A 57671-nucleotide genomic window follows, 5' to 3' on the forward strand; every position below is an offset into this window, starting at 1 on the left:
ATGATTTTAAAGCTTTTTCTATCAATAATAATGCCAATGTAGTGAGTCAAAAAGAATATGAAAAAAGCCAGAATTTACAAACTGGATTTCCACCAGAAGACATTACCACTCACGTGTTAAATAAAGCATTACGTCAATCTTCAACAATAGCCTCCGCCGTGGCCGATTTTATCGCGACACAATCTGGCGATGATGTTCTGGATGATGGGGATATTGTTAAATTAATCGCCCAGTTAAATAAAGCATTAGAACAAAAAATTATAACTAAAATTTCCAACTCTGCATTGGAAAAAGCACAAAACGGCGCGGATATTCCTGATAAAAATGCGTTTGTGAAAAACTTAGGTTTAAATGAAGCTGCAAAACGGGAAATAGGAATTGGAGTTAATCAGGTGCCAGACATGTCGTTTTTTAATGCAAACCTGAACTCCACCGGCTGGCAAAAATTACCTTCGGGTTTAATTGAAATGTGGGGATTTATACTAGTTAACGGCTATGGTTCTATCGAGGCCGGATATTTAAATAATTTCCCAATACCCTTTCCAAACGCATGTTTAAATATTGTGTTAGCTAACGGTGGTTATAACCCCCAAGACTCAGGAATATGTTCAGTACATGTAGTAGATCGAAGTCAGTTCCGATGTTATAGAAGTCCCACTAATCATCCTACGCCTGTTGGCGCATATTTTAGGGCAATAGGATATTAATTTATAAAAATCAAGTTGTTATAATTATTTAATTAAAATAGCAAAAAACCATATATTCAACGCACTAAATAAGGAATTATTTTTACAGCAACCCAATATGTTATTTATACCCAATGGATTTCAAGATGCATCGCGACGGCAAGGGAGCGAATCCCCGGGAACATAGATAACGATGTGACCGGGGTGAGTGAGTGCAGCCAACAAAGAGGCAACTTGAAAGATGACGGGTATATAAAGTTTATCACTTAACCTAAGGAGTATAATATGAGTCCTAAAAATGATTTCAAGGCTTTTTCTATTAGTCATAATGCTAATATTATAAGCCAAGAAAAATATGAAGACAGTCAGAATTTGAAGACTGGGTTTGCACCCGATGGTATTACCACTAATATATTAAATAAGGCATTACGCCAATCATCCACAATATCCTCTGTCGTCGCTAATTTTATCGCGACACAATCTGGCAATGATGTTCTGGATGATGGCAATATAGAGAAACTCACCGCTCAATTAAATAAGGCGCTGGAGCAGAAAATAATCCCAAAGGTTCCCGATGCCTCATTAACACAGAAAGGTATTGTTCAGCTTACAGATGTGATTGGTAATAGTAATTCACTCGCTGTAACTCAAAAGCTTGTTTCTGATGTCAATGATAATGCTAACAATAGATTAGCCAAAAACCAAAATGGGGCGGATATTCCCAATAAAAATGAGTTTGTGAAAAATCTCGACTTATTGGAAACCGTCAATTTGGCGAAAAATGCTGTGCCGAATAGTAGGAAAATTAATGGTAAATCGCTGACTGGAGATATCAATTTAGGGGCTGGCGATGTGGGAGCATTTAGGCTCGGATTAACAGGAAAATATTCTGTTGATAACCAAGTCCCGTGGAATGTAGATTCAGGATCATATGACCTACTGCATCCGAAATTTAGTGATCATGTTGTGCACTTCTATAATGGCGTTGGGAGTTGTCCGGCTTTTCAATTGAAAGTGCATTACAAAAACGGCGGTATTGCTTATCGCTCGGCGCGTGATAATTATGGATTTGAAGAAGATTGGACTAGTTTTTATACAACCAAAAACAAACCTACTGTAAATGAACTTGGTTTATCAGAAACCGTAGCATTGGCAAAAAATGCGGTTCCTAATAACAGGAAAATTAATGGCAAAGTGCTGGTTGAAGACATCAATCTGGAAGCCGGAGATGTCGGGGCATATTCACGTTCAGAATCTGATAAGCGATATCAAAAGAAAGGCCCTAATCAGGGATGGCAAAAAATAGGAGCCGGTGGAGACAGCGGAAGTAGTATATTACTGAGTCAGGACATACGAGGAAGATGTATATATTTACGTACTGGTAGCCCAGGCATATTTTTACCTTTACAAATGCCTCCAATAGATAATATTTTGGTTGGTGCTGGATATGGATCAAGAGGATGGCTCGTTGTGCATTCATCAGATGGCGGATTGAGGTTATCTATAGTAAACAAAGAGGATTGTCCTGATATTACAGAAATTTATATTGCTGATTGAAATTATGGGCTGCATGGCAGCCCTTTTCCCATTTTATTTTTTAGGGAATAATTTATCCCCTTATTTGATAAAGATATTTACCTATATTTATCGAACAAACACAAAACAAATATAACAATCCAGCCAACAGAAAAAATAATATTATTTTCGTAACAGCCATTCTGACACCCTATATTTTTAATAAACCTTGTTAAAACCATTTAAAAATTCACAAAAGAGATAAGGAAAAATAACTTAAAAATGTAAAATATAAATATTTAGAATATGCTTTAGATTACAGGATGTTAAACAATTTATTACCAGCAGCGACACAGAAATAATCAATCGATTGATCAATAATGGAATCTTATTATCCTCTTTTTTGGCTAAACTATAATTGAAATTAATTTCGATAATTTAGCTAAATTATAACTCAATATGTTAATTACAGAAGAATATTATTTTATTTAAGGAAAGTATATATGAGCCCCAAGAATGATTTTAAAGCTTTTTCTACTAGTAGTAATGCTAACGTAGTGAGCCAAGAAAGATACGAAGAAAGCCTGAGTTTGTATTCTGGATTTCCCCCAGATAATGTTCCCACTCACTTATTAAATAAAGCATTACGCCAGTCATCCACAATAGCTTCTGTTGTAGCTGATTTTATTGCGATAGAATCTGGCAGTGATGTCTTGGATGATGGTAATACAACCAAACTTACTACACAATTAAATAAAGCGTTAGAAAAAAAAATTACTACAAAAATTCCCGATGCCTCATTAACACAGAAAGGTATTGTTCAGCTTGCAGATGTGGTTGGCAATAGTAATACGCTGGCTGCAACTCAAAAGCTTGTTTCCAATATAAATGATAACGCTAATAAAAGACTAGAAAAAGCGCAAAACGGCGCAGATATTCCTGATAAAAACGCGTTTGTGAAAAACTTAGGTTTAAATGAAGCCGCAAAACGGCAAGTAGGAACTGGAATTAATCAGATTCCAGATATGTCGTCTTTTAGCGCAAACTTAGTTGAGAATGGTTGGCAAAAGTTACCTTCAGGTCTAATTATAATGTGGGGAATAGCACTAGTTGCTTTCGGTGGAAGTGGACAACCTAATAGCGGATATCTTAATAACTTTCCAATACCATTTCCAAATAAATGTTTTAGTATCACATTAACTCACACTGGCTGGGACCCTGGCGCAGCAGGAATATTTGGAGCAAAAGTAGAAAACCAGAGTCAATTTCGGTGTTATAGAAGTAATACTGGTTATACTCCCGCTGTTCAGACAGCTTTTATAGCAATAGGATATTAATTAAAAAAAATTAATTTACTATGATAATTATTTAACTAAAATTGGCAAAAAAAACCATGAACGATAAAAACTATGTATTCAGTGCGTTAGATAAAGCATTTTATCCTCTATCATTACAACAAGATTATATTCAAGCAGGCTCATGGCCAAACGACCCCATATCTGTAACTAATGATATATTCCATAAATTTTCAGGAATACCGCCAGAAGGAAAAATACTTTCTTCTGGCGAAGATGGTCTTCCTTGTTGGGAAGATATCCCACCTCCAACAAAAGAGGAATTGATATCGATAGCAGAAGCCCAAAGAGCACAATTCATATCTCTTGCAAATGAGAAAATAACGCCGCTTGCAGATGCTGTCGAACTTGATATAGCGACAAATGAAGAAACACTATTGCTTAAAGAGTGGAAAACATACCGTGTGATGCTTAATCGAGTTGATACTTCAACGGCCTCTGAAATTGATTGGCCAATTCCTCCATTATCGTAATTAACAAAAAGGCCGGGAATAGGATAATACCCGGTCTTTATCATTTTATTGATTCTGGTATTTTGTATCTATTCAACATCAATAATCATTAAAATATTAAACCCATTCAGTCATACCACATATATACATACCCACCACAAATAATTAGAACAAATAGACTTAAATAATAGCAATCACCCAACCTTTTCAGACCACAAATGGAATTAATAAAAATCATTTTCAAATATCAAATGCAAACATTTCAGATTACAAATCATTAACATATCCATTACCATCAATTATATAAAAATAGTTAACCCTATAAGCTATAAGAATATTCCATTATTCTTTTTTCTAACTAAACTGTAGCTGCCGTGAATAGGGAGAAATTATTTTTATAACAATTCACTATATTGTTTATAAAATGCAATACTTAATTGGAGAAAAATATATGAGTCAAAAGAATGATTTTAAGGCTTTTTCTGTTAGTGACAATGCAAATATAGTGAAACAAGACGCATATGAAAAAGAGCAAAAATTGCAAACTGGGTTTCCAACAGGAGATATTACCGCTGAACTATTAAATAAGGCATTACGTCAGTCGTCAACCATATCCACTGCCGTCGCTAATTTTATCGCAACACAATCTGGCGAAGACGTTCTGGATAATGGGGATGTAGACAAACTCACCACTCAATTCAAGAAAGCCTTAGAACAAAAAAACACAACAGAAATTCGCGATGCCTCATTAACAGAAAAAGGAATTATTCAGCTCACAGATAAAATAGGTGACAGTAATACACTCGCTGCAACTCAGAAGCTTGTTTCTGATGTAAGTAATAATGCTCTGGCAAAAGACCAAAACGGCGCAGACATTCCTGATAAAGCTGAATTTATAAAGAACCTTGGTTTATCAGATTCAACAAATATAACGATAGGGAATGGTGAAAATCAAGTACCTAATATGTCGTTTTTCACCTCTAACCTGAATCAGGTCGGATGGCAAAAATTACCTTCGGGTTTAATTGAAATGTGGGGAATAGCATCAGTTAAAGGCAATGCTTATGCCGAACCAGGTACTTTAAATAACTTTCCAATCCCATTCCCGAATAAATGTCTCAACGTCACGTTAACTCACGTTGGTAACGCCCCTCAACATGCTGGCACATTTTCAATAATGACGGTCAATAATTCACAATTCCAATGTTTTAGCAGTATTCCATATTTACAAATTCCTGTAGCAGCATTTTATAGGGCAATAGGGTATTAATATGAACGAGAAAAACTACGTATTTAGCGCATTAAATAAAGCATTTTATCCGCTATCATTACAGCAGGATTACATTGCAGCAGACTCATGGCCAAACGATCCCATATCTGTAACTGATGACATATTCCATAAGTTCTCTGGAATACCACCAGAAGGAAAAATACTGTCCTCTGGCGAAGATAATCTTCCTTGTTGGGAAGATATTCCACCACCAACAAAAGAGGAATTGATATCTATAGCGGAATGCCAAAAAGCGCAATTTATATCTCTTGCAAATGAAAAAATAACCCCACTTTCTGATGCAGAAGAACTTGATATAGCAACAGACGAAGAAATGCTATTACTCAAAGAATGGAAAAAATACCGCGTGATGCTTAACCGGATTGATACGTCAAATGCACCAGAAATTGACTGGCCAATTACGCCATTATCGTAATTAATAGAAAGACCGGGATTCAGGAAGAACCCGGTCTTAATCATTTTATTATTGTTAATATTACATCGGTAAATATTCTGTCATCATATAAGCTATTTTACGCCAAGATTTCTCAGCTCATGCGATATTAGTAAATTATATGTCATTGGAATTTACTTTCCAGAATAAACATTTCAGCATGGAAATTATTTATCAATAAAATATATGAAAAATAATTAATCCCATAAGCTATAAAAATATTTAATTATTATCTTTTATCTCTAGACTATGAGCGATAGGAAATCATCCTTACAATAATTTTAAAAACGACCTATAGAACTTTAGGGGAATATATATGAATCTCAAGAATGATTTTAAAGCGTTTTCTGTTAGAGATGGTGCTAATGTGGTGGCTCAAAATTTATATGAAGAGCTTCCAGAATTACAGACTGGATTTCCGCCAATAGGTCTTACCACTCATGTATTAAATAAGGCATTACGTCAGTCATCAACAATATCATCTGTTGTAGCTGATTTTATTTCGGCAGAATCTGGCAGTGATGTTTTGGATGATGGTAATATAGCCAAACTCACTGCACAATTAAATAAAGCGCTAGAACAAAAAATTACAAGAAAAATTCCCGATGCCTCATTAACACAAAAAGGTGTTGTTCAACTCACAGATATCATTGGCAATAGTAATACACTGGCTGCAACACAAAAGCTTGTCTCCGATATCAATAATAATGCCAATAACAGACTGGAAAAAACGCAAAATGGCGCAGATATTCCCAATAAAAATGAGTTTGTGAAAAACTTAGGTTTAGATAAAGCTGCAAACATAAAAATAGGCAATGGAATTAATCAGATTCCAGATATGTCGTTCTTCACAGCAAACTTGGTTAAGAATGGCTGGCAAAAATTGCCTTCGGGTTTAATTATAATGTGGGGATTAGCACAAGTTTATAACCATAGCAGCCCTCAATCTGGGTATTTAAATAACTTTCCAATACCGTTTCCAAATGAATGCGTTAGCATCACGCTAACGCATCGTGGCAATGACCCTCAAGCAGCAGGTATATTCTCAGCAACGGTAGAAAATAAGAATCAGTTTCGGTGTTATAAAAATATTAATTACCATAAACTCACTACTTTTACATTTTTTATGGCAATGGGATATTAATTAAAAAATTATTTTTATTATTTAATTAAAATTGGTAGAAAATTATGAACGATAAAAACTATGTATTTAGCGCATTAAATAAAGCATTTTATCCGCTATCATTACAGCAAGATTATATTCAAGCAGGATCATGGCCAAATGATCCTATATTTATAACTGATGATATATTCCATAAATTTTCAGGAATACCGCCAGAAGGAAAAATACTGTCCTGTGGCAAAGATGCTCTTCCTTGTTGGGAAGATATTCCACCACCGACAAAAGAAGAATTGATAGCTATTGCAGAAGCCCAAAAAACGCAATTTATATCTCTTGCAAATGAAAAAATAACGCCGCTTGCTGATGCAGAAGAACTTGATATAGCAACAAACGAAGAAATGCTATTACTCAAAGAGTGGAAAAAATACCGTGTCATGCTTAACCGGGTTGATACTTCAACAGCCCCGGAAGTTGACTGGCCAATTTCCCCATTATCATAATCAGCCAAACAAGACCGGGATTCAGAAAGAACCCGGTTTTAATCATTTTATTATTGCTAATACTACAACAGCCATAAATATTTTGTTATTATTCGAGTTGTTCTTCCTCAAAAGAATGAAAAAAATATAAAATGAAAAATAAGTTAATCTATTAAAATGTCGTTATTAATCAAAAAGAGCTGTATCAATTGTGATATGTGTGAACCCGAATGTCCCAATCAGGCTATATCGATGGGAGATGAAATTTATGAGATTAATGCCGACCGTTGCACTGAATGCATCGGTCATTATGATACTCCAACCTGTCAATCAGTCTGCCCGATAAATAATACTATTATTACCGATCCAGACCGACAGGAAACAGAAGAACAACTGTGGGATAAATTTGTATTATTGCATCATGCAGATAAAATCTGAAATTAACGCTCAAGAATAACGGTTGCACAGGCATAGCGACGCTCATCGGCCAATGTCACATGCAAAGAGGTCGCTCCTAATTGCTGAGCCAACGCTGCCGCCGCGCCATAGAGCCGCAAAATCGGTTTTCCCAGTGTATCATTGACTACTTCAAACTGGTTAAATGCCAGCCCATTACGGATACCGGTTCCTAATGCCTTTGCTGCGGCCTCTTTTACCGCAAAGCGTTTAGCCAAAAAACGAACCGGTTTTTCATGTTGCTGGTATTGTTCCCATTCTAATTCACTGAGAATACGTTTTGCCAAGCGCTCGCCTGAGCGCTCGACAACCCCTTCAATACGGGCAATTTCAACAATATCTGTACCTAACCCAATAATAGCCATTAACGGCGAGCTTTCCGCATTTGGGTTTTCATATCTGCCACGGCAGCGGTCAAACCACTGAATACCGCACGTCCAATAATGGCATGACCAATATTCAACTCATAAATTTCTGGCAGAGCAGCAATACGTTGTACATTATGATATGTCAGCCCATGACCGGCATTAACCGTTAGACCTTTACTCGCTGCATAAGTCGCGGCTTCTTTAATACGATGAAATTCTTTTTCCTGTTCTACTTCATTTTCTGCATCGGCATAAGCACCTGTATGAATTTCAATGAAAGGTGCGCCAACTTCACTAGCCGCATCAATTTGTCGATGTTCCGCATCAATAAATAACGAGACAAGAATACCCGCATCAGATAAACGCTTAACCGCCGCAGCAACCTTATCTTTCTGACCAATAACATCTAAGCCCCCTTCTGTTGTCACTTCCTGCCGTTTTTCAGGCACCAAACAGCAAAATTCAGGTTTAATACGACAGGCAATCTCCACCATTTCATCTGTCACGGCCATTTCAAGATTCATCCGCGTCTGGATGGTTTTCTTCAACAGTTCTACATCCCGATCGGTAATATGACGGCGATCTTCACGTAAATGAATGGTGATACCATCTGCTCCCGCCTGTTCCGCAACAAAAGCCGCTTGAACCGGATCAGGATAATTGGTGCCGCGAGCATTGCGCACCGTCGCAATATGATCGATATTCACGCCTAATAATACTTCAGCCACATTTATCTCCTGTAGTCATATTAGAATATGACAAGTTTACACTTTCCATCTTGAAGAGAAACAAATTCATTAGTTTTCTTTCTTTTCAGGCTTCTGACATACAAATTGCCGAAATAATTCGCGACTTTTCAGAGGCTTGCCACCGAGATAAGGTTTTAATGCAATACGCGTGAAGCGCTTTGCTGCCTTTAATGTCGCAGAATCAGGAAATTCACGGGTTGCCAATGATTTTAATTCGCGCCCGGTAAAACTGTAATGATCAACAACCAAGCTAGCGATAAAGCCTTTTTCTTCTCTATAACGGTAGGTCATCGTTTCGGCTACAGGTTCGCCACTGCCCGCACAATGCAGATAATCAACGCCATAACCAAGATTTGCCAGCAACGCCAGTTCAAACCGACGTAATGCATATTCCGGGGTATATTCACTGGCAGCAAGAACCTGCAAACATTGGAGATAATCGAAGAATAAGGCGGGATAAGCCGTTCCCTGTTCAAGCACTCTTGACAGCAATTCATTGATATATAAACCGCTGTACAACACGCTGCCGGTAAGAGGAAGGGCCAGAGAGATAGGATCTGCATCACGCAGCGTTTTAATTGCTCCCCGCCCACTCCAACGAACCAGCAATGGGGTAAAGGGCTGCAAGCAGCCTTTCAAATTGGAACGACGGCTACGTGCGCCTTTTGCCAACACGCTAATTCGCCCTTCATTTTCAGTAAACAGATCCAGTAACAGACTAGTTTCACTGTAAGGGCGACCATGCAGGACAAAAACACGTTGCCAACCGTCCACAGAGATCCTTATTTCAGATCATCGACGTAGCCCAAGCTACGTAACGCCCGCTCATCATCAGCCCAACCCGCTTTAACTTTAACCCATAGTTCTAAGTGGATTTTTACATCAAACAGCCTTTCCATATCCTGACGAGCTTCAATACCAATAGTCTTGATTTTACTGCCTTTATTGCCAATAACCATTTTCTTCTGGCCTTCACGCTCAACCAGAATCAAACCGTGGATATTGTAACCACCGCGCTCATTCGCCACGAACTGCTCAATTTCAACTGTGACAGAATATGGCAATTCTTCACCAAGGAAACGCATAAGTTTTTCCCGGATAATCTCAGAAGCCATAAATCGCTGAGAACGGTCAGTAATATAATCTTCCGGGAAATGGTGAGTCGCTTTCGGGATATATCCACGCACAATTTTGGCAATCGTATCGACATTCATGCCTTTTTCAGCGCTCATCGGGACAACATCAAGAAAACTCATCTGTTTACTAAGAAAACCAATATGCGGCAACAAACTGGTTTTATCGGTTACGTTATCCACTTTATTGATAGCCAGTAAAACCGGACAACGCAGATTACGCAGCTTGTTCAGTACCATTTCGTCATCCGGGGTCCAATGAGTCCCTTCGACAACAAAAATAACTAACTCCACATCACCGATAGAACTGCTGGCTGCCCGGTTCATCAGCCGGTTAATCGCCCGTTTTTCTTCAATATGTAATCCAGGTGTATCCACATAAATAGTCTGATACGCACCTTCTGTATGGATACCCATAATACGGTGACGAGTCGTCTGTGGTTTACGGGACGTAATAGATACTTTCTGACCTAAAAGCTGATTTAGCAGCGTGGATTTCCCCACATTAGGCCGTCCAACTATTGCAACAAATCCGCAATAGGTTTCTTGTTCGCTCATTCAAGCTCCAGTTGTTTTAATGCTTGCTCAGCCGCTGCCTGTTCCGCTTTGCGGCGGCTGGAGCCTGTTCCTTTAACTGGCTGTTCAATACCGCTCACTTGACAGTGAATAGTAAATTCTTGGTCGTGAGCTTCACCACGAACCATAACAACCAGATATGACGGCAAAGGCAGATGATGCCCTTGCAAATATTCCTGTAAACGGGTTTTTGGATCTTTCTGTTTGTCGCCAGGGCTGATTTCATTCAAGCGGGTTTCGTACCATCTCAGAATAATTCTTTCAATCATCTGAATATCGCTATCAAGGAAAATCGCGCCAATCAATGCTTCAACGGTATCAGCCAGTATTGATTCACGACGGTAGCCGCCGCTTTTCAGTTCTCCCGGCCCTAAACGAAGGCATTCACCTAATTCAAATTCCCTTGCCAACTCAGCCAGTGTATTACCACGCACCAGTGTGGCGCGCATGCGGCTCATATCCCCTTCATCAACACGAGGAAAACGATGATACAACGCATTAGCAATAACAAAACTCAGAATTGAGTCACCAAGAAATTCCAGCCGCTCATTATGTTTACTGCTGGCACTACGATGAGTTAACGCTTGTATCAGCAGATCATGCTGATCAAAAGTGTACCCCAGCTTACGCTGCAATCTGTTAATTACGATGGGATTCATGTGCTACCAATATCGGTCAGAATTCGTCAAGTAAAAACGCACACGCAACAAACCTGTTCAGAAACCCTGACAAAACTGTTGCGTTTGCACTGGCTCCTCATAGGAGCCAGTCATTAAGTTTGAAAGGACATTCTACACTGCGAGTAAAATTAATGCTTCGCTAATATAAAAATATTAATTAATTCCACCAATACGGCTGAAGCGAACTCCGGTAGGCCATTCTCCTTCCTGTTTTTCAAAACTCATCCAGATGGCTGAAGCGCGACCGACCAGATTTTTCTCCGGGACAAAACCCCAGACTCGGCTATCAGCGCTATTATCACGGTTATCGCCCATCATAAAATAGTGGCCTTCGGGCACAATCCACATTCCCTCTGGCAAGCCAGGCTGACGGAAATTAGGTACCGATAGTACACCTGGAATCTCCAAAATATGGTGGGTTACCGCGTCCAGATTCTCAATCCGTTCACCCTGCCGCATACTGTAAGGCGGCAACGTTTCTTCAACAGGGATTTGGAAAACACCTACCTTTTTCAAACTTTCACCCTTGGAATCGACACCATACTGCTGCATTGTCCATTCGCTTGGGAATAGTGAACCGTAAGAAACCGGTAATTCTTCCTGACAATTCCCTGTTTTGCTGCAATTAGAAAAAATACGCAACTCTTTCTTTGCCGGATCATAAATAATTTTATCGCCCGGTAAACCAACCACCCGTTTGATGTAGTCAAAACTCGGGTCCAACGGGTATTTAAATACGGCAACATCGCCACGCTTTGGTTTGCCAGTCTTAATCAGTGTTGTTTGAGTGATGGGATCTTTCAATCCGTATGAATATTTCTCCACCAGAATGAAATCGCCAATCAATAAAGTCGGCATCATGGAACCCGATGGGATCTGAAAAGGCTCATAAACAAAGGAGCGCAGGATCAGAACCACGGCTAACACAGGAAAAATAGATGAACAAGTATCCACCCATGTCGGCTTGTTAATAGTCTCAGCCAGATGCTCCTGATCCATTGTACCTTCAGTCAACTCTTGCAATCTGGCAAGTTTTTTCTTGCGCGCTGGTGCCCATTTGAAGCGATCAATACACCAAATAATGCCGGTGACTAACGTTGCCAACGTTAGGATCAGGGCAAAAGTGTTAGCCATTTAGACTCCTTAAGCTTATTAATTGTCTTTACCAACATGAAGAATGGCTAAGAAAGCTTCCTGTGGTAACTCAACGTTACCCACTTGTTTCATTCGTTTCTTACCCTCTTTCTGTTTCTGCAATAGCTTTTTCTTACGGCTGACGTCACCACCATAACACTTCGCCAAGACGTTTTTACGCAATTGCTTCACTGTTGAGCGAGCAATAATATGATTACCAATCGCAGCCTGAATTGCGATATCGAACTGCTGACGAGGAATAAGTTCTTTCATCTTCTCCACCAGCTCCCGGCCTCGGTACTGTGCATTGCCACGGTGAGTAATCAACGCCAATGCATCAACTCGTTCACCGTTAATCAATACATCCACACGAACCATATCAGATGACTGGAAACGAGTGAAATTATAATCCAGCGAAGCATAACCGCGAGAGGTAGATTTCAATCGATCGAAGAAGTCCAAAACCACTTCTGCCATCGGTATTTCGTAAGTTAGCGCAACCTGTTTACCGTGGTAAACCATGTTGGTTTGCACACCGCGTTTCTCAACACATAATGTAATGACGTTCCCCAAGTACTCCTGAGGCAACAACATATGACACTCAGCAATGGGTTCACGCAGCTCTTCAATATTATTCAGCGGCGGTAGTTTAGAGGGACTATCCACATAGATAATTTCGCGGTTAGTTGTCTCCACTTCATAAACAACCGTCGGCGCCGTTGTAATCAGGTCGAGATCATATTCACGTTCCAAACGCTCTTGAATAATCTCCATATGCAACAGACCAAGGAAACCACAACGGAAACCGAAACCTAGCGCAGAAGAACTTTCCGGCTCATAAAATAGCGAAGCGTCATTCAGACTCAATTTACCCAATGCGTCACGGAACGCTTCATAGTCATCAGAGCTAACAGGGAACAGCCCGGCATAAACCTGTGGCTTCACTTTTTTAAAGCCCGGAAGCGGTTTTTCCGCAGGTTGACGGGACAGTGTCAAGGTATCCCCAACAGGTGCGCCAAGAATGTCTTTAATTGCACAAACTAACCAGCCCACTTCGCCACAACCTAACACGTCGCGATCAACACGCTTAGGGGTGAAAATGCCGAGGCGATCGGCGTTATATACCTGACCGGTACTCATTACCTTGATTTTATCACCCTTACGCAAGGTACCGTTTTTAATCCGCACCAGGGAGACAACACCAAGGTAATTATCAAACCATGAGTCAATGATCAGAGCCTGTAACGGCGCATCAGGATCGCCTTCCGGCGCTGGAATCTCTTTAACCAAGCGCTCAATAACGTCTTGTACACCAACACCCGTTTTGGCTGAACAGCGCACTGCATCAGTAGCATCAATACCGACAATATCTTCGATCTCTTCCGCTACGCGCTCAGGCTCCGCCGCCGGCAAATCGATTTTGTTCAGCACAGGAACAACTTCTAGATCCATATCCAACGCGGTATAACAGTTAGCCAGCGTCTGGGCTTCCACTCCCTGTCCCGCATCAACCACCAGCAATGCCCCTTCGCAGGCAGCTAGTGAACGGGAAACTTCATATGAGAAATCAACATGCCCCGGCGTATCGATAAAGTTTAATTGATAGAGTTGCCCATCATTCGCCTTGTAATCCAAGGTAACACTTTGGGCCTTAATGGTGATACCACGCTCACGCTCAAGATCCATTGAATCTAGCACTTGCTCTGCCATTTCACGATCTGTTAAGCCGCCACAAATTTGAATAATACGGTCAGATAACGTCGACTTACCGTGGTCAATGTGAGCAATAATGGAGAAATTTCGTATTTGCTTCATTATAAATATTTTTCTGCCTTGATATTTCTGAATCATTCGCCTAATGGACACACAGAGGGACATAAAGCGACAGTTTATAGGTCGGCCACCGGCCTGAAAGGCTGTATTCTACATGCCAAATCTACGAAAACCTAGTCATGCCTGCGGCTTTAAGGTACGAATTATTAGACGTTTTGGACGATTAAAATAGATTTATTCTCGATGCTGAATGTGAATAACATCAGGAGGCAAGCCGATTTGTAAAACGACAGGTTGATATTCCTGCCGATTATCCCAGTAAGCGGCGATTCTGCGGGCAAAGAAGAATCCTAACGCGCCGCCTAAAACACCACCACAAAATACCCACAATTGATTGGTTACCCATAACTGAAAAAGTGCGCCGCCAAGGAATAACCCAATAAGTGGAGTCAGATAAACCAACAACGCCGAACGTAGTAAGCTTCCTTCCGGTATCCCAACTTCTACTTTTTGCCCCGGTTGCAACGGTTGTAAAATCTCAAGTTCAAGCTGATGTATGCCATCAGGTCCTAATTTATTGAGTAAATAAGAACCACATGTTGCTCGCGCCTGACAACTGCCGCAGCCAGAAGAGGAACCATAACGCAATAACGCCCGTCCCTGTTGCCAGTGAATTACTGTTGCCCACTCTTTGACCATCAGTCAGCTCCTATAAAAGCGACGCCAGCGGCGACATGTTTGGCGGTCGCCAATGGTAATTCACCAATAATTGTTACCTCATTTGCTCCACGTATCACACTATAAATCGTTCGGGGCCCACCACGGAGAGGATATTCCAACTTGCCGGTTTTATCCGTGTTAGTCACATTCACAGAAAAGTTAAACAAGCCATCACTGAACATAATGGATTCAAGTGAGTCACTATTTGGCAATTTACGACGGTTACGCGAAACCTCAACGAAACCAGCCGGCAATTTACCTACTTTCCAATTAAATACAACTTTCTCTGACGGTGGAATGACCAACATTGGCGGCATATTCAAACGCGTAATCACACTCATTGCATCAGTGATATCCCCACCGATGGTGGAAGAAACAACCCTAAATTGCTCAAGCGCCTCACTATCACGATCAAGTAAATCAATACGTAATGGTAAATGAGTTTCTTCGTCGATCAGTAAAATATAATTATAACGCACTTCATCTTTGGAAGTGATGCGTACAACCCGACAAGGTCTATCACCGATGTGAGTACGGCCAGCATCAATGAAATTGTAGTATTTCTTTAACTGATTGAAGTCAGCAAAAATGACGGCGGGTAAATAATCAATAATATGATTACCGCTAAGGCTGAAAGCATCCAAGCCAGGTTCAAAGTAACTGATCTCATTACCACGCTGGACAATCTCCCTACGAGAACCATCCATCTGCATAATCTGAGCAATTGGAATATCATTGATAACGGCGTGGCGATAACGAACGGAGACGATAGATTGCTGGTTGAGATTAATAAAAGCAAGCTCGTAAGTCAGAGACTGAGTAGCATTACCCATCTCCTGCAACAAAACCTCAGCGCTGCTAAGCTGCGCCGAGGCTTGTAAAGGAGCAAACAAACAACCCGCCAGCAAACAGACGGAAAACCAAATATGTTTCATTACTGCTATTGCGTTCCTAAAGATTGCGTTCCGGGAACCGGAATCGCAACCTGTGGTGGCATTCCCCGTTCGTCATTTTGCTTAAAATGCACACGGCGATCGAGTTCATATTGTTGCAGCATGATGTTAATACGTTTATTACGTTCCTGCATTTGAATGCGCTGATCATTGCCAAATACATCATCACCGGAAGGCACTCCCAAACTCACTGGAGAAGCCGATCCCATCATTGGCAAGGTATTAAATGCGGGCGTATCAGATTGATATTCAAGATCCTCAGCACTATGACTGTTGTACTGCTGTACACCAACCAATACTGCCAGCGAAACACAAGCTGCAACACTCACTTGAACCATCTGACTCGCCCAAGGGCGAAGTTTTTGCCAGAATGGCATTTTTCGCCAGCTCTTTGGTTGAGGCTGAGATTCAGGAATAGCCCCAAGCGTGGAATGAACCGGCTCTTTTTCAAGCGCCAATGCAACCCGACTAGCAATATCCAGATGCAATACTTCTGTCACATCACCGCGCAATGTGTCACGGATCAAGTGGTAATTTTCCCAGCGTTTCTGCATTACAGAATCTTTAGACAAAATACTAACGACTTCACTATCAAGAGTTTCGCCATCCATCAACGCGGAAAGTTTTTCTCTTTGCATGCCAAAGTACCCTTCAGTATTGTTCCACTATTTTTAATTTTAAATCAGTGGTTGAATGTTATCATCAATGGCTTCCCTTGCACGGAAGATACGGGAACGAACCGTGCCTACCGGACAACCCATAATGGTAGCTATTTCTTCATAGCTTAACCCATCTAATTCCCTCAGCGTTATTGCTATTCGCAAATCTTCGGGAAGAGATTCAATGGTACGGAAAACCACCTGCCTCAATTCTTCTGACAACATTAAATTCTCAGGGTTCGAAATTTCTTTTAATGCACTCGAAATTTCATAATTTTCTGCGTCACTGGCATCCAAATCACTGGATGGAGGACGGCGCCCTTGAGCGGTCAGATAATTCTTCGCAGTATTTACTGCTATACGATACAACCAAGTATAAAAAGCACTATCGCCACGAAACGAAGCCAATGCCCGATAGGCTTTAATAAATGCTTCCTGAGCAACGTCAGGAACATCACCCTGCGGAATATAGCGGGATAAAAGACTCGCCACTTTATGCTGATATCTGACTACCAGTAGGTTAAACGCCTGTTGGTCACCTTTCTGCACTCGCTCGACCAGCATTTGATCCGTTAACTGCTCGCTCATCCGAGGTTTAATCTCCCGAAGCAAAGCTCCACATTGATATTTACTGAACCAACCATGATGTCCTATTCCTGAGCAAGCATGGCTTTGAGTAATAAAATTCTGCGAAGTTCAATTTTTGTCATCATTTTATTGCAATCATAGCTTTGATCATATCTGATAGGCTAACATGATTTTTACCCATCTTCATTCATACATCATCAATTATGCAATCATTATTCTCTCAACATTACAGCGATGTACTTATTATTGGCAGCGGCGTCGCCGGCCTATCTCTGGCTTTACGGCTCGCCTCGCAGTATCAAGTCACGGTATTAAGTAAGAGTATTCTTAGCGAGGGCGCATCCTATTATGCACAGGGTGGTATCGCCGCTGTTTTTGATAAAACAGACAGTATCGAGTCCCATGCCGAAGATACCCTTATCGCCGGCGCAGGGCTTTGCGATAAAAACGCTGTTGAGTTTATCACCAGCAATGCCCGTCATTGCGTGCAATGGTTGATTGATCAAGGTGTCATGTTTGATACAGAAACCAGCGAAGATGGAGAAAAACAATATCATCTGACCCGTGAAGGCGGTCACAGCCATCGCCGTATTCTGCATCATGCGGATACAACCGGTAAAGAAGTAGAAACCACGCTGGTTGATAAAGCGATATCCCATCCGAATATCACAGTGAGAGAACGCTGCAATGTGGTGGATTTAATTACGTCGAATAAAGCCCGGTTAGATGGCGATAACCGAGTCGTCGGCGCTTATATCTGGAACCGTCAGCAAGAACAGGTGGAAACTTATCGCGCTAAGGTCGTGGTGCTGGCAACAGGCGGGGCAGCTAAAGTTTATCAATATACGACAAATCCCGATATCTCATCCGGTGATGGCATCGCAATGGCATGGCGCGCAGGCTGCCGTATCGCTAATCTGGAATTTAACCAGTTTCACCCAACCTGCCTGTTTCATCCACAGGCGCGCAATTTCCTGTTGACGGAAGCCCTGCGAGGCGAAGGCGCATATCTGAAACGACCCGATGGTAGCCGTTTTATGCTTGATTTCGATGAACGTGCTGAACTAGCGCCTCGAGATATCGTAGCACGAGCGATTGACCATGAAATGAAACGCCTTGGTGCTGACTGCATGTTTCTGGATATCAGCCATAAACCAGCGGATTTCATTATCCAGCACTTTCCGATGATTTATGAAAAATTGCTGACACTAGGCTTTGATCTAACGAAAGAGCCGATTCCCATCGTTCCTGCCGCGCATTACACCTGTGGTGGTATTATTGTCGATCATCAGGGGCATACTGACCTCAACAACTTATATGCTATCGGTGAAGTTAGCTATACAGGTCTGCACGGCGCAAACCGTATGGCATCTAATTCTCTGCTGGAGTGTCTGGTGTATGGCTGGTCTGCTGCGGAAAATATCCAACAACAGATCGAAACAATAGAAGAAGTACCGCAACTCCCCTTCTGGGATGAAAGCCGGGTTGACAATTCAGATGAACAGGTCGTCATTCAGCACAACTGGCACGAATTACGTCTATTTATGTGGGATTACGTCGGTATTGTGCGCACAACCAAACGTCTGGAACGAGCGCTGCGCCGCATTAATATGCTACAACAAGAGATTCACGATTATTATTCCAATTTTAGGATTTCCAACAATCTGCTGGAATTACGCAATCTGGTGCAAGTGGCTGAATTAATCGTGCGTTGTGCGCTAGAACGGAAAGAGAGCCGAGGTCTGCATTTCACACTGGATTATCCCGATTTACTGCCAGAATCAAAACCAACGATTTTGACACCCTGATTTTTGCTGGCAAAACTTCTGCATGACCACGCTCCGGCGTGGTTCTCTTAATAACTCAATAATAAAGATAGAAATCCGTCACCAATTGCTGAAATTCTTGCGTATATGCACCATCTGGCTGACGAATAGTCAATTCACTGATTAAGCCAGTTTTTTCCTGACGGGAAAATGCCAATAACATCCGATGCAACGGCTTGCCTTGCCTGTCGCGGATATTGACCCGATGATGGGAAAACCACCCCAAATGACATGCCATTATTTCAAATGCCTCGCCAATGGCATATGGCAATACCACACAAAACAGGCCATCCGGCGTAATCAACGTCTCGGCGTATTGTAATAACCGCTGGTGAGTCAGAGACCCCGTATAACGAGCCTGTTCCCTTGCCTCATTTCGACAAGCAACAGCCGGTTCAAAATAGGGTGGATTACTGACAATTAAGTCATAACATTGTGAATACTGCTCAGCGAAATCACCAATATCCTGCTGATAAACATCTATTTTTTTCTGCCACGGAGATTGCTCTGCATTATCTTGCGCCTGCAATGCGGCTTCTGTATCCAGCTCCACTGCATCAATTTTGGTATTTTCATCCGTTCGCTGTGCTAGCATCAACGCAATGAGCCCGCTGCCACAGCCAATATCTAAAATCGTTTTTTTGTCACTCACTGGCGCCCATGCTCCCAATAAAACGCCATCAGTTCCGACTTTCATCGCACACCGATCATGACCAACAAAAAATTGCTTGAAAGTAAATCCATCACGGCGTAAAGGTCGTTCCTGTTTCAAATTAATAACCTGCATCTATTTAGCACAAAAAATTTCGCCATAGGATAAGGGTTATTATGTTTCGGTAAAAGCTATACCCTATGGATTTCAAGGTGCATCGCGACGGCAAAGGAGCGAATCCCCGGGAGCATAGATAACGATGTGACCGGGGTGAGTGAGTGCAGCCAACAAAGAGGCAACTTGAAAGATAACGGGTATATCTACCTTAATTGACTGCTTTAATAGATGAACAATACGCCCAACCTGTTTATAATCGGCGGCCTAAACAGAGGTATATAATGACTGCAACAAACTTTTCTGAACTTGAGCTTGATGAACGCCTGCTTGACGCCCTGAATGATAAAGGTTACTCCCGCCCAACAGCAATTCAGGCTGCGGCTATTCCAGCAGCAATGGACGGGCGTGATGTACTAGGATCAGCGCCTACCGGTACCGGCAAAACCGCAGCTTACCTGCTGCCCGCTATGCAACACTTATTAGATTTTCCACGCAAAAAATCTGGGCCGCCACGCATTCTGATCCTGACGCCTACCCGTGAACTGGCTATGCAAGTGGCAGATCAGGCAAAAGAATTCGCTGCGCATACCAATTTGGATATCGCAACCATTACTGGCGGCGTAGCCTATATGAACCACGCAGAAATTTTCAGCGAAAATCAAGATATTGTCGTCGCCACTACAGGCCGTCTGCTGCAATATATCAAGGAAGAAAACTTTGATTGCCGGGCAGTTGAAACACTGATCCTTGATGAAGCCGATCGTATGCTGGATATGGGTTTTGCCAACGATATTGAAACCATAGCGGGTGAAACCCGTTGGCGTAAGCAGACCATGCTGTTCTCTGCGACGTTGGAAGGGGAAGCCATTCGTGATTTTGCTGAACGCTTACTGGAAGATCCAGTTGAGATTGATGCTGAACCATCACGCCGTGAACGCAAAAAAATCCAGCAATTTTACTACCGTGCAGATGATTTTGCACACAAAACAGCCCTGCTTTGCCATTTACTAAAACAACCCGATGTCACTAAATCCATTATTTTTGTTCGCAAACGTGAACGTGTACACGAACTTGTGGATGAATTGCATCAAGCCGGCATTAAAGCCCGGTTCCTTGAAGGGGAAATGGTACAAGCGAAGAGAACAGAAGCGGTTAAACGCCTGAATGATGGCAGTATCACTGTTCTGGTTGCAACGGATGTTGCTGCCCGTGGATTAGATATTGATGATATCAGCCATGTTTTTAATTTCGATTTACCGCGCACTGCCGATGTTTATCTACACCGTATTGGCCGAACAGCTCGTGCAGGTCGCAAAGGTACTGCAATTACCTTAGTGGAAGCGCATGATCATCCTTTATTAGGCAAAATCAGTCGCTATCTGAATGAGCCACTAAAGTCGCGGATGGTTGATGAACTTCGCCCAACAACCAAAACACCAAGTGACAAAGCCCGCAATAAGCCTTCGAAAAAAGTATTGGCTAAACGCAAAGAGAAAAAGAAAGCGGAAGAATCAAAGAAAAAAGTCAAAATACGTCATCGAGATAGCAAAAATATCGGTAAACGCCGTAAACCTTCTGGTAATGGAAAACCAGAAACCCCAGCCAGTAGCGATGCGTAAATCTTTAAACGGGCCGGTTGGCCCGTTAATTATATATAGCTTGGTTTCCTTATTTTACTAAACGTGCTTTTAAACTTCCGGGAGAATAATAAATACCGGAGTGGACAACATTACTATTATGTCCACTTTGATGGGCAGCTACTCTATTTTCTTTATCTAATATTAATAAATGTAATTGTGGATTACGTTCTTGTAACACCAAGGCCAACCAATCCCGCTCCAATAATGATAACGTCGTACATTTTTAATTCTTCCTTATTTATACCTAAATAATATATGGACGCCGACAAAAATTAATTGTGACATCCATTTTTCTAATCTTGAAACCTCTTCACCAAGCACAAAATAACCAGTTGTCAAAACATTTTGCCATTGCTTGAAAATTAGTTCGGACAAATCGATAGCCTGCTCTTGAATATTATTACATTTAATCATGTTATTGCCTTTTAAATTTTTCGAGTGACAGCAGCAAGTGCGATGGCAGTGATTCCAATAACACTGACAATTGCAGTCAATGTTAGTGTTTCAGAATATCCCACCATTGCACCGATGATTCCTGCTCCAAGATAAATGAATGGGTGCGCGCCACTGGTAACAAAAGTATCTACCGCTACAACTTTTCCAAGGTCTTTTTCCGGAGAGAGGGTTTGCATAGCAATGGCCCAACCAGTAAGCCAAGATGCTTCAACAATCCCAACAAACATTGCCCCCAGAATGACCATCCAAGCAAAGCCCCCCATACCCAATAAAAGCATTGCACTACAGAGAAATAAACCACAGATTACGGCAAGTCGTATTAGACGTTGGTGACCAGCAGTCAGTACTGTAATAACAGATCCAATACATGCACCAGCTCCCGAAGCTGCCAGACAAAACCCCCACATCGTATCGCTGAATCGATCACTGATTGCGTATGGAGCGATGACTAAGAAAATAGGGAAACACAACACATTCAGGATCAATGTCGCGATAAATCCGAGTAACAATACAGAGTTACCGGTAATGACTGTGATACCGTTCAATACCTCACGTATAGAGAATTTATCATCGGAACCACGAATCCCTATATCGGGTATCAGGGCAGTAAAAAGAGCTGCTGCGAAAAACGTAATACCATCAACCAATATTCCCCATGCTGGTTCCCACAATATGATCATAACTCCTACTGTGGCAGGAAATACTACTGCCACAAAGTTATCTATAAAATTCATGGCTCCATTTCCTGCCACTAAGGCTTGCTTAGGTAGCAAGTTTACAAGCAGAACTTGAGCGCATGGACGAGAGACGCCAATTCCAATACCAAATATTAAATAGGCAAGTACTAATCCCCACCACGGAGCGTTTAACACAAGTAACATAGTTGCAGCAACTTGCGCCAACCCTCTGGCAGTATCTGTCGCAATGAGAATGTGTTTTGGTGACTTTCTGTCTGCTAGCAGACCTCCAGCGACAGCCCCAATGACCGTCCCTAATCCTACCGCAGCCATGACGACACCAAAAACCTCCCCACTAAGTTTGGCATGAATCAACGCAACAGGAAGGGCAGCTAAACAGACTGCATCACCAATCATTGACAAGCCTTGACCAATAAGCAATTTCCGGAATGATGAGGAGCGTAATGCCTCGGAATAAGGCGATGCTCGTTCAGCGAATGAAGTCATTTGTTTCTCCGCAAATATAGATACGTCCATCTGGACAACAATATCGGTAAACGCCGTAAACCTTCTGGTAATCCAAAATCGTAAGCCCCAGCCAATAGCGATGCGTAAATCTTTAAACGGGCTAGTTGGCCCGTTAATTATAATATGTAGTTTCACATAGTAAGATTATTCTATGAGTAAATAGGCTCTCAGAAAATGTTTTTTTATTTCTTTAAATAATTCATCCGGTATTTTGCTATCCCATTTTTTTCAGTCGATTATTTAATCAATTTATGACGAGATTTATCTCCCATCCCGATTAGAAACCTTTATTAAAATCTGCCCCTCTTGGAAAGTATTGCCTAATTAGCCAGTTTATATTCTCATTTACCCTTTTTCCCAGAGGCATAGGGATTAGAGAAGTGAATATCTGTATTTAATTTTTTGCTAATAATTTCGTGACACACAAACTCTAAACCGTTATTAAAGGCCATTTTTTTGATAGGTATAAAACCTTAACTATATCCGTTATCTTTCAAGTTGCCTCTTTGTTGGCTGCAATGACGTAAAGCCTCCCTTTATGTTTCTTCAAATAACTAACCCTGTTAACTATCCTGATCGAGAGAACAGAGAGTACCCCCAAACCAAGAATACTATTGGTAATAAGAAAAGGCGATCAATTCGCATTTCACGATCATTCAAGGCACTAATCCCGCGCCTGATGAGAAAAGCAAAAAGAATCCAGACCTATATTGGGGTATCTTTAATAATGGTGGTCAGTGACATGTTATTTTCCTTTCATATTTTGTGAGTAAGAAGACTATACTGTAGAAATAGTTTTTTGCTTGTTCCTGTAATGATTTCTTATCACGCCATTAATAACGAAGACGCTCATCCAGACAAGCTTATTATGTGAATCTACCTATAATATTCATAAAATGCGATAAAAACATGGTGATTTGTGAGTTGCCCCTAATGCTCCAACCCACAATTACTGATTTAATTCATTGACCTTTGAATGAAAAATAATGGGCCAAATAGCCCGTTTTTATCTTATTTCAAATAATATCGGCTAACTTGCTGAGCTTTCAGCCAATGATTGACTTTTTCATATTCCGCTTGCATCTCACTGCTCCGCGCTTTTAGCGGTGTGAGATTGAGATACATCTGGAACGTTGATTGTTGCTTGTTTTGCAATTTAGGATCAGCGCCTGACTTCAACAATATCAGCACCAGTTCTGGCGAATTAATTTTGGCTGCAATATGTAACGGAGTATCCCCAATCCGATTAGCCTGATTAGGATTAGCGCCAGCGACCAACAATAATTCAACCTGCATTTTTCTCCCTACCTGAACCGCAACATGTAAAGGTGTCGCTAAGGTTACAGGATGCATAATATTTACATCAGGCGAGACTGATAATAAAGATTTGAGATAATCAGGGCTGCCAATTTTCGCAGCCGTATGTAAAACACTTTCTTGTTGTAAACCAGGTTGAGTAGGATCAGCGCCCTCTTTCAGCAAATTATTAATATCATCCATTCGCTGATTGAATATAGCCCATTGTAACGGAGTTATATTTTCTTCACTCCGCTGACAATCCAGTTCCGATTCAGGCTCAATTACTTCGCCAATTTTCATCGTGCCTCTCTTTAATTATGCGGAAACACTCAGATCAGGTGCATTAAGCATGACTAGAGATTCTTCTTGCGGTTCATCATTTAAAGATGACCACGGTTTGTATATCGTTAATAATTCCAACATCTTTTTAAGAGAATGTGCTTTTAGTCCACGTATCAGATTATGAGGAAACCCTTGATCTGATTCTCCTGAATTATCATTATATTTCAGTAAGATTTTATGTCCTATCGGCTGAGATACCGGCAGTTTCTGTTGTAATACATCAAGCAAATCATGTTCCACAACATAATGACGTACCAATCCATTTTCAGCGATAGCTCTACCCTCTTGGGGTGAAAAACCCAAATTTTTCATCATATTGTCAGAAACACCGGCTGAATTAAATATTACCGCAGGCTTTCCAACTGATAATGCGGCTGTTGCGGCTAATCCCCCTCCCAAAGAGTGCCCGGTAAATAATAAGTTTTCCCCAAATGCCATTCTGGCGGTACGAGCTAAATCAATGGCTTGATGATATTGAGCTTCATCAAATCCAAAACCTTGTCGTAAATTAGTTAATATATCCTTCAAATCATTAGTGCCCACAAAAGCAACTATATAGAGATCATCATTCCGATAAATACCCGCCTGAAAACCCGTTGTTTCATCTCTTAAATTTGCCGGTTCTATTCCTGCCTTTAATAATTCACCATCAGAAAGACGAACATAATCACCTATTCCCATCGTGGTACGTATATAGACATCATCAGAAATTAAGGTCAACATATAATCAATTTCATGAGATTGCTTACCACTAATTTGTTCAGACTTAATTCCTGTGATTGACTTTAAATTAATGTTAATATTCTGCTCATTAATTAATGATTGATAGACTCTATTACTTTGTTTAGTTGTTTCAGAGAGGGAAAAAACTTCTGTGGTCGCTTTTTCAATATTCTGGTCTGGAACAGAAGGCGGTGTAACAATTTGAAGATTATTTAAAACGGGAAAACTTGAATCGACTGATAGATTCATTTCAATTGATAAACTCATAAAATTCCCCTAAAGATAGCTGAAAATAATCGACGATTTAATTAGTTCAATTAATCTATCGGCAGGGAATGCCACAAAGTTAAATAAATGTTTAAAATTTGTTAACACAATTAATCAACTGTGATTCCTCTCTCTGATAACACAGGAATTTCTACCTATTATTTATGCTAAAGAAAGAATCAAGGTGAATTGACCGTTTACAACACGTACCGCTTTGGCTTCATACGACTTCAAACGATCCAGCTTATTTTTAACCACAATCTGGCTTTTATGTATTGAGTACCAGTAATCATTTCTATCCCTAACGCTCACACAATAAACCAAATTATCAATGATTTATCTTAGTTATTGGGCCAAGCCAATATGTCCAATTCCCATATACCCATACAAATGAGGATACTCATTGATTCAGAACAGTTAATTTCATATAGTTACTATAAAACATATTGCTACCTTATGTTTTAAATAAATTTTTACAGCTAACCACAAAACAATTCTTTGGATAAACTTTCAAAAATACTTTACAACATTGAAATAGTTATCAAGAAGTTAGTTTTAGTGTGCATTAAAGGTTTTCCTCTGATTTTGTAATCGGTAAGCTAACATCCATTTGGTAACCATATAAAAAGGATTTGCTATGTCCGCATCTCTCACATGGCACGACGTAATCGGCGACGAGAAAAAACAACCTTATTTTCTCGACACACTAGCCTATGTCGCACAAGAACGTCAGGCAGGTAAAACCATTTATCCGCCACAACAGGATGTATTTAATGCATTCCGTTACACCGAACTGGCTGATATTAAGGTGGTAATACTTGGGCAAGACCCTTACCACGGCCCTAATCAGGCACACGGCCTCTCTTTTTCTGTACAACCGGGTATTCCTGCACCACCTTCATTGGTTAATATGTACAAAGAACTGACATCCGATATACCTGACTTTCAGTATCCAAATCACGGTTGCCTAGTCAGTTGGGCTAAACAAGGGGTGTTATTACTCAATACCGTACTCACCGTAGAACGTGGTAATGCACACTCCCACGCGAATCTGGGGTGGGAAACTTTCACTGATAAAGTCATTGCGGCTATCAACGAGCACCGTTCAGGCGTCGTTTTTCTGCTTTGGGGCTCCCATGCTCAGAAAAAGGGCTACTTTATTGATGCTAATAAACACCATGTTCTCAAAGCGCCTCATCCATCGCCGCTATCTGCCCACAGAGGGTTCTTTGGCTGCAAACACTTTTCAACAGCCAATGCATTGCTAGAAAAACAAGGCATCCCACCAATTAACTGGACACCAGAGTTGCCACAATAAAAGAATGCCGCCCCTGTTGGAGCGGCATTGATACTTATTACTGAACTAAAATTACTTCGATACGGCTACCATTGCCGGGCGCAACAAACGACCATTTAAGGTATACCCTTTCTGCATGACCATCATCACATGATTCGGTTCATGCTGATCGGATTCCATCATGGTCATGGCCTGATGAATTTCAGGATTAAAAGGAATATTTGTGTCGCCAACAACTTCAATACCAAATTTCCCCACAGCCCCAAGGAAAGACTTCAACGTCAGCTCGATGCCTTCAACCATAGGTGCTATTTCGGTATTAGTACGATCTACTGCCTCCAAAGCGCGCTCAAGATTATCAATTACTGGTAACAGTTCATTGGCAAATCTTTCTAACGCAAACTTATGGGCTTTTTCCACATCTTGTTCAGTACGACGACGGATATTTTCAACTTCAGCCTTAGCACGCAAAATGGCATCACGTTCACGCTGTTGCGCCTGCTGGAGCTGTTCTTCCAGCTCTGCGACACGCGGCTCAACAACGCTTTCAGTCTCTGATGTTTCTGCTTTATCCGCACTATTTTGCTGTTCAGATACAACTTCCATATCTTCCGAGACTTGCTCGTCAGGCATTTTTTGTTCTTTACTACTCATGAATATCTCCGCGTATTTGGCATTAATCTCGCTACTTAGCCTATTATGGGGATCTAAACTGGGGATTCAAGGGAACCCACCGTATTGTGAGGATAAAACCTCTTGCTAGCAGGAAATTACAACGATGAATAAAAAATTCAAATGCATAGGTATTGTTGGTCATCCTCGCCATCCAGAAGCACTTGCTACTCATGAGATGCTTTATCATTGGTTAAAATCCAAAGGTTACTCTGTCATTATTGATCGTCAAGTCGCCAAAGACATTGGTTTAAAAAATGCACAAACTGGTGGTCTGACCGAAATTGGTAAACAAGCTGATTTAGCTGTCGTTGTTGGTGGTGACGGCAATATGTTAGGGGCTGCCAGAGTCCTTTCCCGCTATGACATTAAAGTCATTGGCATTAACAGAGGCAATCTGGGTTTTCTGACCGACTTAGATCCTGATAATGCCCTACAGCAACTTTCTGAAGTATTAGATGGCGAATATCGAAACGAACACCGCTTCCTGCTAGAAGCTCAAGTCAGAAGAAACGGCCAAAAACCCCGTATTAGTACCGCGATCAACGAAGTCGTGCTCCATCCAGGGAAAGTGGCGCATATGATTGAATTCGAAGTCTATATCGATGAACGATTTGCCTTTTCCCAACGTTCTGACGGATTGATTATCGCAACGCCGACCGGTTCCACAGCTTACTCGCTTTCCGCGGGTGGGCCAATTCTGACACCGAATCTGGATGCTATCGTCTTGGTACCGATGTTCCCACATACATTGTCTTCCCGGCCATTGGTCATCAGTAGTGAAAGCAGCATCAGGCTGAAATTTTCCCAAAATAGCAATGATTATGAAGTTAGTTGCGATAGCCAAATAGTTCTGCCTATACAGGATGGAGAAGATGTAATTATTAGCCGCAGCAAACAGAAGCTCAATCTCATTCACCCTAAAGACTATAATTACTTCAACACATTAAGTACAAAACTAAGCTGGTCTAAAAAAATGTTCTAAAAAAATTAGGCTTCACTACTTTACTGTATAAAAAACCAGTTTATACTGTATGAAGATACAGAGGTGTTTTTATACACAGGAGAAGTATGATGCTCACCCAGTTAACTATTAGCCATTTTGCCATTGTTCGTGAGCTTGAAATAGACTTCCAGCCAGGTATGACAGCCATCACGGGTGAAACCGGCGCGGGTAAATCCATCGCAATTGATGCATTAGGTTTATGTCTGGGTAATCGTGGCGAGGCCAATATGGTGCGTAGCGGGGCTTCTCGTGCTGATATTTGCGCCCGCTTTTCTCTTTCTGATACGCCTTCTGCTCGTCAATGGTTAGAAGCACACCAACTGGATGACAGTAATGAATGCTTACTACGCCGCACAATAACGTCAGATGGCCGCTCCAGAGGCTTTATTAATGGCACTGCCGTACCAATTTCCCAATTACGTGAACTAGGTACCCACCTTATTCAAATTCATGGTCAACACGCTCACCAATTACTATTGAATAACGGTCACCAAAAACGGCTGCTCGATACTTACGCTAATCAATTCAATCTACAAAATGAAATGAAACAGGCATATCAGCAATGGCACCAAAGCTGTCAGGATCTGGCTCGATTCCAACAACAGGCGCTTGAACGTCAATCTCGTCAACAGTTACTGGAGTATCACTTAAAAGAGCTCAATGAGTTGGCGCCGCAACCAAATGAATATCAGGAACAAGATAATGAATATAAACGGCTAGCAAACCGTGGTCAGTTGCTCTCTGTCAGCCAAACCGCACTCCAGTTACTTAGCGATAACGATGAACAAAATATTATCAGCCTATTGAATTATGCTAAACACGAGCTAGCAGAACTCATCACTATGGACGATAAATTCAATCAGTTACTCACTATGCTGGAAGAAGCATCCATTCAAATTAATGAAGTCAGCGATGAACTCCGCCATTACGGTGATCAACTGGATATGGACCCAAATCGTCTCTTTGAACTGGAACAAAAAATTTCACAACAAATTAGAGTGGCCCGTAAACACCATGTTGCACCGGAAGAACTTCCTTCACTGCATCAACAGTTACTGGAAGAACAACAATTGTTGGCGCAACAAGAAGATGACTGCACCCACCTTAGCGAGCAGGTTAATCAACACCATAAGCAGGCATTGGAAGTCGCAGAAAAATTGCATCTGGTTCGTCAGCAATATGCTAAAGAATTAAGCGAACTCATTACTCACAGTATGCATCAGCTTGCTATGCCTCATGGTCGCTTTACCATTGATGTCTCTTTTGCACCTGAACATCTGAATGCCGACGGTTCAGATAAAGTTGAATTTAACGTCACCACTAACCCCGGTCAGCCACACCAAGCTCTCGCAAAAGTCGCTTCAGGTGGTGAACTTTCCCGTATTGCGCTGGCAATTCAAGTTATAACGGCTAAGAAAATGGAAACTTCCGCCTTGATTTTCGATGAAGTGGATGTCGGTATCAGCGGCCCCACAGCCGCAATTGTCGGCCGTCTGTTACGTGAATTAGGCGAATCTACGCAGGTTATGTGCGTCACCCACTTGCCTCAAGTAGCCGGTTGTGGGCACCAACATTTTTATGTCAGTAAACAGACTGATGGTGAAGAAACTGAAACCCAAATGCAGTTGTTGGATAAAAAAACCAGATTACAAGAGCTGGCGCGGCTTCTCGCAGGCAGTGAAGTGACAAAAAATACCCTGGCAAATGCCAAAGAGCTACTAGCAGCATAATTTGACACAACTTTTGCGTATATTTAGGGTCATAGCTACAGCTTGTAAAGGTTTTCAATCTCGTCAAGGTCTATTATTATCAACACCCTGACTCCTAAAGGAATGTAATTACCATGCGCTGTAAAATGTTGACTGCCGCTGCTGTATCATTTGTCATGCTGACTGCGGGTTGCTCTACGCTGGAACGGGCTGTTTATCGCCCTGACATTAATCAGGGGAACTACCTAACACCTGCTAGTGTATCAAAAATCCACAAGGGAATGACCCAGCAACAGGTAGCTTACACATTAGGAACACCAATGTTACAAGACCCGTTTGGGACTCAAACGTGGTTTTATGTATTTCGTCAACAGCCTGGGCACGAAAAAGTGACTCAGCAAACTCTGACACTGATATTTGACAGTAATGGTGTACTGACTGACATTAAAAACGAAAACTCACTTACCGAAGATCTCCAATAACCAAAGAGATATAAATAGACAGTCAGTCAAAAAAATAGATGGCTGACTGTCTATGGTAATTATTGAGCATTATTTTTAGCCCGCTCAGCACGCTTACGACGCATTTCTTTTGGATCAGCCAATAATGGACGGTAAATTTCCACCCTATCACCCTCTTCCAGAATATCCGTCAACTTGACAGGGCGGCTATAAACTCCGATTTTATTCTTTTGCAGATCAATATCATTACGCAAAGTCAGCAAGCCTGATGCAACTATTGCCTGTTCAACAGTTGCGCCTTGAGCTAATTTCACCGTACGCAGATATTGGCGATCAGGCAATGCATAAACGACTTCAATATTGATATCAGACACGATAAACCTCGCGTGCACGCAGGGTAAAAGCTTGCACCATACTTCCAGCCAATTCCTTAAATATCTTACCGAAAGCCAGTTCAATCAGTTTATTAGTGAATTCAAAATCAAGGTGCAACTCAACTTTACAGGCACTTTCACTCAGTGGTATAAACTGCCAGCCTCCCATCAACTTACGAAACGGCCCGTCTACCAGTTGCATATTGATACTTTGATTATCGGCCAGAATATTCCGGGTAACAAAAGTCTTGCTTATACCCGCTTTTGAAACATCGACTGATGCGGTCATTTCATTACTGCTAACACTCAACACCCGACTACCGACACATCCCGGTAAAAAATCCGGGTAAGAACCGATATCATTGACCAATCTGTACATTTGTTCCACGCTGAATGGTACTAACGCAGAGCGACTAATCTGTGGCATATAATTTCCTGTAAGGCTTAATTGTAGTGAATAATATCACCTATACGTGATCAAAGAAAAACCTGTCAGCGTATAATGCAATAAACACTCATTAATCAGCAAATATGCGCGGGAAAAGATTTCTTTCACCAAAGCATTCAGTATAATGCATACACTATGACAAAGAAAAAAGCACACAAACCCGGTTCGGCAACCATTGCCATGAATAGACGAGCTCGTCACGAATACTTCATTGAAGAAGAATTTGAAGCGGGTCTCTCGTTACAAGGATGGGAAGTCAAATCACTGCGCGCTGGTAAAGCCAACATCAGCGACAGTTACGTTTTGCTCAAAGATGGCGACGCTTATCTTTTTGGCGCCACCATCACCCCGTTAAATGTAGCTTCTTCCCATGTCGTCTGTGATCCAATGCGTTCACGCAAACTCTTACTTAATCAGCGCGAACTTGACTCATTATATGGTCGAGTCAATCGTGAAGGTTATACCGTTGTTGCCTTATCTCTCTATTGGAAAAACGCCTGGTGCAAGGTCAAAATTGGCGTAGCAAAGGGTAAAAAGGCACACGACAAACGTTCGGACATTAAAGAACGTGAATGGAAATTAGACAAAGCACGTATTATGAAGAATGCTGGGCGATAAATTCTGGCATTATAGTTTAGTATTCTGATATACTTGCTTTTAAGACACTTGGGGCTGATTCTGGATTCGACGGGATTCGCGAAACCCAAGGTGCATGCCGAGGGGCGGTTGGCCTCGTAAAAAGCCGCAAAAAAATAGTCGCAAACGACGAAAAATACGCACTGGCAGCTTAATAACCTGCGCAGAGCCCTCTCTCCCTAGCCTCCGCTCTTAGGACGGGGATCAAGAGAGGTCAAACCCAAAAGAGATCGCGTGGATGCCTTGCCTGGGGTTGAAGCGTTAAACCTAATCAGGCTAGTTTGTTAGTGGCGTGTCTATCCGCAGCTGGCAAGCGAATGTAAAGATTAGACTAAGCATGTAGTACCAAGGATGTAGGAATTTCGGACGCGGGTTCAACTCCCGCCAGCTCCACCAAATTAGTAGGGACAGTGATAGGACAACAGCTTTAAAAACAGCGAGTTAGCAAAGTTGATTGGACACTGACCGGACGATGAAGGGACACAAAAGAATACGCAAAGGAGCCGCGGAGCTTTTGGAAAAACCAACCATAATTAGGTTGGTTTTTTTATGCCCGTAGCACAGCAACCAACTCCTCACAGTCAGGTGTTAATACTATACTCATTAAAAGGGCCAACACCTCTATTATAATGCAAAATGCTCCATCGGATCTCTGCCTCATAGGACATTATTTATAAATCCAGCACCTGATACCACCAGCTTTTGATGCACACATGTAACTCAACTTCATATAACAATCGCCTTAGTGATCGGTATTTCTGGTGTGGCATATCCTATGTTCATGGAGTTCGGTTTGTGCCACTTAAGCGGTCATTTTATTTACCAATGTCACCCTATCGGCGAAATGTCTATACTATGATGTGTCGATAAACAGTTTATATTTGTGGAGTAATTTTGAAACGTATACCGCCAGAATTGTTTAAGTCTGAGATGAAACGAAAAGGCTGGACGCGCCGCGAACTGGCTATACGGTGGGGCAAATCAGAAACATGGATCAGCAAAATAGTGAATAATATAGAACGGGATCAACACTGGAATGATGCCCTCAATGGACTACCTGAAAAAGAAAAGTCTAGGTAAACTATAGGTCACATTTTTATTGCAGAAAGGTGACCTATAGTTCATAATTCAACATTGAGAGACTATTTTCACTAACGCAGAGCTACCGGGCGGGCACCCGATAACCCTGCTTACCACAACTAACTATATGAGGTAGTTAATTATGGCTAAATGCGATAATAAAACAATTCGCCGAATTTCCCAAGCCGAACGTTTTGGCAAGGTAGCTAAAAACGGCATTTCTTTAAAAGGAAAATGGTTACAGGAGGCCGGATTTACCTTCGGAATGCCACTAAAGATCCGGGTGATGCCGGACTGTATTGTTATTACCGCCCAGAACACCCAGGAACTCTGGCAATGCCTGGAAGGACTGAGTATTGAGCCATTTAACCCCAATGCTGCTATTGACTGGATTAAGTATTATCCTGGTGGGTTGATGATTATCTAATAGACTAAAGCATAAATGGACTACACCTTTAAATGTTGGATGGTTATCCAACATTTTGAGGACGATTCAATCAGAGTAGTGCAGAAAAACCACATTTGATTAGACTTATCTAGCTATTGGGGGTCGGTTCAATTGGCCCTGATTCCATTATTCTAAGGGTTTTTCGGGCCAGTTAATATCTGACGCTGAATTAACATCAACGCGGTTCAATAATACTCTATATTTTTTTAACTCTGCTAACAGCGATTTTTCCTCATCACTCGACATCCCCAAATCTACAGCATCTTGTAACGGAGCGATCTGTTTACTTACAGTGAGCATAAGTTGCTGTTTCTTATGTTCTGATTGTTGCTGCTGTTCCCGTCTGAGCTTTATTTTATCACTTTCTGATATTATCCACTTTTCACTATCCCATTTGTGGTAAACAGATGGCGCTTGTTTTGTAAGAATTGGATAACCGTCTTTATCACTGACGATAGCAAAACCGCGTGATTGACCGTCAAGTAATTCATTGTGTTTTTCTGCTGTTATTTCAACACACTCTTCATGAGCTTCATTATAAAAAACACATTCTTTTCTGGAAAAATAGACCATTTATACCCCCCAAAATAATATATGTACAACTTTGCCTGGATTCTCATCATTGTTGGGAGTGCCTGCTTGATATTCAAATGTCGATAGTGTTGCATTACGTACTAATGTGTGACCAGTTGATGTATTGATACTCGACATGCTTGCAATATAGCCAAAAAGCTTATTTTTAAAAGAAATTGGATAATTTACCTTTATCCATGATTGTTGAGCTGATGGGACTTTAACCCATTGAATAATTATCCCCGTATCTCCACATTGCCACCAGCCATTTTCGGATTTTATAGCTGTATTTTGTAATGCAAGAGTACCACTTTTCTCAGGCGTTAATATATTGTAACGCCGCTGATTTTTGGGATCGTCAGAATAGATATGCAACAATTTCCCTTCAGAACCGTTAATTCCCAATACATACCCATCTTTCGATTTGAAACGCAATTTAGGAAAAGGAGTTTTACTGTCAATCAGTAAACTGCCAACAGTTGCGGTTTTATTGCTAGAAATACGCAAGAAAGTATTATCGCTCTCAGATTTAGCATAACTTCCCACATCGTCAGCATTCAAACTAATATCCCCAGCCAACGGCTTCCCGTTAATTTTCCGACTACTCGGCACGGCACTTTTCGCCAATTCTACCGTTTCCGATAAACCGATATTTTTTACAAATTCAGTTTTATTGAAGATGTCAGCGCCATTTTGATTTTTAGCGAGTTTACTATTTGCATTATCATTTACATCGGAAGCAAGTTTCTGAGTTGCTGCAAGTATATTACTGTTGCCTGTCTTGTCAGTAAGCTGAATAATTCCTTTTTGGGCTAATGTAGCATCGGGAATAAAATCTTGAGTTGCAAGCTCTCCCAGTCCTAAATTATTACGCGCTGTCGCTTTGTTATTAATATCAGATAAGTTATTGGCTTTCTGTAGAAATAACCCGTTAGGATCTGCTAACAGATTTTTCCAACCGGAAGCTAATGTACTATCCGGATCTGTATTGTTATCTTCTACCCCATTCCACCAAATTTTACTTCCATCATAACTGGCAACAATAGCCCCTTTAGGATAACCATCAGTGGCAGCGCTAAAATCAGCATCATACGAATACAGGCCACCAGACATTGAATAACGTATTGCGGCAGTAATATCATTCAATATCCCGTTCATATCCTTGCCAGATGGGGGAATTCCACCAGCAGATATTGCTGTCATCGTTAACGGGGGAAAACCGCTCTGATATGTAGCTATGCCTTTCGCCAAACTATTTTCAGTAGACTTTGTTGCAATTTCGTTATAATTCCCATCTTTTGCGAACGGAACAGTAATAAGAATAGGCTTTTCAGTTGATTTCACTTGTTGGTATCCTTTGAACGATTGAGACACTAACACCTGCCGGATATGGCAGCGCTCCTGATGTTTGAACAATTGCTAATTCTGCTGTTGATAGCTGAAATTCAAATACATAACTCATCTTCATATTTCCATCATCAGTGATATATGCGCGTCCGCTATCGCTAAACATATAAACAAGCATTCTGTTGATGTTTGGTATAGTGCAATCAGATATATTTGACATGGCTTTCATCATAATCAGCTTTCGATACATCTGATCTGATAGTTCAATAGTTTTTGTTTTTGATTCCCCGGCGTAAAATGGCGCCTGGTCAAATGGATTTGGATCTGTTGTTGTCGGGACGCCCAGCAAAGCTTCACCAAAGCCCAAATATTTTGCATTTTCATTAACAGTCAGCTGCCTGCTAACATTCACTATTTTTCCCCACACATCCAGCCCATACGTGTTTGCCGTGTCAATATTCCAAATCAGGTCGTAAAATGTATTAATAAATTCATTAGAGGAAACAGCAGCATTGAAACTTCGAATAAGTGAGTTGAGTTTTGGGCTAGCGGCATACTGAGCAAGAATAGTTGCTTCCACATTTTCCATTTATGAACCTACTAATTTCACGAATATATTATCTGTGTCAAGCGTTGGGATTTCATCAATACCAAAACTAATTGATGTTGAATAAGTAGTACCGTCACGGCTAAGTGTAATGCTGTAAATATCAACACTTGATGTATCTATGTTATAAACGCCTGAATAATATCTACCAGCAAATAATGTAGATGCTATTCTTGCTCGCATTCCACCATCTTCACCGTTAAATGCTTGCGCTATAGCTGATTTAACTTGCGTTTCAATATCAGCAGGAAGGTAATCGCTATCAGCAAGTGAGACGTCAACATAAACACGAATGGGCGTCGGTATCACATATTTAATTTCATATTCAGGGTAAGGCTGAACATAGTTTTCATCATCCACAATTGTGTGAGTTGTATTCCCGTTCGTAGGAATACCTGGAGGCTTTTTCTTCCATATTGCTCTAGCGACATCCTCAGTCTTTCCCCCATACACAGCAATATAAAGAGAGTTCGGCGCTATTTTGTATTTTGATACCCCGACTGTTTTTACTACCGAAGTATCATTTGAAATAACGTATGAGTCTGCTACCCCATTTACTTCTAATATTGCCGCATAAATGGCATGTAATGAGTTTGTCGCATTTTTAGCAACAGATTGTTTACGACGATACTCAAAATTAGCACGAGTTTCCTCATCTGTGCCAGGTACGCCAGCACTCGCATTACTGATACCAGACCAGCCTGGTACCGAGCTATAAATCGTGTTCAAATCATCAATTTGACATGCTAACGGCCCTGTTGTTGAGTTTTGGAAAACAACATCAACAGAGCCGCTGTCAGGGATCTTAGCCTCTGTTATTGAATGATAAAGATACCCTTTTTTATCTTGAGCAATACTACCAATTGGAATAACTGTATTAACGAACCCAGTGCATATTGCTGCTACCGTTGTTCCCGATGCTGGAATTCGGTCTAAAAAATAAATCCGCCCAATGGCATCTTGGAAACGTCCGGTTGCATAATCCGGGTTAATTTGATTGACGATAGCAAGTAACTGATCGTTCTTGTCAGCAATGATAGCCGCATCACTCATTGCCATTTGACCCTGCGGTGTTGTTAAACTGGTACTCATTGCACCGCCCATTGCTATAGCCAAATCATTTAGCCGCCCATTTAAAATATCAACTTCGTCGGGTACAGTTAAACCCGTCTTTGTAAATGTTACGCTAGGAACACTTGTTGTCAGTACTACAGAGTTAGCCATCAGAAATTTACCACCGCTGATTGATTATTCGTGTCCGTTATTGTCATCGTGCCCACAATAGTTCTTTCGTCCCCGCTTATAGCTTTACAAATGGCAGACTGAACATAAGGTAACTTCATTGCTTCTTGTTGCATTTTGCTGTTAATTAATTGAATTCCGGGCCAATGACCAAGAATGTGCTGATAATAAGGAAGACCTAATGTTGTGTCGTACCAACACTCTCCCAGATATGTACTACAGGCACAAGCGACATCCTGAGCCACAGCATAAGGGTTATCAGTAATAGAGATATTTCCAGAATCATCTAACGTTAAATCCCATGATTTGATATCAAGAAGAAATGAGCGAGTTTGCATTTTCGATCCTTATAGAAATAAAAAAACCGCAATTAAGCGGCCAAATATGAAAAAACCCGTACTAGACGGGTTTAGTTATTATCTCTGAAATCCTGAGCTATTCTTGCTAGATAACTCATTATATTGGGATTCCTAGCTTTTCCATGAGCATCAGGATGCATTATCGCCAATAAGGAATATTTGTTTTCTTCCAAGAGGCCTTGAACATATACCAGACAAGCATCGTTTTCTGGGCTATTTGATTTACACGTTCTATAATACTGAACCCTGTTTTTAGGAAATGAATCAGGCGGAAAACAAAGATGAATATGCATCATACATGATTTATATGCTGCTTCTGGCTGAGTGTAAGCAACATCCCTACCAAAATAATCAGGGACTTCTCCAGTTTCTTTATAGTGTTTGAAATCTTGCAGAATAGCCTGTTCAAGATCTGGATGCTTTAGAAAGACGTCATCAAAAAAATCTTTCCTCGTGTACTCGTTTATTGATACGTCCACTTGTTCCATTTATCACCCAGTAAATGAAAAATTCCCAGACTCAATCTTTTTGGTTGTATAGGCAGCTAACTCTGATAGAGCAGCTTTATTTATATCGCTTTTATAAATATTAGGCAAAGTAAATAATTGACGAGAAAAATCATTAAGACGAGTTATCTCAAATCTGGCCTTTGCTATAGATCTCAGATACATCCTCATTTCTTGTTTTTCTTCATCAGGTCGATCTTGCTTCAACATAGCTTTGAGCCCCTGCTCAAATCCTCTTATTGTGGTTTCGCAAGCCTTATTAATTTCTATGTCGTTTTGAAGCATAATACCACGGACTTGACTTTCATCAAGGCTTAAAAGATTTAAATAATATTGGCTAATTTCATTAGCTAATGAATCAACAATCTCTCTTCTTTCTTGGTATTGAGCTTTCAAATCATCCAGACTACAGATAGTTTCACCTACTTTAAAACTAAGCATACTACAACCGTCCCTCGAATCCACATAACCAGCAGCAAATGAAGGAACCGACAACACTCCTCCAAATAAAACTACGGCTAAACAACTCCTTAGTGATAGATTCATGACGTTCTGCCTTATCAAATAGTTTGTTATAGTGAGTCACAAACAGTCATAATGTGTCACTATGTACCATATTAAACCACTATTCTTAACCTTACAACCACGCAGTAAATGACAATTAGCTACCTATGTAAGCCTTATTCCAGAAGATAACGACACGTTAAAAGCAAAATTTAGAAAAATAGCACCACATTGACATCACTTTGTCATGAGTGCCATACATCTAATGAAAATACTCAACAATATTGTACTGTAAACCGAAGATGGCTTGACTGGGGTTTATAGGTTTCTGAATCATTCGATGCTATAGTTTTCCCGCTACTTTTAACGTATTGCAGCCCGGAAGATAATGTTTTGGATTAACGGTACATAGTTACTAAAAAGCGTATTCCCCCTTCACCCTGCGATAACATTGCTCCATCACGGTTCTCATAGTAATACTGGATAACATTCATTAATTGTTGCTCGCTTAGCATCTTTTCCTTGATTTACATCATTTTCCCTTTGAGCTTTATATACCTGACCTCCAGTCGAGTAACTCTCTGTTCGTAACGGGACTTCTTCCGAGAGGGTAGAAGAGTCTATAATAGTTAAGCCCCGCATTCGCGGCATACTGCTGGAATATAGACTGGGACATACACATAGCAAAGATCTTCTCCTAAATACGCTGACAAAAAAGCCCCGTGACAATAATATTTGATGTTAGATTTCTACACATATTTTTATTCCGGTTTGTTGGTTTTTGAACCTCCAGATTTTACACCGCCATGAACGTGCGATGAAAGTTTAATCCCATCTCCTGTAATTTCACCTTTCGCTGTTACGGTTCCACCGAATGTTGCATTTCCACCGTTACCGCCACCACCTTGAATAACCGCACCATTTAATATAATAGATGGTGAGTTCATTGTGATTGAATTTGACGAAGTAATTTCCGTTGTCAGTGCGACTACGTTAATTTTATTCGGTGAGACAATATTTATCTGATTATCTACGAATTCAACATATTGTTGTGGTTCTGCGTTTAAAACTCCACCCAGGTAAATTGCGTCTGAATAATTGTGTGTTCTTTTTGAACCCGGCAATGCCGGTGCTTTTGTTGCTATGACGCTGCTAATGTCGCGATCACAAATAGCGATTAGTCCAATATCTCCCACAACCGGGTTCATAATGACAGCACTGTTACCACGCTGGAGGCGAAATACTGGAACATTATAGATTATTCCATTCTCGATTTTTCTCCCGGTTCCCGTCATATTATGTACCATCGGCTTGACATCTACGGTTTTCCCATTCGATTTAATGATAAGACCCAAAGTGATAAAAACATGCTGACTGAGAAATTGCCTCATAACAAAATCAAAGGTATTCGCCTCACTATAAAAATCAGCTGGCTTTGTTGTTAATTTTGGCATTGTTTTCACCCTCCTCTTTTACCGGAGTGCTGTTAAATGATGTGTGCCACTGACCACCATCAAGCCAGGATGTGAGATAGTGCTCCGCCCCTGTTATCAGATAAGTGCCGCTAGCGTTCGGTAAAGAGGTTTCTATTTGTATCTTACGACCTAAAATAATTTCATTACTGAAAAGGGTAGTTGCTGTTATTCCCACGCCAGTAAATATGGGATAGCCAATCAACCCATATTTGGAAGACGTAAATAACAATTTTTCAACTTTCGGTTGACCATGCGGCCAAATAGTCACTTTATCAATCCCGAAGTCAGTATCTATATCTAACGCATTTGCGGCTTGCTGGATTTGATTAACAACATTTCCAGTAAAATTAGGATTTGAGATAACACCTTTGGCGCCATAATTTTCAACCGTTAGATCGGCTTTTTTAGCCATTGCAGTAATAATATCGACAATATCCACATCTCCCGATGCCGTGAACGGTTCAACTTCCTTTGCTCTTAGGCCAAACATCACACTGGCTGTTATCGTCAGGGGGGCATCAGGTAACTGATTAAAATCTGCATAAGCATCACTGATAAAACCCTCGAATATGGCATTACCATCCGCCCATACACGCATTAAGTTGAATTTTGCACTACCAATCCAGATCCCGCGATAGCTCAACGTTGCCATTTGACTGGTTGTTAACCCCCAGATTTGTAATGTTATTTGTGTCCCTGATATGCCGCCCCACGCCGCTATGTTGACATAAGCGCGTGCATTTTCGATAGTCAGTATATTGTTACCGCTATCATCAAATGTCTTGCCGTCAACTAGCTGAAATTCAACGTTGATATTGCGTTGCTTGTACGTCATGGAGTCACCTCTCTTGGGAAAAGGTAATATAATTTGTAGCGCTGCCCTAACCCTTCCCAAAGGGGATCAGATGAACCATCCAGATCAGCAAAAAACAACTCACCCTAGAATCGTAAATAACTGTAACGAACCATTTTATTGCAGTTGAGACACACAACTCCCTGCAATACAGGTTTATCATTTACGGTTAAGTCCATATATAAACCGGTGCTACGTTGATTGAGACGTATCATGCATGACTGCTCATTCAATGCCACCGTGAACTCCTGAGCCTTGGCCGCCCTGAGCGCTATTTCAATCACGTCAATTTCCTCGATAACTCTTCTACTGCATCATTGAGATGATTAGTGGCACTCAATACAGAATCATTTAACGGACCGGTAATCGTTTCTGTCGCACGCTGGAAACCGGATGAAACTTTATCGGCAACTTGTGTTGCAGCACTGGAAACCGATTTTTTTAATCCAGTCAGGGCTTTTTTGACATCAGATAATGTGGCGTGTTTTGTTGCACCCGTTTTTTGTTCAGTGTTTTTGCTTGGACCTTTAGCCGTCTCATTCTTTGTTGTATTTGACTTATTAGCAACATTGCTGCTCATCGTTACTTCTGCAATGTCTTGCACGGCTTGGAAAACTGCGATCACAATCAGCAATGTGACGCCGTTATCCTGCTTTATCCGATAATCGTACTTAATCAAATCGTAACTTGTGTAAGTGGTATCAGGGGTTTCAATATCGTAAATTTCGGCACTGGATACCATCTTATTCAGTGTCTCCAGGACATCAGAACGGGACGTTAACGTGAGATTTGTCAGATTAGGCATAGAACCAGAAAAGCCGGTCCATCCTTCAAATGAAAATGTCACATGAACTTCACCGGGCCGCTGCACTTTGTTGTACGATGTGTAGCCACCTTTCTCTATCGGTGCAGTGGTGATAGATGCCTCTCGTGTGACTTCTACTGCAATGAATGAAGTGGGTGTAAACGGCTTATCACCAACGTTCTGTCCAGATGCATAATAAATACCATACCCTGGGGATATCATACTGTTAACAGCAGACAGCAGATTGCCGCTACGGAACGCGCTAAGTACCGTTGTTTGATTGAGAGAAAATGCCATTATCCGGTTACCCCCGTTGAATAGCTTGTTGCCAGCGTTGATCCACCTATTTTCTGTCGGGCATCGTCAACCACGCCTTTTACATTGTTAGCGTTAGAGCTGACTTGAATAGTTCCGATATGGTAACTCTCAGAAACAGAGGAGGTTCGGTTGTTATTTACCGTATTCGAATAACGTTGTGCCGCCACATGAGCGCCAGGTTGCGGCATATTCGCCAAGACTTTTGGAATATAATCGCGGGTTTCTTTTGGTGCAGCACTCAGTCCTTTACGAAGAACATTTCCCTGTCCCCAGTTATAAGCCGCCAGCGCTTTACTCAAATCGCCATCAAACATTCTCATTAGCTGAGATAAATATTTTGCCGCAGCCTCCGAAGATTTCACCGGATCAAAGACGTCATCATCCTTTAACCCAAAATTTCTAGCTGTACCTGGCATAAATTGAAATAAGCCCCTGGCACCTGCTTTGGATACAGCATACTGATTACCTCCCGATTCCGTCATGGCAACACTACGTAACAAACCCTCCGGTAACCCGAACTGCTGCTCAAGCTGCGCTAATTTCGGTGATAGCCAACCCAGTAATTTCATGCCGGTAGTATTTGACGTATTATCAAAGGATGACATTTCATCTGTCACAGCTTGAGGGATCAACAAATCAATTAACTGATTAATTGAATCGGTCAGCTTATCTAACGCGGTTTTTAACCAATTATTGCTGTATTCCAGCCGCTGCTGTCGTTCATCTTCTGCCCGAATAATCCGGTCGTTTTCGCTGCGTTTTTCTTCCTCTTTGACTTCTTTAACTACAGTCTTATCTGGCTTAGAGGCTTTGCCCTCCAGTTTTGCCTGATAAGCTTCATATTCTTTTTTACTAAAAAAAGGCGTCCAGTCGCTTGCCAGATAAACCCCATACGAATCCAGTGTATTTTTGGTCTCCTCTCCGACAATCGAAGTCGCGACTGACTCTACAGGATCATATAACGCATACCCGATAGCGCCATATATCCCAGCTTTCCCTATAGCCCCTTTGCCTAGCAATCCGCCGCCACCTTTCCCCATTTTCAGCATGGATAAAGCCGCGCGATAAATTCCCCATAGCCATCCCGCAAACTTCAACCCAATCAGACCAATGATGACATTACTCCAACCGCCTACCGCATCCGCAGCCTGATTAGCGACTGAAATAATAAAACTCATCTTATCGAGAAAACCGCTGACCGCTTTTTTAATCTCTTCCGGATGCTTATTCATCCAATCGGCTAAATCCTTCAGCCAGATATTGAATTGATTGATGTATGGCAAAAGGGCATTAAACAGAATGTAGCCTGTTTTCTCAAAACTCTGGCTTATCTCTGCCCACTGTTCACGGAAACGACGCGCGGCGGCAACAGATTTATCATCTACACCTGAATTGGCTGTAAATTTATCCACATCTTTGAGTGCATGACCGGATGAGAACCACTGCTGCGCGGCGTAACCGAATCCCAGTTCACCGCCATAAGCTTGTTGTTGATCTTTATTGAGCTTAGGAAAAACACCGGTCAGCTTGCGCATGATGGATTCGGTACTTTCTGAGGTAATATCAATATCCACACCCGCTTGTGACGCCGTTTTTAACAGCGTCTCAAGCGCCGGATCAAGCGCAACACCTGATTTTAACCGGGCTTTGGCATCATTAATGCGTGAAAATGCCCCGACAATCTCATTTGCGCTCACCCCGAATGCTTGACCCGCTTTTGTCCAGCCATCAAGCGCCTTAGCCGACATGCCGAATGCATCAGCAGCAGTACTTAACTGATTGAGATTGCCGGTAAAGCTGGCCACAAAACTTTTCAGTCCACCGAGTGAGACCGTAACACCCGCCAAAGCCAGGATTTGACCCTTTATGCTGGAAAAGAAAGAGGCGGCTTTCTTTCCTGCCGTCTCCATTTCTTTTGCCACTTTTTCAGTTTTCTTGCCGGTTTTGTCTAATGATTTACTGGTTTTCTTTTCGCCATCATTAAACGAGTCAACCAGTTTTTGCATCACCTGAGCCAAACCACCGATCCCGGCAATCACCGCAGCTTCACCTGCGCTAAATTCAGCCGCGTCCAGTCCCAGCGTTATAACAAGTTCATCTATAATGTTTGCCATCAGTTTTTACCCTGCTGTAAAACGTAAGCATTGTGATTATCGACCTGAATAATCTCGATTAACTGCCAAAGGTCCTCCACACCATAAACTGTATCCAGCTCATGGAGTGTCGCTTTTCCTGACGAGATAACGGTCGCTATTGTGCCTGGGACATTTGTATAACTGACGATACCGAATGGCTTTGAGATACTGGAATAGCGCGGTGGGATTACGATTGGTCGGCGGTTTTGAAAAAATCCACGTGTAACTTAAGCACCTCTGCACGCAATTTCAGCCGGGTAACAATTTCTTCAATGTCACTGTCGATCAGTTCACGTTTGATTTTTTTATCTGCCGGATTCGGGACCATCTGTACACAACCCATCAATTCATCAAGTAATGGCCTGGCTTCATCAGGAGCAATGCGAGAAATTGCTTTCAGTCCAACCACCGCTAATGCAGCCATGCCTAAATCCCGAAAATTATCGGGGATATCCAACCCTTCTCGCCCCATTGCCATCAATGCACGAATAGCCCACCATTCAGCCTGTGAAGCAGGCATTTCCTGAATGTAAAAAAGCTTTCCTTTGTCGCGATTATCATCATTCATAGTGATGAAGGTTTCTTTACGTGCCATTAGCTATATGCCTCACCTGTTATTGATTCCCACTCAATGACGGCCTGTGCCGCTTGTAAAACCTTTCCTGCGTCCGGCATGGTTTTCCATTGCTTCAGAACGCCGTTCACCAATGTGTATTTACGCCCGATAGCCGGAAGAATAACCGTCGCATTACATCTGAACACAGCGACGCTAGTACGTGATGTCGTCGCCCAGGTATCAAAAATGGTGCGACTTTCCGAATCAGGCATAATATGGATCGTCTGATTGATATTTCCGTAGATAAAACCCGCTGACAGTTTACCGTCCGCCCCACGTACCGTTTCAGCCAAATCTAACGCCTCAGTTTCGAAAATGTTATCTGCCGCAAATCCCTGTAATTGCACACCAGACGGATATAAATTAGTAACTGTCAGGGTAATTACCGCATCAGCAGAAGTGATTGTGTCTGACATTATTGAACCTCCGTAGATGCCATTTCGAATTTCTGAATACTGCCACCGTCGCAATACCACAGTGTACAGCTTGGACTGGTGCGATTTGCACGCATAGAGGCAGACATTTCCCCGATATACAAGTAATAACCCTTCGCGATTATTGACGTTGAAACATCAGTTCCCACGGCGTTAATAATTTCCAGCTTTTGTGCAGCCAATAATGTTACACCTGATCGGATACCGCCCCACAACTTAAACCGCTGGATAACATCACTCATTGAGGCTTCCACCAGCGCACGGCCAGCCGTGTTATAAGGGATAGTCTTGTTGGATTTGAACAAGGCAATAACCGCACCCTGCAAATTCGCATTCAGCCAGATTTGGCCACAGAAGGAATCTAACCACTTAAAATCACCGGTTATTGTGCCATCAGCCCAATAATTTTCGGTGATGTTATTGGCGGCATAATTGCCATAGAAGTTATATCCATTAGCAATCAATGCATCATAAACATCAGAATCGATCACATCAGGACTGAGGCCGTTCAATTCTCTGAATTTGAATGGAACACGCCCCTCCGTTCGCTCAAAATCCAGCACTGCCGCATACCCCAATACCGCTGCCGGTTTAGTATGATCAGAGCAAAAAACAGGAACGACACTCCCGTAGCGGTTAATACTAATAATTTTATGGGCGATAGTTTCCTGGCTGCCTTTCACTTTTGCCGTGCTGCTTGTTGTCCAGGCAACATAGAAATAGCGATATGCCTGACTACTAGCCCACGCGGATAATGCAAGATGCTGTTCATCTGTACATTCAAATACCGTCGTAAAACCGGCCCATTGCTGAGACTGCGTTTTAATCACGGCAAATAGATCAGGAACCGCCGACACCGTAGCCCCCTGAGAAACCGTTGCCCCTAATGCGCCAGTGAACTTAAGAGCCTCGGCCCCATCACCAGTACCATAGGTGATACTTGTATCTTCCGGTTTAATGCTGCCAGAGGCAACATTGATGATGAAAGCTTTACGGGTGGTATCGAACACAACCGTTACTGCCTTACCAATTGCTGTTTCAATGCTCTTTGCTGCATCCGCAAAGGATTTAACCCCATCAAGATTGATTGCGGCATTTATTGCTGCACCATTGATATTGAGTTTCAACGTACCGGACATTTTTTGCAGATCGGTAATGGCTACCCCATTAAAAGAACCTGAACGTAACCAGGCCGATACTGCCGCTCGATTAAATCGCGAAAACAGTAATTGGCCGGGTGTCTTTGTACAGTTGTTGTACCCTGAAAAATAAATAGCCGCCATGCTATATTCTTCGGATGCACCACCGAAATATGCCGCCACATCTTCTTTAGTCGAGAATGACAACACCGCGCCAACGGATGCATATATATTATCTGTCAGTAATAATCCATTGAGATCAACAGCATTACCCGCTGCCGACAGCACCCCCGGATTAACTCTCACGTCTTTACTGATTGGAATTGCCATGAATAGACTCCACTGTTTTAGTGTTCAGCGTAATACTGTCGAAAAATAGTTGTTCTGTTGTCACAACGGGGTCGATTTGAGCAGTAAATTCAAATGTCCAACGCGACTCATATTGCTGTTCACCATTAATCATCGTCGTCTGAATCGGATCGCTGGCATAAAGCGGTGCCATATCGATACCTGATCTCTTGAATAGCTCACTCGCATATTCAGTACGCACCGTCGTTGCAATAATGTGAGCATCCTCATGAGCGAACTGGCCGTAACAATCGATTTGACATGTCCAGCGTGTCGTCCGAGTGATTAGACTTTCCCCCATGCCTGCCACTGTTGGGGCGTTATAGTTCATTACACCTGTTGATAAACCAGTGCTGTTCAATGGCGTCATAACAATAAAATCACTATCCGGCATCGGTGAGCGATTTACCTGAGACAAAATAACGCTACGTTCAGGTATTAAGGCCATTAAAAAACCGCGTAATGCGGTTGTTATATCGTCTTGCGTTACACTTATCGTTGTCACTATTGTTCCCCACGCTGCAATGTAACAGCGAATTTGCACCAATCCGGCCACGCTTCCAAAATCTGCACTATCAACCACACTTCACCATTAATAATCAGCAGATCACCCCCTTGCTGCCTGGGGCGGTTGACGGCATTAAAATTGCCATTCACATAAGCTGCTTTGAGTATGCCCTGAATATTCAAACCATTCGTATGTTGCAGATCAGTAAAAGTCAGTGGCTGGATTTGTGCGGTAACGGGTGTTGTGATGTATTTCGGGATTTGCTTGCCACTGGGTGCTATATCATATCCCGCACTTACCCGTATCTCCCCAGGTGAGTGCGGATTAACAACCCCGACAGCACCAGATGCAATATTGTGCAGGTTCATTCATTCCCCTCATCAACCACATAATCAACACTGTTCAGCATATGTTTGGTGTGACGTAACGGCGCATCAAATCCCTTTTTAGCTATAGTGGATTTTTCATTAGCCGGTGAAGTGAAAGAACGAATGGATTGCTGAATTTGCCCCTTAATAACTTCCCCGGTCATTCGTAATGCCACATCTCCGCTCATATCATTATCCCTCAGACACTGTGCGACAATATCACCCCATTCATTAGCATGTTCGTTGATAGTGTTACGAAAAAACGGACGGGGCCGCCTGTTACAACCCGGATCACCGATCTCATTACTGATTGCCACCATTGCAACCGAAATGCCATCGGGATAAGTCGCATCTTTGAAAAAACCAGCACGCAATTTTTTGCCTTCACCTACTTTTTTAGCTAATTGCTTTAAGTAGCGTTTTGCTGCATCACCACCCTTGATACTGCTCGACATTAGCGCCTCCATTGAGTCCGTGGATAGTAATATGACGGATAGTGAGAGGGAGAGCTGCCGGGGATGTAACGCATAGTTCTGTATTGCGCTGTTGCCTGCCAGTACATAGCCCCGTATTTTGTCTGCAAGAACCAAGCAGCACGTTCACTCACAGCGCCCATATCAGCCGAAACGGAAACAGATCCCTCGCTTGCGCTGCTAACCCGCCCCACGAGCGGATTGGCCGTTGCTCCGCTAACAGATAAACGATTAAGTTCGGCAATATGAGCAACAAGCATATTCAGTAACATTGCGCGTAGCTCAAGCTCACTAACTGGGCTTTGGGCCGTATTGTTAAGATAGAGTGTTGCTTCAATAAAATAGGCATCCAGCAGAACATCACTGACAGAAGAAAACTCTGGGTAACGAATGCGAAACTTCACGACATCAAAAACAACAACAAAGCCCATTAGCTTAATCCTCTTCTTTTCGCTGCTCGATATTCTTACCCGGTTTTTTGGGGTCGATAGGCTCCAACCCGTTCTTTAACTCGGCTTTTTCCTCAGCTTCCGTCCGGGCCTCTTTGAGCTTTTCCTGAGCAAAAATAAGCCCATTTTTGACTAATTTCGTATCGGCATGGAGTTCCAGATATTTGTCAAAAAATGCTTTATCAACATCATATGTCAGTCCATAACCACCAATAATTGTTGATGAATTTATCCCGTTTAGCGTCACGCGATTCTCATCAATTTCAATCATTAACCCGTGGGGCAATTTACACCCCACAATGACTGTCGCCATTTAAACCCCCAACATTTGTGCAATAGCGTGTGGATAACGAATAATCGCCCCCCACGTACCGGCTGATTTCTTTTGTTTAAAACTGGATGAACTCACAACAACCGCGTGTGCCCGCATTTTTTCAGTAAATGAGGCATAAGCCGTTTTTTCACCATCAAGCGTATCGGCAATCAATTGAACCAGCTCCCCCGCTTCTGTACTGTATTCAACCGCCGTTTCAATCGTCAGATTCGGAAAATTCTTTTTCAACTGATCGGTAACATTAACGTTGTATTGGTTGGTTTTTGTCAGATTGACTTCCGCTGTTGGCGACATACACAGCTTCAACGGATCTGTTCGCTCCACCAGCCCTTCTGTCTGTTTTGTCAGCTGTTTAAATAAGCGTTGAGAAATATCGTCATAAATTGCCTGCCCGTCTTTGGTTTCCCACGTTGTACCATTGGATTTTCCGTTTGCCGCCGGTATTACCGGCGCACTTAACCCCGGATCATTCAACAGTCCATAGTTTTTAAGTCCCGCAATACCATAGAAATAAGACTTATTCATAAACTTGTTTAGGGTTAATGCGCTTGCGGTATTAAGTTGCGCCGCTCGATTGATACGGGCCGTACCGTACATATCCAGCTCACGCTCCCCCCAGACAGTAAATGTTTGGAAATGATAGCTCTGGCGTTCCACCCAGTTCACGTTAGCATCTGACATGCCATTATTGCTGTGATCACCGTATGAGCTCACTTCACCTGTTGATTCTTCAACCGGAAATTGGGTTGTCAGCGTTGTCCAGTCACCTTTTTTATTTTCACCGATAATTTCAGCCGCTCTCATCGGCGTGACCAACACACGAACCAACTCAGGATCGAGATAGTTAGTCAAATACGCAGGAACACCGGCGTTACTCACGGTCACCATAGCAGGCTGTGCATCCATAGCTATTGTATAGTTATTAGCATATTGGGGATTTAAGTAATCGACGGCCTGCGGTACTACAATGCCGTATTCCCCTTCAATATATTGAAAATCTGCGTGTCGTTTCATTAGCTCCAGCTCCCCATTTTGACTAATTCACCCGCACCAGCAGCGGTACCGGCAACGAATTTGGTTTCGATAAAATCAGTGATAGTTTTTCCCGCTGCGGCGGTCTGTACCTCACCCGTTTTTAAGGATGCGTAAATCTTATCCCCAACTTTTGCGGGCGTACTTGTTCGTACAGTAAAATCACCCGCAGTAAATAAAGTGACTTCACGTCCGGGTTGGATCAGCATAGATGCTTCCCCCAGCCAAAGAGTGATAGATGCTTGTCCGTCACGCCCCACAAAACCAGACGGAGCACCCGCCCCCTTGTTCGAGACGACACCATCAATCACCCAGGCAAAACGCCCAACAGTCACACCGTCCTTACCCGCAATCAGTGCGCCTTCCCCTGCCAGCAAAATGGCGTTAGGGTTAGTACTGGCAAATGCCCCCTCAATACCGGGGGCTGGATAGTGATTAATTTTGTTCGGAAAACCCATAGTTAAACCCTCACTAATTTAGATGCGGTGGGAAAACGTTTTTCAAAAGAATCTATAGCCGCAGAATCCATTGCCAGGCGGGCTTTCGGTTTTGCTGACTCGGCTATACTGATCTGCATTTTCACTAAAGAACGATAAGCGGACGGATGAACGCCGGTTGTATCAACACCCACCTCATCAAGCGCAACTCTGTAAATTTCGTCAGCAGAATCCATTGCTACTACATCACCGATGAGGGGTTTAACCTCAGCCTCAGCAATGCGAATAGCATTAATGCGATTCACTGTATCTTTCTCTATCTTCCGAGTAGCTGCACAAATAGCCGCATCCATTGCGGGCTTACTAACGCTATCCTCTTCCTTTGGTTCTGGTTCATTATCGGGATCATCGTCCTGCGCAGGCGTGCCTGAAATTAACGCCCGGATTTTTTCCAAGTCTTCCTCTGGCAATTTACCCGCAAGCAGTTCGAGCACTTGCGCACAGATATCATCATCCTGCGCGGGTGGCTCCGCTGGCTCCTGTGTCTCCGCATCATCAGCAACAACTTCAATGATTGAGGCAAGCTCCGCTGAGTCGATTTCCATATCCTGAGCCAGAAGGGTACCGAATTTATTTTTCGCCGCTTCCGCTATACTTTTCGCGCTATCACCCGCTTTCAGTAATGAGGCAATTTCTTTCGGTGCGGCATCTTGTGCTAATTTCGGCTGCAAGTATGCCCCCAGCGCTGCACGTACAGCGACAGCCACCATTTTTTTATTTAACTTCATGTGTTTTAACTCCAGAGGGAGGGAATCGCAGACAACAACATCTGCACCGGCTCGCCCTTCTTCAACAAGAGCGACATGGTTCCCGACGATATCGCGCATAACACCATCATGATGAATTCCGTCATACGTGCCGGGGGTCATATCAGCTACGTAGTGATACGCCGCTGACAATTCTTTTTGTTCATCCGATTCAATACCCGCTATAGATTCAGCATCCCAAATTGCCAAGCTGTTTTTCAGGTATGTACCATCGAACATGGAATTTGATCCCGTTGTACCGACAATCAATTCTGTTGAAGGTTTGGCCGCCGTGACGGGAATGTGTTTTTTCAATAACGGCAGGTTATTGAAAGTTGCAGCCCCTTTCTCTAATTCATCAGGAGCACGCAACAGTTTGTACATACGATTAGGATCAAGCCTTAATCCTTGCCAGTTCGGGATTTCTCTTCCGTAATACGATGATACCGTTGCCTTAGAGATAGGACTTTCAGCAACATGCAAACGCCCGTCTCTGTCGTATGAACGTACAGAAGCCCGATCTAACGCCAGACCGTGATTCATAATATTTCTCGGATTAATTAGTTGCTTAGTTTAGGAATGACGACCTGCCAACCACACCCGCAATTGATTTCTTCACCAGGCATGATCCATTTGCCGTCAATATAAAGCCCTTTTGATAAATCGAACTCTTCACCATCCGCTTTCAAGTGTGATTGACGAAATTTTTTTGCTGCACGACTGTGCCGCCAGATACCCGTTTTAAAACCGATTGAACGCTGCCGAGCAGATTGCATAACAGAAGTTGCTTTGTTGTTCTGGTCACGAGCAATCAGTGCTGCGCGGCGCTTAGTCATGCCGTAACGCTCTTGCAAGGCTTTTGTCAGCGTTCCAAGATCACGCCCTCTTGCTACGGATTGCATTACTAGCGTTTCAACTTGCGACAAATATTGCCGTGGAATACTTTTAATCAACCCAACATTCTCACCAATGACCGCCTGTAGCGCGTTATTCATTTCTGTCGTCATCGTGAAGGGTATCGAAATATGTGCAGCATCTAACGCATGGATTAACGAGGCATCCATGTTATCCATTGATAAAGCCGCGAATTTTTTCGCCAGTTTGTCAGCTAAAGCATCAAACCGCTTTAACCAACGCCGGGTTAATTTTCGCATTGCTGAACGCATCAACATCGCCGGGCTAGCATCCATTGCCATTGCTGCACCGCAGTTCTTATAGTTGGCGGATACCCAGTAAATCACTGAGTTATTCATCTCATCCACCAGCTTATATAGCTGCCTGCTGTACCATACCCGAACGCCCGCATTAGGTTTAATTTGCCGGAGCACTTGGTTTCTCGTTGGTTTCCTCATGTATTGAGCCTGCCGTTATTCCAGTGAATAGTTTTTTGGCATCATCTTCATCAATTGGAAACGCTGTAGTCACTATCGCTATGGCGCTTTCAAGTGAGAGTAATCCCTCCGCATATTTTGTAACTACATCCACGATACTGGATACCTGAGCACCATTCAGGGATTCTTTTGCCATTCCTTGACTATCATGATCTGATTTATGTTCTGTATTACTGATATCGTCATCATCATTAAATGAATCCTTAACGTCCTCGCTGTCGTTTTCGATATCATTAATCTCAAGGGAGTGATACGGGCTGTTTTCATCATTGGCTAGACGTTCGCGGGCTTCATCTGTACTAATCACATTTGCAGCGATTAATACTGAATCAGTATCTGCATCGGTCTTACGTATGTTGGCTTTTTGTTCATCAGTCATTTGATACAGCGGTTCGAATGTAAAGCTAATATCAGGATCAATTTCGCCAAATTCGGATAATTGAATAATATCAATCATTCGTGCCAGCCCATCTTTCACCAACATTTGCAAGGTAGCAATAAAGTCATAGAAAACACGGATTTCCCCATCAGATGACGCATTTAGCCCACTCGGTGTGATACCGGTAAAAATAACTAACGGTATGCTACTGACTGAACTCATATGTTCCTGAGACTGGGCTTGCAGTGAATCAAGGCCGCTCAGCGGTGTATTGAACTGGAAAAACTCCTCTTCATTATCCAGCATCATTACTCCTCGGTTATCACGCATCTTATTAAACAATTCTGCACGATAAATTAACTGATCGGGACTATTCGTCTGTCCTTGTAATGTAGATTGAAGATTGGTTTTAAATCCAGACACAGAGAATGAATGGATCAAATCAGATACGCTATCACGTGTCCTATACCAGTTTTGTACATAAGATTCTGCAATCTGAGTCAGTGATAAGCCGCCGAAATTATACGCAGGTTTAAACATATCGGTTAATGGCCGGGTGATAAATGTAATCAAACGACTGTCATGTACAGTCTTTGCCATCACATACCAACTTGACGGCTTATAGAAGTCATTGCTCAACGGGTTGTTAGCGTTATAAATCCCCGGATATGTCCATATTGGTTCAATAACGTTAAAACCAATAAGACTTCCTTTTGTGATTTTTTTAGGTGACAGAAATAATCTAGACTCAAGTTCAACCGGATCGGTTGCAGCAAGCACACCTTTTGATGTTCGCACGTCAATATAAATCTGACCGCGCCCAAAAAAGCCATCATGCTCAATGGCCTTTTTTAACCGTTCACGAACGTGGAATTTTTCAATAGCCTCATTAAGCACTTTGATTTTATCGGATTTGTCATCATCCCCCACTGATGTTAGCTTTATCCACTTGCGAGTCATTTCTCCTGCAATGGTGCCTACCATTTTCCGATATTCGGGTAATTGTGACAGTTGGGCCAGATAAGGATAACCGGGAAAACCCACATCTCCCGATATACCACCTGTCCCCATCACATATTCATAAGGCGTAGAATCCATTGCCATTAATGCGGACAACTGTTCAGTGGGAACAACACCAGGAGGGGGTCTGTACGGTTCAATAGGCCGAGCTATTTTTCGCTCTGTTATCGATCCGACAGTATCCGGATGTATATTCATCGGCTGAGGCGCTGATTGATCAATAGCCTGTTCAACTGGCAAAGCCTCCGCTTTCTTTTTATGTCTGAATCTGAAAAACATTAAATTCGCCCCAACAGATTTTTAGATATACGAAGTGGGTTGTTTTTACCTGTGATATAACCATCCAGCGAATAACGTACCGCATCCCAACAATGGTTATGTTTGTCGAGCACCACCGGCAGGACTTCACCGGTCAGACGGTCGGTCTTGTATGAATAGAGTCTTGCCTCATCAATCATGTGCTTACAGCGTTCATGAATAATGATTTCTTCAAAGCCTTTAAGGTAAGTGATCCCGTCTTCGACACTTCCGGGCCATTTTGTGGCGCCGTCAATGATGAACCCCTGACGCGACAAGTAACTGATTGTTTCAGGTCGGCTGCAATCACCATGAATAGGCCACTTTCTAGCCTCTGGAATTGAGTCATAGAACTGGGGCATCTCGTCCAATTCAACTCCGACGCCATAGGATTCATATTCAATATATAGTTTGGTACCGATAATGAAGCAGCGAATTAATGTTGACGGGTCATTAGCGAAACCGAAGTCAGCCCCATAGAAAAGCCGGTCGGCTTCTAGCCACAACTCATCAGAAAATGCTTCAACTCGGTACTTGCCAGAGAAAATAACCGCTTCACTGAGTGCTTTTGGTAATCCAAGCCAAATATGCTCATACGCTTCATAGTCGATGCGTTTGCAGTATTCCATTTCCTGCCGGAGTACGTCAGGGAAAAAGGCGTTATCGCAATAGTTAACTTTGCGGATAATCACGCCACCATCGGGCGGATCTTCCTGATGCCGGGTCATCAGTTTATATGTCGGGTCTTCCTCTTCTCTGGGGTTGAAAGATACCCAGACTTCGGATTTATTAGCACGAACTGTCGGACTGAGGATATCCCAACTATCTTGTGATACCGTTTGAGCTTCCTCTACCCAACAGATCTTAATGCCATGCATCGACTTGATGCTTTGAATATTGTTTCGAAGACCTTTAAACGTGAAACGAGTGCCATTCCGACCTTCTATCTCGTTATTCTTGACTTTGTAGAAGTGGGACAGCCCAAGATCAATAACTTGTGCCTCAAGCAGCGCAAGGACGGAATCGTTAATAGAGTTTTGGAATTCGCGCGCGCAGAGAATAATCATTGGCTCTATTGCGCCCAATAATACCAGCGCACGGGCAATCTCTACCGATTTACCGCCACCCCGCCCGCCATACGTCCAACGCCAACGGACAGAACCTAATGCACGGTCATATAAAACCTCTGTCGCCCAGTCACTACTAAAGGCGTACAGAACACCATCAATTATGACCGGGCTATCTGTTTTCCCTCGCGGAGCTTCTCCATGTGAGAAGCCCACACATCAGCCGGGCAATTCGCAGGGGTCACAATGCAGACTTTTCCGTAACTCAGTCCAGCAAGATCGACATTGACCTCAGTCTTATTGCTGCTCATGTCGATACCGGTAAGCTGCGCAGCATTCTTAATATTCGGCGCAACTTGTCCGAATTTCTTATCTGCTAACGCTTCTTTCCCGGCGCGAAATGACAATTCAGCTAAATGTCCAGCATTGAATGAAACAAGTAACGCCGCTTCGTTTCTCAGTTCTCGAATGCGGGCTTTTATTTCAGGTCTGCGCATCAATATGGATGATTGAGAATCAGCGCGAGCCGGAGAGTAACCCGCGCATATTGCCGCCTCTTTCATCGGCATACCCGCCGCTATATTCTGAGAAAACTGTTCGTATTGCGGCTTTAAAATCCCTGCGGTTCCCTGCGAACTTTCTGCGAACTTTTCAGACTCCAGGATATTACTGGTACTACTTGCTACCTGACTTTGCGCCTGGTTCGCATCAGGTTCGCACTGCGTACTTTCAACAATAGTGCGAACCCATCCCTCAGTTTTCGCTCTCTTTCGAATCGCTGCATCACTAATACCGTGTTGTTTGGCAATCTCCCTGATTGAGAGAAGGCCAAAACGGTAATCACGCTCTATTCCCTCCCAGTCAGTATTTTTTGCCATTTCATTTCCTTTAGACATAAAAAAGGCCGCCTAAGCAACCGGGTTGAATTTATTTAGCTATTGGCGGGTTGATAACACTAATTCATTCATTAAACACAAATCGTTTTGAGGAAAGACTATCCAAGGCATCAATGACATCATCTTGTTTGGCATTCCCTTTTATATAATTATCAACAAGTGCAATAACATTTTCCCATTCCTTGACCACTTCAGTTCCATCAAAAAAATGCTCACAGTAAATCCAACACCCATGCGCATTGGTCATCGACCTTGTTAAAACATCAAACTGGTTTGATAGTTCTATAGCATCTAAGTGTTTACTTCTTTCGGCTTCACCTGCGGTTAATATTTTCTTCCCAAAACTTGCTTTAGACATATCAAACCAATCAGGCATATATATGATGCTGTCTATCACTTGTATAAGTGCTTTTTTAAAATCCATTTTCACCTTTACTTTTTCCTGCTTTTTCCACGTAGTTAACGCTTTCTTTGCGTAAATAACTGCACAGAGCGTTATCAAACCAGAGAACCACGTCCCTAGCATCGCATAAAAAGCCCACCTGGCCGAATCCTGCGCTGCAATCATTGCCTCATAAGAAATAAGATCTGTATCCATATTCACCTCATCATATAAATGAGATGATTATCTAATTTACTGTTAGCTCTATCAAAGCCTCTCGTAAATGGCGTTTATAAAGTTAAATGATTTGTCCTAAGGAAACTATGTCATGGTTAATACAAACAGACTGCGATAACCTGCGCCGAATTGTTTCCGAATTGGAAATAGTTAGATTCAGAGTTTCCTGCTAAAAAGTCGATATCTGGGCGCTCATAGCTAAATCACTACTATCGAGCACTCTGTCAGTAGAATGCTCTGAATTAGTTACTATCCTTCATTGGTTAACAACTATAGAGGAAATCCCTATCGTTGATTTCAAAGGACTCTATAACATGCAGATATAAAAACCACCAGCGTTAACTGATGGCTATTTGGAATCCTTCAATGGCAGAATCATTAAATTCTGTTAGTGCTAGCTACTACATTTAAGCTTAACACTCAAAAATGTATAATCATCAATAATATCTTTTTCAATCCGGCGCCTTAAGCTTGCGGAAAATGCCGATGGTAACGACATTGTCCTTTCTGAAAATTGAGGTCTTAACTCCCAATGCCTATATGCCCCATCTGA

At 42.2% G+C, this 57671-nt stretch carries 63 protein-coding genes, 1 other RNA gene and 3 pseudogenes (1 of these 67 running past the window's edge); 19 read left to right on the top strand and 48 right to left on the bottom strand.

All coding sequences use genetic code 11. The annotated features are described in order from the left end of the window. The 9 genes from V2H77_RS17105 to V2H77_RS17145 form a co-directional block, all read left to right on the top strand. Positions 1-707, top strand: a 707-nt coding sequence (locus V2H77_RS17105; RefSeq protein WP_341499761.1) for a gp53-like domain-containing protein, incomplete at its 5' end; no start/stop codon positions are given. A 264-nt stretch (positions 708-971) separates the two neighbouring features. Further along, positions 972-2243 carry a phage tail protein gene (locus V2H77_RS17110; RefSeq protein WP_341499762.1) on the top strand — a complete coding sequence of 424 codons (1272 nt, stop codon included), beginning with the start codon at positions 972-974 and terminating at the stop codon, positions 2241-2243. Between the two features lie 461 nt (positions 2244-2704). Further along, positions 2705-3538, top strand: coding sequence for a phage tail protein (locus V2H77_RS17115; RefSeq protein WP_341499763.1), 834 nt, complete (start codon positions 2705-2707; stop codon positions 3536-3538). A gap of 56 nt (positions 3539-3594) precedes the next feature. Beyond that, the gene (locus V2H77_RS17120; protein WP_341499764.1) at positions 3595-4029 is read left to right on the top strand and encodes a tail fiber assembly protein; all 435 of its coding nucleotides are present in this window, start codon (positions 3595-3597) and stop codon (positions 4027-4029) included. A gap of 430 nt (positions 4030-4459) precedes the next feature. Then, positions 4460-5278 (top strand): phage tail protein, encoded by an 819-nt coding sequence (locus tag V2H77_RS17125; protein WP_341499765.1) that lies wholly within the window; start codon positions 4460-4462, stop codon positions 5276-5278. Position 5279: 1 nt separating this feature from the next. Continuing rightward, complete coding sequence (locus V2H77_RS17130) at positions 5280-5714, top strand: tail fiber assembly protein (protein ID WP_341499766.1); 435 nt, start codon at positions 5280-5282, stop codon at positions 5712-5714. A gap of 334 nt (positions 5715-6048) precedes the next feature. Further along, entirely contained in the window at positions 6049-6876 is an 828-nt protein-coding gene (locus V2H77_RS17135) for a phage tail protein (RefSeq protein WP_341499767.1), read from the top strand. A gap of 44 nt (positions 6877-6920) precedes the next feature. Continuing rightward, positions 6921-7355: a tail fiber assembly protein gene (locus V2H77_RS17140; protein WP_341499768.1), complete on the top strand. Its 435-nt coding sequence runs from the start codon at positions 6921-6923 to the stop codon at positions 7353-7355. A gap of 156 nt (positions 7356-7511) precedes the next feature. Next, the gene (locus tag V2H77_RS17145) at positions 7512-7772 is read left to right on the top strand and encodes a YfhL family 4Fe-4S dicluster ferredoxin (RefSeq protein WP_341499769.1); all 261 of its coding nucleotides are present in this window, start codon (positions 7512-7514) and stop codon (positions 7770-7772) included. A 2-nt stretch (positions 7773-7774) separates the two neighbouring features. Here the strand turns inward: V2H77_RS17145 and acpS are convergent, their stop codons facing one another. The 11 genes from acpS to rpoE all read right to left on the bottom strand — a co-directional run bounded on the left by acpS (position 7775) and on the right by rpoE (position 17123). After that, positions 7775-8155, bottom strand: a complete 381-nt coding sequence (gene acpS, locus V2H77_RS17150; RefSeq protein WP_341499770.1) for a holo-ACP synthase — start codon at positions 8153-8155, stop codon at positions 7775-7777. Further along, a complete protein-coding gene (gene pdxJ / locus V2H77_RS17155; protein WP_341499771.1) occupies positions 8155-8886 on the bottom strand; it encodes a pyridoxine 5'-phosphate synthase in 732 nt (243 codons plus the stop codon). Before pdxJ ends, acpS begins: the two co-directional genes overlap by 1 nt. Before the next feature lie 69 nt (positions 8887-8955). Then, a complete protein-coding gene (gene recO / locus V2H77_RS17160; RefSeq protein WP_341499772.1) occupies positions 8956-9681 on the bottom strand; it encodes a DNA repair protein RecO in 726 nt (241 codons plus the stop codon). An 8-nt stretch (positions 9682-9689) separates the two neighbouring features. Next, positions 9690-10598, bottom strand: a complete 909-nt coding sequence (gene era / locus V2H77_RS17165) for a GTPase Era (protein ID WP_341499773.1) — start codon at positions 10596-10598, stop codon at positions 9690-9692. Further along, positions 10595-11275: a ribonuclease III gene (gene rnc, locus V2H77_RS17170; RefSeq protein WP_265378059.1), complete on the bottom strand. Its 681-nt coding sequence runs from the start codon at positions 11273-11275 to the stop codon at positions 10595-10597. Before rnc ends, era begins: the two co-directional genes overlap by 4 nt. Positions 11276-11449: 174 nt before the next feature. Then, on the bottom strand, positions 11450-12430 hold the full coding sequence (gene lepB / locus V2H77_RS17175) for a signal peptidase I (protein WP_049582192.1): 981 nt from the start codon (positions 12428-12430) through the stop codon (positions 11450-11452). 18 nt (positions 12431-12448) lie between these two features. Next, the gene (lepA, locus tag V2H77_RS17180) at positions 12449-14245 is read right to left on the bottom strand and encodes a translation elongation factor 4 (protein ID WP_341499774.1); all 1797 of its coding nucleotides are present in this window, start codon (positions 14243-14245) and stop codon (positions 12449-12451) included. Between the two features lie 192 nt (positions 14246-14437). Then, positions 14438-14902: a SoxR-reducing system protein RseC gene (gene rseC / locus V2H77_RS17185; protein WP_341499775.1), complete on the bottom strand. Its 465-nt coding sequence runs from the start codon at positions 14900-14902 to the stop codon at positions 14438-14440. Further along, complete coding sequence (rseB, locus tag V2H77_RS17190) at positions 14902-15858, bottom strand: sigma-E factor regulatory protein RseB (RefSeq protein ID WP_341499776.1); 957 nt, start codon at positions 15856-15858, stop codon at positions 14902-14904. Before rseB ends, rseC begins: the two co-directional genes overlap by 1 nt. A 5-nt stretch (positions 15859-15863) precedes the next feature. Beyond that, complete coding sequence (rseA, locus tag V2H77_RS17195; protein WP_341499777.1) at positions 15864-16514, bottom strand: anti-sigma-E factor RseA; 651 nt, start codon at positions 16512-16514, stop codon at positions 15864-15866. Between the two features lie 39 nt (positions 16515-16553). Further along, entirely contained in the window at positions 16554-17123 is a 570-nt protein-coding gene (gene rpoE, locus V2H77_RS17200; RefSeq protein WP_341499778.1) for an RNA polymerase sigma factor RpoE, read from the bottom strand. A 203-nt stretch (positions 17124-17326) separates the two neighbouring features. Here rpoE and nadB point away from each other — a divergent pair, with 203 nt between their 5' ends. After that, entirely contained in the window at positions 17327-18931 is a 1605-nt protein-coding gene (gene nadB / locus V2H77_RS17205) for an L-aspartate oxidase (protein ID WP_341499779.1), read from the top strand. A gap of 55 nt (positions 18932-18986) precedes the next feature. Here nadB and trmN read toward each other — a convergent pair whose 3' ends face one another. Then, complete coding sequence (gene trmN / locus V2H77_RS17210; protein ID WP_341499780.1) at positions 18987-19736, bottom strand: tRNA(1)(Val) (adenine(37)-N(6))-methyltransferase TrmN; 750 nt, start codon at positions 19734-19736, stop codon at positions 18987-18989. A 263-nt stretch (positions 19737-19999) separates the two neighbouring features. Between trmN and srmB the strand changes: the two genes are divergently transcribed. Beyond that, positions 20000-21337, top strand: coding sequence for an ATP-dependent RNA helicase SrmB (gene srmB, locus V2H77_RS17215; RefSeq protein WP_341499781.1), 1338 nt, complete (start codon positions 20000-20002; stop codon positions 21335-21337). A gap of 52 nt (positions 21338-21389) precedes the next feature. On the opposite strand, the pseudogene V2H77_RS17220 reads toward srmB, so the two are convergent. The 4 genes and pseudogenes from V2H77_RS17220 to V2H77_RS17235 form a co-directional block, all read right to left on the bottom strand. Then, positions 21390-21579, bottom strand: a pseudogene (locus V2H77_RS17220) (FAD-dependent oxidoreductase); the annotation flags it as partial. A gap of 204 nt (positions 21580-21783) precedes the next feature. Next, on the bottom strand, positions 21784-22998 hold the full coding sequence (locus V2H77_RS17225) for an MFS transporter (protein WP_341499782.1): 1215 nt from the start codon (positions 22996-22998) through the stop codon (positions 21784-21786). 1032 nt (positions 22999-24030) lie between these two features. Next, on the bottom strand, positions 24031-24618 hold the full coding sequence (locus V2H77_RS17230) for an ankyrin repeat domain-containing protein (protein ID WP_341499783.1): 588 nt from the start codon (positions 24616-24618) through the stop codon (positions 24031-24033). Positions 24619-24633: 15 nt separating this feature from the next. Then, complete coding sequence (locus V2H77_RS17235) at positions 24634-25650, bottom strand: phospholipase (protein WP_341499784.1); 1017 nt, start codon at positions 25648-25650, stop codon at positions 24634-24636. A 637-nt stretch (positions 25651-26287) separates the two neighbouring features. Between V2H77_RS17235 and ung the strand changes: the two genes are divergently transcribed. Beyond that, a complete protein-coding gene (ung, locus tag V2H77_RS17240) occupies positions 26288-26968 on the top strand; it encodes a uracil-DNA glycosylase (RefSeq protein WP_341499785.1) in 681 nt (226 codons plus the stop codon). 51 nt (positions 26969-27019) lie between these two features. On the opposite strand, the gene grpE is transcribed toward ung, so the two are convergent. Continuing rightward, positions 27020-27601 carry a nucleotide exchange factor GrpE gene (grpE, locus tag V2H77_RS17245; RefSeq protein WP_341499786.1) on the bottom strand — a complete coding sequence of 194 codons (582 nt, stop codon included), beginning with the start codon at positions 27599-27601 and terminating at the stop codon, positions 27020-27022. Positions 27602-27725: 124 nt separating this feature from the next. Here grpE and nadK point away from each other — a divergent pair, with 124 nt between their 5' ends. From nadK to bamE, 3 genes are all read left to right on the top strand, one after another. Beyond that, positions 27726-28604 carry an NAD(+) kinase gene (gene nadK, locus V2H77_RS17250; RefSeq protein ID WP_341499787.1) on the top strand — a complete coding sequence of 293 codons (879 nt, stop codon included), beginning with the start codon at positions 27726-27728 and terminating at the stop codon, positions 28602-28604. 89 nt (positions 28605-28693) lie between these two features. Further along, the gene (gene recN / locus V2H77_RS17255) at positions 28694-30355 is read left to right on the top strand and encodes a DNA repair protein RecN (protein ID WP_341499830.1); all 1662 of its coding nucleotides are present in this window, start codon (positions 28694-28696) and stop codon (positions 30353-30355) included. A gap of 113 nt (positions 30356-30468) precedes the next feature. Continuing rightward, positions 30469-30816, top strand: coding sequence for an outer membrane protein assembly factor BamE (gene bamE / locus V2H77_RS17260; protein WP_341499788.1), 348 nt, complete (start codon positions 30469-30471; stop codon positions 30814-30816). Between the two features lie 59 nt (positions 30817-30875). On the opposite strand, the gene V2H77_RS17265 is transcribed toward bamE, so the two are convergent. Together V2H77_RS17265 and V2H77_RS17270 are read right to left on the bottom strand one after the other, a co-directional pair. After that, positions 30876-31169: an RnfH family protein gene (locus V2H77_RS17265; protein ID WP_049582208.1), complete on the bottom strand. Its 294-nt coding sequence runs from the start codon at positions 31167-31169 to the stop codon at positions 30876-30878. Next, complete coding sequence (locus V2H77_RS17270; RefSeq protein WP_049582209.1) at positions 31162-31596, bottom strand: type II toxin-antitoxin system RatA family toxin; 435 nt, start codon at positions 31594-31596, stop codon at positions 31162-31164. Before V2H77_RS17270 ends, V2H77_RS17265 begins: the two co-directional genes overlap by 8 nt. A gap of 156 nt (positions 31597-31752) precedes the next feature. Between V2H77_RS17270 and smpB the strand changes: the two genes are divergently transcribed. The 4 genes from smpB (at position 31753) to V2H77_RS17290 (ending at position 33760) form a co-directional block, all read left to right on the top strand. Further along, entirely contained in the window at positions 31753-32235 is a 483-nt protein-coding gene (gene smpB / locus V2H77_RS17275; RefSeq protein ID WP_015833415.1) for an SsrA-binding protein SmpB, read from the top strand. A 50-nt stretch (positions 32236-32285) separates the two neighbouring features. Continuing rightward, positions 32286-32649: a transfer-messenger RNA gene (ssrA, locus tag V2H77_RS17280) on the top strand. Between the two features lie 498 nt (positions 32650-33147). Further along, on the top strand, positions 33148-33333 hold the full coding sequence (locus V2H77_RS17285) for an XRE family transcriptional regulator (RefSeq protein WP_225816656.1): 186 nt from the start codon (positions 33148-33150) through the stop codon (positions 33331-33333). A 142-nt stretch (positions 33334-33475) separates the two neighbouring features. Further along, positions 33476-33760: a SymE family type I addiction module toxin gene (locus V2H77_RS17290; RefSeq protein WP_225816657.1), complete on the top strand. Its 285-nt coding sequence runs from the start codon at positions 33476-33478 to the stop codon at positions 33758-33760. Between the two features lie 147 nt (positions 33761-33907). Here the strand turns inward: V2H77_RS17290 and V2H77_RS17295 are convergent, their stop codons facing one another. The 29 genes and pseudogenes from V2H77_RS17295 to V2H77_RS17440 form a co-directional block, all read right to left on the bottom strand. Beyond that, on the bottom strand, positions 33908-34354 hold the full coding sequence (locus V2H77_RS17295; protein WP_225816658.1) for a tail fiber assembly protein: 447 nt from the start codon (positions 34352-34354) through the stop codon (positions 33908-33910). Next, positions 34355-35698, bottom strand: a complete 1344-nt coding sequence (locus V2H77_RS17300; protein WP_341499789.1) for a phage tail protein — start codon at positions 35696-35698, stop codon at positions 34355-34357. It abuts the gene before it with no gap. Then, positions 35685-36290 (bottom strand): DUF2612 domain-containing protein, encoded by a 606-nt coding sequence (locus V2H77_RS17305; RefSeq protein ID WP_225816660.1) that lies wholly within the window; start codon positions 36288-36290, stop codon positions 35685-35687. The genes V2H77_RS17300 and V2H77_RS17305 overlap by 14 nt, the downstream gene beginning before the upstream one ends. Continuing rightward, positions 36291-37532, bottom strand: a complete 1242-nt coding sequence (locus V2H77_RS17310) for a baseplate J/gp47 family protein (RefSeq protein WP_341499790.1) — start codon at positions 37530-37532, stop codon at positions 36291-36293. Beyond that, positions 37532-37888, bottom strand: coding sequence for a hypothetical protein (locus V2H77_RS17315; protein WP_225816662.1), 357 nt, complete (start codon positions 37886-37888; stop codon positions 37532-37534). The genes V2H77_RS17310 and V2H77_RS17315 overlap by 1 nt, the downstream gene beginning before the upstream one ends. 71 nt (positions 37889-37959) lie before the next feature. Continuing rightward, a complete protein-coding gene (locus V2H77_RS17320) occupies positions 37960-38397 on the bottom strand; it encodes a type II toxin-antitoxin system YafO family toxin (protein ID WP_132345479.1) in 438 nt (145 codons plus the stop codon). Between the two features lie 3 nt (positions 38398-38400). Further along, positions 38401-38961: a hypothetical protein gene (locus V2H77_RS17325; protein ID WP_132345477.1), complete on the bottom strand. Its 561-nt coding sequence runs from the start codon at positions 38959-38961 to the stop codon at positions 38401-38403. 719 nt (positions 38962-39680) lie between these two features. Further along, a complete protein-coding gene (locus tag V2H77_RS17330) occupies positions 39681-40373 on the bottom strand; it encodes a Gp138 family membrane-puncturing spike protein (protein ID WP_341499791.1) in 693 nt (230 codons plus the stop codon). Then, positions 40345-41229, bottom strand: a complete 885-nt coding sequence (locus V2H77_RS17335; protein WP_341499792.1) for a baseplate hub protein — start codon at positions 41227-41229, stop codon at positions 40345-40347. The genes V2H77_RS17330 and V2H77_RS17335 overlap by 29 nt, the downstream gene beginning before the upstream one ends. Beyond that, a pseudogene (locus tag V2H77_RS17340) lies at positions 41226-41531 on the bottom strand (phage baseplate plug family protein). Before V2H77_RS17340 ends, V2H77_RS17335 begins: the two are co-directional and overlap by 4 nt. Then, entirely contained in the window at positions 41528-42349 is an 822-nt protein-coding gene (locus V2H77_RS17345; RefSeq protein WP_341499793.1) for a phage baseplate protein, read from the bottom strand. The pseudogene V2H77_RS17340 and the gene V2H77_RS17345 overlap by 4 nt, the downstream one beginning before the upstream one ends. After that, complete coding sequence (locus V2H77_RS17350) at positions 42349-44484, bottom strand: lytic transglycosylase domain-containing protein (protein WP_341499794.1); 2136 nt, start codon at positions 44482-44484, stop codon at positions 42349-42351. Before V2H77_RS17350 ends, V2H77_RS17345 begins: the two co-directional genes overlap by 1 nt. Positions 44485-44692: 208 nt before the next feature. Then, positions 44693-45100: a hypothetical protein gene (locus tag V2H77_RS17360; RefSeq protein WP_225816670.1), complete on the bottom strand. Its 408-nt coding sequence runs from the start codon at positions 45098-45100 to the stop codon at positions 44693-44695. Continuing rightward, the gene (locus V2H77_RS17365; protein WP_036770760.1) at positions 45100-45537 is read right to left on the bottom strand and encodes a phage tail fiber protein; all 438 of its coding nucleotides are present in this window, start codon (positions 45535-45537) and stop codon (positions 45100-45102) included. Before V2H77_RS17365 ends, V2H77_RS17360 begins: the two co-directional genes overlap by 1 nt. Next, positions 45537-47024 (bottom strand): DUF3383 domain-containing protein, encoded by a 1488-nt coding sequence (locus V2H77_RS17370; protein ID WP_341499795.1) that lies wholly within the window; start codon positions 47022-47024, stop codon positions 45537-45539. Before V2H77_RS17370 ends, V2H77_RS17365 begins: the two co-directional genes overlap by 1 nt. Further along, complete coding sequence (locus V2H77_RS17375; RefSeq protein ID WP_341499796.1) at positions 47005-47547, bottom strand: phage neck terminator protein; 543 nt, start codon at positions 47545-47547, stop codon at positions 47005-47007. The genes V2H77_RS17370 and V2H77_RS17375 overlap by 20 nt, the downstream gene beginning before the upstream one ends. Then, positions 47547-47918 (bottom strand): hypothetical protein, encoded by a 372-nt coding sequence (locus tag V2H77_RS17380; RefSeq protein WP_341499797.1) that lies wholly within the window; start codon positions 47916-47918, stop codon positions 47547-47549. Before V2H77_RS17380 ends, V2H77_RS17375 begins: the two co-directional genes overlap by 1 nt. After that, positions 47915-48373 carry a hypothetical protein gene (locus V2H77_RS17385; RefSeq protein WP_341499798.1) on the bottom strand — a complete coding sequence of 153 codons (459 nt, stop codon included), beginning with the start codon at positions 48371-48373 and terminating at the stop codon, positions 47915-47917. The genes V2H77_RS17380 and V2H77_RS17385 overlap by 4 nt, the downstream gene beginning before the upstream one ends. Continuing rightward, positions 48373-48822, bottom strand: a complete 450-nt coding sequence (locus V2H77_RS17390) for a DUF4054 domain-containing protein (RefSeq protein WP_341499799.1) — start codon at positions 48820-48822, stop codon at positions 48373-48375. Before V2H77_RS17390 ends, V2H77_RS17385 begins: the two co-directional genes overlap by 1 nt. 4 nt (positions 48823-48826) lie before the next feature. Next, on the bottom strand, positions 48827-49153 hold the full coding sequence (locus V2H77_RS17395; RefSeq protein ID WP_225816677.1) for a hypothetical protein: 327 nt from the start codon (positions 49151-49153) through the stop codon (positions 48827-48829). Continuing rightward, positions 49154-50188 carry a major capsid family protein gene (locus V2H77_RS17400; RefSeq protein WP_341499800.1) on the bottom strand — a complete coding sequence of 345 codons (1035 nt, stop codon included), beginning with the start codon at positions 50186-50188 and terminating at the stop codon, positions 49154-49156. Further along, on the bottom strand, positions 50188-50664 hold the full coding sequence (locus tag V2H77_RS17405; protein ID WP_341499801.1) for a structural cement protein Gp24: 477 nt from the start codon (positions 50662-50664) through the stop codon (positions 50188-50190). The genes V2H77_RS17400 and V2H77_RS17405 overlap by 1 nt, the downstream gene beginning before the upstream one ends. Positions 50665-50666: 2 nt before the next feature. After that, positions 50667-51992, bottom strand: a complete 1326-nt coding sequence (locus V2H77_RS17410; protein WP_341499802.1) for a DUF2213 domain-containing protein — start codon at positions 51990-51992, stop codon at positions 50667-50669. A gap of 17 nt (positions 51993-52009) precedes the next feature. Next, the gene (locus V2H77_RS17415; protein WP_341499832.1) at positions 52010-52702 is read right to left on the bottom strand and encodes a phage head morphogenesis protein; all 693 of its coding nucleotides are present in this window, start codon (positions 52700-52702) and stop codon (positions 52010-52012) included. A 301-nt stretch (positions 52703-53003) separates the two neighbouring features. Further along, positions 53004-54518, bottom strand: a pseudogene (locus V2H77_RS17420) (DUF1073 domain-containing protein); the annotation flags it as partial. Beyond that, positions 54518-55753, bottom strand: coding sequence for a PBSX family phage terminase large subunit (locus V2H77_RS17425; RefSeq protein ID WP_445935560.1), 1236 nt, complete (start codon positions 55751-55753; stop codon positions 54518-54520). The gene V2H77_RS17425 and the pseudogene V2H77_RS17420, both read right to left, overlap by 1 nt. A gap of 11 nt (positions 55754-55764) precedes the next feature. Then, on the bottom strand, positions 55765-56481 hold the full coding sequence (locus tag V2H77_RS17430; RefSeq protein ID WP_341499804.1) for a terminase small subunit: 717 nt from the start codon (positions 56479-56481) through the stop codon (positions 55765-55767). 82 nt (positions 56482-56563) lie between these two features. Further along, a complete protein-coding gene (locus V2H77_RS17435; RefSeq protein ID WP_341499805.1) occupies positions 56564-57097 on the bottom strand; it encodes a hypothetical protein in 534 nt (177 codons plus the stop codon). 415 nt (positions 57098-57512) lie between these two features. After that, on the bottom strand, positions 57513-57671 hold the 3' end of the coding sequence (locus tag V2H77_RS17440; RefSeq protein WP_046395015.1) for a PP2C family protein-serine/threonine phosphatase. 567 nt of this gene lie beyond the right edge of the window; only the last 159 of its 726 coding nucleotides appear in the window; its start codon lies off the right edge, out of view; it ends in the stop codon at positions 57513-57515.

It is taken from the genome of Photorhabdus sp. P32 (genome assembly GCF_038085095.1).
GTDB classification, from domain to species: Bacteria; Pseudomonadota; Gammaproteobacteria; order Enterobacterales; family Enterobacteriaceae; genus Photorhabdus; species Photorhabdus luminescens.

Coding starts and splice junctions, on each gene's coding strand:
- V2H77_RS17110 (WP_341499762.1), top strand. CDS start 972: ATGAGTCCTAAAAATGATTTCAAGGCTTTTTCTATTAGTCATAATGCT.
- V2H77_RS17115 (WP_341499763.1), top strand. CDS start 2,705: ATGAGCCCCAAGAATGATTTTAAAGCTTTTTCTACTAGTAGTAATGCT.
- V2H77_RS17120 (WP_341499764.1), top strand. CDS start 3,595: ATGAACGATAAAAACTATGTATTCAGTGCGTTAGATAAAGCATTTTAT.
- V2H77_RS17125 (WP_341499765.1), top strand. CDS start 4,460: ATGAGTCAAAAGAATGATTTTAAGGCTTTTTCTGTTAGTGACAATGCA.
- V2H77_RS17130 (WP_341499766.1), top strand. CDS start 5,280: ATGAACGAGAAAAACTACGTATTTAGCGCATTAAATAAAGCATTTTAT.
- V2H77_RS17135 (WP_341499767.1), top strand. CDS start 6,049: ATGAATCTCAAGAATGATTTTAAAGCGTTTTCTGTTAGAGATGGTGCT.
- V2H77_RS17140 (WP_341499768.1), top strand. CDS start 6,921: ATGAACGATAAAAACTATGTATTTAGCGCATTAAATAAAGCATTTTAT.
- V2H77_RS17145 (WP_341499769.1), top strand. CDS start 7,512: ATGTCGTTATTAATCAAAAAGAGCTGTATCAATTGTGATATGTGTGAA.
- acpS (WP_341499770.1), bottom strand. CDS start 8,155: ATGGCTATTATTGGGTTAGGTACAGATATTGTTGAAATTGCCCGTATT.
- era (WP_341499773.1), bottom strand. CDS start 10,598: ATGAGCGAACAAGAAACCTATTGCGGATTTGTTGCAATAGTTGGACGG.
- rnc (WP_265378059.1), bottom strand. CDS start 11,275: ATGAATCCCATCGTAATTAACAGATTGCAGCGTAAGCTGGGGTACACT.
- lepB (WP_049582192.1), bottom strand. CDS start 12,430: ATGGCTAACACTTTTGCCCTGATCCTAACGTTGGCAACGTTAGTCACC.
- lepA (WP_341499774.1), bottom strand. CDS start 14,245: ATGAAGCAAATACGAAATTTCTCCATTATTGCTCACATTGACCACGGT.
- rseC (WP_341499775.1), bottom strand. CDS start 14,902: ATGGTCAAAGAGTGGGCAACAGTAATTCACTGGCAACAGGGACGGGCG.
- rseB (WP_341499776.1), bottom strand. CDS start 15,858: ATGAAACATATTTGGTTTTCCGTCTGTTTGCTGGCGGGTTGTTTGTTT.
- rseA (WP_341499777.1), bottom strand. CDS start 16,514: ATGCAAAGAGAAAAACTTTCCGCGTTGATGGATGGCGAAACTCTTGAT.
- rpoE (WP_341499778.1), bottom strand. CDS start 17,123: ATGAGCGAGCAGTTAACGGATCAAATGCTGGTCGAGCGAGTGCAGAAA.
- nadB (WP_341499779.1), top strand. CDS start 17,327: ATGCAATCATTATTCTCTCAACATTACAGCGATGTACTTATTATTGGC.
- trmN (WP_341499780.1), bottom strand. CDS start 19,736: ATGCAGGTTATTAATTTGAAACAGGAACGACCTTTACGCCGTGATGGA.
- srmB (WP_341499781.1), top strand. CDS start 20,000: ATGACTGCAACAAACTTTTCTGAACTTGAGCTTGATGAACGCCTGCTT.
- V2H77_RS17225 (WP_341499782.1), bottom strand. CDS start 22,998: ATGACTTCATTCGCTGAACGAGCATCGCCTTATTCCGAGGCATTACGC.
- V2H77_RS17230 (WP_341499783.1), bottom strand. CDS start 24,618: ATGAAAATTGGCGAAGTAATTGAGCCTGAATCGGAACTGGATTGTCAG.
- V2H77_RS17235 (WP_341499784.1), bottom strand. CDS start 25,650: ATGAGTTTATCAATTGAAATGAATCTATCAGTCGATTCAAGTTTTCCC.
- ung (WP_341499785.1), top strand. CDS start 26,288: ATGTCCGCATCTCTCACATGGCACGACGTAATCGGCGACGAGAAAAAA.
- grpE (WP_341499786.1), bottom strand. CDS start 27,601: ATGAGTAGTAAAGAACAAAAAATGCCTGACGAGCAAGTCTCGGAAGAT.
- nadK (WP_341499787.1), top strand. CDS start 27,726: ATGAATAAAAAATTCAAATGCATAGGTATTGTTGGTCATCCTCGCCAT.
- recN (WP_341499830.1), top strand. CDS start 28,694: ATGCTCACCCAGTTAACTATTAGCCATTTTGCCATTGTTCGTGAGCTT.
- bamE (WP_341499788.1), top strand. CDS start 30,469: ATGCGCTGTAAAATGTTGACTGCCGCTGCTGTATCATTTGTCATGCTG.
- V2H77_RS17270 (WP_049582209.1), bottom strand. CDS start 31,596: ATGCCACAGATTAGTCGCTCTGCGTTAGTACCATTCAGCGTGGAACAA.
- smpB (WP_015833415.1), top strand. CDS start 31,753: ATGACAAAGAAAAAAGCACACAAACCCGGTTCGGCAACCATTGCCATG.
- V2H77_RS17290 (WP_225816657.1), top strand. CDS start 33,476: ATGGCTAAATGCGATAATAAAACAATTCGCCGAATTTCCCAAGCCGAA.
- V2H77_RS17295 (WP_225816658.1), bottom strand. CDS start 34,354: ATGGTCTATTTTTCCAGAAAAGAATGTGTTTTTTATAATGAAGCTCAT.
- V2H77_RS17305 (WP_225816660.1), bottom strand. CDS start 36,290: ATGGAAAATGTGGAAGCAACTATTCTTGCTCAGTATGCCGCTAGCCCA.
- V2H77_RS17310 (WP_341499790.1), bottom strand. CDS start 37,532: ATGGCTAACTCTGTAGTACTGACAACAAGTGTTCCTAGCGTAACATTT.
- V2H77_RS17315 (WP_225816662.1), bottom strand. CDS start 37,888: ATGCAAACTCGCTCATTTCTTCTTGATATCAAATCATGGGATTTAACG.
- V2H77_RS17320 (WP_132345479.1), bottom strand. CDS start 38,397: ATGGAACAAGTGGACGTATCAATAAACGAGTACACGAGGAAAGATTTT.
- V2H77_RS17325 (WP_132345477.1), bottom strand. CDS start 38,961: ATGAATCTATCACTAAGGAGTTGTTTAGCCGTAGTTTTATTTGGAGGA.
- V2H77_RS17330 (WP_341499791.1), bottom strand. CDS start 40,373: ATGCCAAAATTAACAACAAAGCCAGCTGATTTTTATAGTGAGGCGAAT.
- V2H77_RS17335 (WP_341499792.1), bottom strand. CDS start 41,229: ATGACGTACAAGCAACGCAATATCAACGTTGAATTTCAGCTAGTTGAC.
- V2H77_RS17345 (WP_341499793.1), bottom strand. CDS start 42,349: ATGGCATTTTCTCTCAATCAAACAACGGTACTTAGCGCGTTCCGTAGC.
- V2H77_RS17350 (WP_341499794.1), bottom strand. CDS start 44,484: ATGGCAAACATTATAGATGAACTTGTTATAACGCTGGGACTGGACGCG.
- V2H77_RS17360 (WP_225816670.1), bottom strand. CDS start 45,100: ATGGCACGTAAAGAAACCTTCATCACTATGAATGATGATAATCGCGAC.
- V2H77_RS17365 (WP_036770760.1), bottom strand. CDS start 45,537: ATGTCAGACACAATCACTTCTGCTGATGCGGTAATTACCCTGACAGTT.
- V2H77_RS17370 (WP_341499795.1), bottom strand. CDS start 47,024: ATGGCAATTCCAATCAGTAAAGACGTGAGAGTTAATCCGGGGGTGCTG.
- V2H77_RS17380 (WP_341499797.1), bottom strand. CDS start 47,918: ATGAACCTGCACAATATTGCATCTGGTGCTGTCGGGGTTGTTAATCCG.
- V2H77_RS17385 (WP_341499798.1), bottom strand. CDS start 48,373: ATGTCGAGCAGTATCAAGGGTGGTGATGCAGCAAAACGCTACTTAAAG.
- V2H77_RS17390 (WP_341499799.1), bottom strand. CDS start 48,822: ATGGGCTTTGTTGTTGTTTTTGATGTCGTGAAGTTTCGCATTCGTTAC.
- V2H77_RS17395 (WP_225816677.1), bottom strand. CDS start 49,153: ATGGCGACAGTCATTGTGGGGTGTAAATTGCCCCACGGGTTAATGATT.
- V2H77_RS17400 (WP_341499800.1), bottom strand. CDS start 50,188: ATGAAACGACACGCAGATTTTCAATATATTGAAGGGGAATACGGCATT.
- V2H77_RS17405 (WP_341499801.1), bottom strand. CDS start 50,664: ATGGGTTTTCCGAACAAAATTAATCACTATCCAGCCCCCGGTATTGAG.
- V2H77_RS17410 (WP_341499802.1), bottom strand. CDS start 51,992: ATGAATCACGGTCTGGCGTTAGATCGGGCTTCTGTACGTTCATACGAC.
- V2H77_RS17415 (WP_341499832.1), bottom strand. CDS start 52,702: ATGAATAACTCAGTGATTTACTGGGTATCCGCCAACTATAAGAACTGC.
- V2H77_RS17430 (WP_341499804.1), bottom strand. CDS start 56,481: ATGGCAAAAAATACTGACTGGGAGGGAATAGAGCGTGATTACCGTTTT.
- V2H77_RS17435 (WP_341499805.1), bottom strand. CDS start 57,097: ATGGATACAGATCTTATTTCTTATGAGGCAATGATTGCAGCGCAGGAT.